At 65.1% G+C, this 57,671-nt stretch carries 49 protein-coding genes (1 of these 49 running past the window's edge); 25 read left to right on the forward strand and 24 right to left on the reverse strand.

Annotated features, from left to right (window positions below; all coding sequences use genetic code 11):
• The 5 genes from PV773_RS13840 to PV773_RS13860 form a co-directional block, all read left to right on the forward strand.
• The coding region (locus PV773_RS13840; protein ID WP_347967050.1) for a formate--tetrahydrofolate ligase at nt 1-150 on the forward strand (150 nt) is incomplete at its 5' end.
• Between the two features lie 309 nt (nt 151-459).
• Nucleotides 460-1,131 carry a TetR/AcrR family transcriptional regulator gene (locus PV773_RS13845; RefSeq protein WP_347966900.1) on the forward strand — a complete coding sequence of 224 codons (672 nt, stop codon included), beginning with the start codon at nt 460-462 and terminating at the stop codon, nt 1,129-1,131.
• Between the two features lie 82 nt (nt 1,132-1,213).
• Nucleotides 1,214-2,428: an efflux RND transporter periplasmic adaptor subunit gene (locus PV773_RS13850; RefSeq protein WP_347966901.1), complete on the forward strand. Its 1,215-nt coding sequence runs from the start codon at nt 1,214-1,216 to the stop codon at nt 2,426-2,428.
• Nucleotides 2,429-2,439: 11 nt separating this feature from the next.
• The gene (locus PV773_RS13855) at nt 2,440-5,580 is read left to right on the forward strand and encodes an efflux RND transporter permease subunit (RefSeq protein WP_347966902.1); all 3,141 of its coding nucleotides are present in this window, start codon (nt 2,440-2,442) and stop codon (nt 5,578-5,580) included.
• Complete coding sequence (locus PV773_RS13860) at nt 5,577-6,017, forward strand: helix-turn-helix domain-containing protein (RefSeq protein WP_347966903.1); 441 nt, start codon at nt 5,577-5,579, stop codon at nt 6,015-6,017. Before PV773_RS13855 ends, PV773_RS13860 begins: the two co-directional genes overlap by 4 nt.
• Nucleotides 6,018-6,101: 84 nt before the next feature.
• Here PV773_RS13860 and PV773_RS13865 read toward each other — a convergent pair whose 3' ends face one another.
• The 15 genes from PV773_RS13865 to PV773_RS13935 all read right to left on the reverse strand — a co-directional run bounded on the left by PV773_RS13865 (nt 6,102) and on the right by PV773_RS13935 (nt 23,785).
• The gene (locus PV773_RS13865; protein WP_347966904.1) at nt 6,102-6,734 is read right to left on the reverse strand and encodes a sarcosine oxidase subunit gamma family protein; all 633 of its coding nucleotides are present in this window, start codon (nt 6,732-6,734) and stop codon (nt 6,102-6,104) included.
• A complete protein-coding gene (locus tag PV773_RS13870; RefSeq protein ID WP_347966905.1) occupies nt 6,727-9,786 on the reverse strand; it encodes a sarcosine oxidase subunit alpha family protein in 3,060 nt (1,019 codons plus the stop codon). Before PV773_RS13870 ends, PV773_RS13865 begins: the two co-directional genes overlap by 8 nt.
• A gap of 2 nt (nt 9,787-9,788) precedes the next feature.
• Entirely contained in the window at nt 9,789-10,097 is a 309-nt protein-coding gene (locus PV773_RS13875) for a sarcosine oxidase subunit delta (protein ID WP_347966906.1), read from the reverse strand.
• A gap of 17 nt (nt 10,098-10,114) precedes the next feature.
• On the reverse strand, nt 10,115-11,368 hold the full coding sequence (locus PV773_RS13880; RefSeq protein ID WP_347966907.1) for a sarcosine oxidase subunit beta family protein: 1,254 nt from the start codon (nt 11,366-11,368) through the stop codon (nt 10,115-10,117).
• 81 nt (nt 11,369-11,449) lie between these two features.
• Nucleotides 11,450-12,793, reverse strand: coding sequence for a type III glutamate--ammonia ligase (gene glnT / locus PV773_RS13885; protein ID WP_347966908.1), 1,344 nt, complete (start codon nt 12,791-12,793; stop codon nt 11,450-11,452).
• A gap of 26 nt (nt 12,794-12,819) precedes the next feature.
• Nucleotides 12,820-14,148, reverse strand: coding sequence for an FMN-binding glutamate synthase family protein (locus tag PV773_RS13890; RefSeq protein ID WP_340036916.1), 1,329 nt, complete (start codon nt 14,146-14,148; stop codon nt 12,820-12,822).
• 8 nt (nt 14,149-14,156) lie between these two features.
• Nucleotides 14,157-14,894, reverse strand: a complete 738-nt coding sequence (locus PV773_RS13895) for a GXGXG domain-containing protein (protein WP_347966909.1) — start codon at nt 14,892-14,894, stop codon at nt 14,157-14,159.
• A gap of 4 nt (nt 14,895-14,898) precedes the next feature.
• Nucleotides 14,899-15,795: a glutamine amidotransferase family protein gene (locus PV773_RS13900; protein WP_347966910.1), complete on the reverse strand. Its 897-nt coding sequence runs from the start codon at nt 15,793-15,795 to the stop codon at nt 14,899-14,901.
• Nucleotides 15,796-16,136: 341 nt separating this feature from the next.
• Nucleotides 16,137-16,868, reverse strand: coding sequence for an XRE family transcriptional regulator (locus PV773_RS13905; protein WP_347966911.1), 732 nt, complete (start codon nt 16,866-16,868; stop codon nt 16,137-16,139).
• 177 nt (nt 16,869-17,045) lie between these two features.
• Complete coding sequence (locus PV773_RS13910; protein WP_347966912.1) at nt 17,046-18,344, reverse strand: DUF4147 domain-containing protein; 1,299 nt, start codon at nt 18,342-18,344, stop codon at nt 17,046-17,048.
• Nucleotides 18,344-19,312: a D-glycerate dehydrogenase gene (locus PV773_RS13915; protein WP_347966913.1), complete on the reverse strand. Its 969-nt coding sequence runs from the start codon at nt 19,310-19,312 to the stop codon at nt 18,344-18,346. The genes PV773_RS13910 and PV773_RS13915 overlap by 1 nt, the downstream gene beginning before the upstream one ends.
• Before the next feature lie 152 nt (nt 19,313-19,464).
• A complete protein-coding gene (gene sucD, locus PV773_RS13920; protein ID WP_340036922.1) occupies nt 19,465-20,364 on the reverse strand; it encodes a succinate--CoA ligase subunit alpha in 900 nt (299 codons plus the stop codon).
• 11 nt (nt 20,365-20,375) lie between these two features.
• A complete protein-coding gene (locus PV773_RS13925; RefSeq protein WP_340036923.1) occupies nt 20,376-21,560 on the reverse strand; it encodes a malate--CoA ligase subunit beta in 1,185 nt (394 codons plus the stop codon).
• Nucleotides 21,561-21,573: 13 nt separating this feature from the next.
• A complete protein-coding gene (locus tag PV773_RS13930; protein WP_347966914.1) occupies nt 21,574-22,539 on the reverse strand; it encodes a CoA ester lyase in 966 nt (321 codons plus the stop codon).
• A gap of 55 nt (nt 22,540-22,594) precedes the next feature.
• Entirely contained in the window at nt 22,595-23,785 is a 1,191-nt protein-coding gene (locus PV773_RS13935) for an aminotransferase class V-fold PLP-dependent enzyme (protein WP_347966915.1), read from the reverse strand.
• A 288-nt stretch (nt 23,786-24,073) separates the two neighbouring features.
• Here PV773_RS13935 and PV773_RS13940 point away from each other — a divergent pair, with 288 nt between their 5' ends.
• Nucleotides 24,074-25,318, forward strand: coding sequence for a S41 family peptidase (locus PV773_RS13940; protein ID WP_347966916.1), 1,245 nt, complete (start codon nt 24,074-24,076; stop codon nt 25,316-25,318).
• A gap of 21 nt (nt 25,319-25,339) precedes the next feature.
• On the opposite strand, the gene PV773_RS13945 is transcribed toward PV773_RS13940, so the two are convergent.
• On the reverse strand, nt 25,340-26,665 hold the full coding sequence (locus PV773_RS13945) for an FAD-binding oxidoreductase (protein WP_347966917.1): 1,326 nt from the start codon (nt 26,663-26,665) through the stop codon (nt 25,340-25,342).
• 189 nt (nt 26,666-26,854) lie between these two features.
• On the opposite strand from PV773_RS13945, the gene PV773_RS13950 reads away from it, so the two are divergent.
• From PV773_RS13950 to repC, 4 genes are all read left to right on the forward strand, one after another.
• Nucleotides 26,855-27,094 (forward strand): WGR domain-containing protein, encoded by a 240-nt coding sequence (locus tag PV773_RS13950; RefSeq protein WP_347966918.1) that lies wholly within the window; start codon nt 26,855-26,857, stop codon nt 27,092-27,094.
• A 349-nt stretch (nt 27,095-27,443) separates the two neighbouring features.
• Nucleotides 27,444-28,661, forward strand: coding sequence for a plasmid partitioning protein RepA (repA, locus tag PV773_RS13955; protein WP_347966919.1), 1,218 nt, complete (start codon nt 27,444-27,446; stop codon nt 28,659-28,661).
• 10 nt (nt 28,662-28,671) lie between these two features.
• On the forward strand, nt 28,672-29,727 hold the full coding sequence (gene repB, locus PV773_RS13960; protein ID WP_347966920.1) for a plasmid partitioning protein RepB: 1,056 nt from the start codon (nt 28,672-28,674) through the stop codon (nt 29,725-29,727).
• 259 nt (nt 29,728-29,986) lie between these two features.
• A complete protein-coding gene (gene repC, locus PV773_RS13965) occupies nt 29,987-31,195 on the forward strand; it encodes a plasmid replication protein RepC (RefSeq protein WP_347966921.1) in 1,209 nt (402 codons plus the stop codon).
• Between the two features lie 3 nt (nt 31,196-31,198).
• Here the strand turns inward: repC and PV773_RS13970 are convergent, their stop codons facing one another.
• Both PV773_RS13970 and PV773_RS13975 read right to left on the reverse strand, forming a co-directional pair.
• On the reverse strand, nt 31,199-32,023 hold the full coding sequence (locus PV773_RS13970) for a DUF4143 domain-containing protein (protein WP_347966922.1): 825 nt from the start codon (nt 32,021-32,023) through the stop codon (nt 31,199-31,201).
• 239 nt (nt 32,024-32,262) lie between these two features.
• Nucleotides 32,263-33,507: a site-specific integrase gene (locus PV773_RS13975; protein ID WP_347966923.1), complete on the reverse strand. Its 1,245-nt coding sequence runs from the start codon at nt 33,505-33,507 to the stop codon at nt 32,263-32,265.
• A 125-nt stretch (nt 33,508-33,632) separates the two neighbouring features.
• Here PV773_RS13975 and PV773_RS13980 point away from each other — a divergent pair, with 125 nt between their 5' ends.
• Nucleotides 33,633-34,586: a DUF1403 family protein gene (locus tag PV773_RS13980; RefSeq protein ID WP_347966924.1), complete on the forward strand. Its 954-nt coding sequence runs from the start codon at nt 33,633-33,635 to the stop codon at nt 34,584-34,586.
• Between the two features lie 35 nt (nt 34,587-34,621).
• Nucleotides 34,622-35,335: an SMC-Scp complex subunit ScpB gene (locus PV773_RS13985; protein ID WP_347966925.1), complete on the forward strand. Its 714-nt coding sequence runs from the start codon at nt 34,622-34,624 to the stop codon at nt 35,333-35,335.
• Nucleotides 35,336-35,460: 125 nt separating this feature from the next.
• On the opposite strand, the gene PV773_RS13990 is transcribed toward PV773_RS13985, so the two are convergent.
• Nucleotides 35,461-36,363: an AraC family transcriptional regulator gene (locus PV773_RS13990; RefSeq protein WP_347966926.1), complete on the reverse strand. Its 903-nt coding sequence runs from the start codon at nt 36,361-36,363 to the stop codon at nt 35,461-35,463.
• A gap of 214 nt (nt 36,364-36,577) precedes the next feature.
• On the opposite strand from PV773_RS13990, the gene PV773_RS13995 reads away from it, so the two are divergent.
• From PV773_RS13995 to PV773_RS14055, 13 genes are all read left to right on the forward strand, one after another.
• Entirely contained in the window at nt 36,578-37,633 is a 1,056-nt protein-coding gene (locus PV773_RS13995) for an aromatic ring-hydroxylating dioxygenase subunit alpha (RefSeq protein WP_347966927.1), read from the forward strand.
• Nucleotides 37,634-37,788: 155 nt separating this feature from the next.
• Nucleotides 37,789-38,778 (forward strand): PDR/VanB family oxidoreductase, encoded by a 990-nt coding sequence (locus tag PV773_RS14000; protein WP_347966928.1) that lies wholly within the window; start codon nt 37,789-37,791, stop codon nt 38,776-38,778.
• 93 nt (nt 38,779-38,871) lie between these two features.
• Complete coding sequence (gene add / locus PV773_RS14005; RefSeq protein ID WP_347966929.1) at nt 38,872-39,918, forward strand: adenosine deaminase; 1,047 nt, start codon at nt 38,872-38,874, stop codon at nt 39,916-39,918.
• 91 nt (nt 39,919-40,009) lie between these two features.
• On the forward strand, nt 40,010-41,041 hold the full coding sequence (locus PV773_RS14010) for a BMP family protein (protein WP_347966930.1): 1,032 nt from the start codon (nt 40,010-40,012) through the stop codon (nt 41,039-41,041).
• 77 nt (nt 41,042-41,118) lie between these two features.
• A complete protein-coding gene (locus tag PV773_RS14015) occupies nt 41,119-42,654 on the forward strand; it encodes an ABC transporter ATP-binding protein (RefSeq protein WP_347966931.1) in 1,536 nt (511 codons plus the stop codon).
• Entirely contained in the window at nt 42,651-43,721 is a 1,071-nt protein-coding gene (locus tag PV773_RS14020) for an ABC transporter permease (RefSeq protein WP_347966932.1), read from the forward strand. The genes PV773_RS14015 and PV773_RS14020 overlap by 4 nt, the downstream gene beginning before the upstream one ends.
• A complete protein-coding gene (locus tag PV773_RS14025) occupies nt 43,718-44,650 on the forward strand; it encodes an ABC transporter permease (RefSeq protein WP_347966933.1) in 933 nt (310 codons plus the stop codon). The genes PV773_RS14020 and PV773_RS14025 overlap by 4 nt, the downstream gene beginning before the upstream one ends.
• A 659-nt stretch (nt 44,651-45,309) precedes the next feature.
• Nucleotides 45,310-46,215, forward strand: coding sequence for an amino acid ABC transporter permease (locus PV773_RS14030; protein WP_347966934.1), 906 nt, complete (start codon nt 45,310-45,312; stop codon nt 46,213-46,215).
• Nucleotides 46,216-46,219: 4 nt separating this feature from the next.
• Nucleotides 46,220-46,987 carry an amino acid ABC transporter ATP-binding protein gene (locus PV773_RS14035; RefSeq protein ID WP_347966935.1) on the forward strand — a complete coding sequence of 256 codons (768 nt, stop codon included), beginning with the start codon at nt 46,220-46,222 and terminating at the stop codon, nt 46,985-46,987.
• Nucleotides 46,988-47,010: 23 nt separating this feature from the next.
• A complete protein-coding gene (locus tag PV773_RS14040; RefSeq protein WP_347966936.1) occupies nt 47,011-47,952 on the forward strand; it encodes a transporter substrate-binding domain-containing protein in 942 nt (313 codons plus the stop codon).
• A 348-nt stretch (nt 47,953-48,300) separates the two neighbouring features.
• On the forward strand, nt 48,301-49,113 hold the full coding sequence (locus PV773_RS14045) for a hypothetical protein (RefSeq protein ID WP_347966937.1): 813 nt from the start codon (nt 48,301-48,303) through the stop codon (nt 49,111-49,113).
• Entirely contained in the window at nt 49,103-50,431 is a 1,329-nt protein-coding gene (locus PV773_RS14050) for an amidase family protein (RefSeq protein ID WP_347966938.1), read from the forward strand. The genes PV773_RS14045 and PV773_RS14050 overlap by 11 nt, the downstream gene beginning before the upstream one ends.
• 38 nt (nt 50,432-50,469) lie before the next feature.
• Nucleotides 50,470-51,831, forward strand: a complete 1,362-nt coding sequence (locus PV773_RS14055; RefSeq protein WP_347966939.1) for a serine hydrolase domain-containing protein — start codon at nt 50,470-50,472, stop codon at nt 51,829-51,831.
• 126 nt (nt 51,832-51,957) lie between these two features.
• Here the strand turns inward: PV773_RS14055 and PV773_RS14060 are convergent, their stop codons facing one another.
• The 5 genes from PV773_RS14060 to PV773_RS14080 form a co-directional block, all read right to left on the reverse strand.
• Nucleotides 51,958-52,452 carry a 2-oxo-4-hydroxy-4-carboxy-5-ureidoimidazoline decarboxylase gene (locus tag PV773_RS14060; RefSeq protein WP_347966940.1) on the reverse strand — a complete coding sequence of 165 codons (495 nt, stop codon included), beginning with the start codon at nt 52,450-52,452 and terminating at the stop codon, nt 51,958-51,960.
• A gap of 557 nt (nt 52,453-53,009) precedes the next feature.
• Nucleotides 53,010-53,732, reverse strand: coding sequence for a GntR family transcriptional regulator (locus tag PV773_RS14065; protein WP_347966941.1), 723 nt, complete (start codon nt 53,730-53,732; stop codon nt 53,010-53,012).
• Nucleotides 53,733-54,160: 428 nt separating this feature from the next.
• The gene (locus PV773_RS14070; RefSeq protein WP_347966942.1) at nt 54,161-55,321 is read right to left on the reverse strand and encodes a Xaa-Pro peptidase family protein; all 1,161 of its coding nucleotides are present in this window, start codon (nt 55,319-55,321) and stop codon (nt 54,161-54,163) included.
• 77 nt (nt 55,322-55,398) lie between these two features.
• Nucleotides 55,399-56,988 (reverse strand): ABC transporter substrate-binding protein, encoded by a 1,590-nt coding sequence (locus tag PV773_RS14075; protein WP_347966943.1) that lies wholly within the window; start codon nt 56,986-56,988, stop codon nt 55,399-55,401.
• A gap of 33 nt (nt 56,989-57,021) precedes the next feature.
• Nucleotides 57,022-57,671, reverse strand: the end of a protein-coding gene (locus tag PV773_RS14080) for an ABC transporter ATP-binding protein (protein WP_347966944.1). Its footprint extends 949 nt past the window's final position; the window shows 650 of its 1,599 coding nt (coding positions 950-1,599); the start codon falls outside the window, past its right edge — the gene reads right to left on this strand; it ends in the stop codon at nt 57,022-57,024.

Below are 57,671 nucleotides of genomic sequence, written 5' to 3' on the forward strand. Positions count from 1 at the left end.
GTGCCGGTGCGCGAGGTGCGGCTGGCCGCCGGCGCCGGCTTCGTCGTCGCCATCTGCGGCGAGATCATGACCATGCCCGGCCTGCCCAAGGCCCCCTCCTCCGAGAAGATCTTCCTCAACGAACAGGGCCAGATCGAAGGCCTGTTCTGAGACGACGCTCCCAGGCGCTCCATCCCACCCTCCTGTCCCCCAGGCCCGGAGCGCCCTTTAAGGCCTGACACCGTGTGTCAGGCCTTCTTTCTTTCCGGTTCCATGCTCGACCTTTCGCCGCCTACGCGATCCCGCGCGGCACCCGTCGTGCGCCGGTCAAAACGCCTTCACTTCATTGTGTGTATGAGGTGAGCCGCAAACGACCTTAAAGGCTACCCGTGCTGGAACGTGATCGATCCGCTCGCGCGTCCGGCAGCTTGTAAAACGGGAACCTGCCGGACGGCCTGGCCGGCGCCTCCACCCTCGAGAGTGACGATTGACATGGAATGCTGCGCTGCACATATAATAACCGACCAGTCGGTAATTAATTCGCAGGCAGCGAGGCGCGGGACCGTGGCACGGCCGAGGACGATCGATCAGGACGACATTCTCGACGCGGCGGAAGCCGTCGTGGTGCGCGACGGCGCGGCCCAGCTGACACTCGACGCCGTGGCAATGCAGGCGGGCATCAGCAAGGCGAGCGTCATCTACGACTACAAGTCGAAGCAGCAGTTGATCCGGGCGGTGATCCAGCGCCGCGTCCACAAGGAAAGCGAGCGGGTGCAGGCCGCGACGGCCGCGTTAGGCAAGACTCCCAATGCCGCGATCCGTGGCCTCGTCGCCGCTGCGGCTGATGGCCCGCCCGACGATCTGCGCGCGGTGGCGGTCAATCTCGTCTCGGCGCTGGCGCATGACGCCGAGTCGCGCGGGATCATCGAAAAGGCCTACGAGCGGACGATCGCCACATTGACCGAAGGGTCGACGAACCCGCGGGGTGCCATCCTGGCCTTCCTCGCGCTCGAAGGCTTGAAGAGGCTGGAACTGCACAAGCTGCATCCCTGGTCCGAGGCCCAGCGCGCAAGCATCCTTCAAGACATCGGCTGGCTGGTCGACGCCGAGCAGCTGCGTATTCCTCGCGACGGCCCGCTCGACGCCGGCTGACAGGCCGTCATCCCCCCAAAACCACTACTTCGAAGCAGTCGCCGTTTCGGCAAACGTCAACCTTTTCTCCGGATTCCCCCACATGAAGATTCCCGCCTTGCCGTTGAAGCTCGTCGCGGCCGCCGCCCTCCTGGCCTTTGTCGCCGGTTGTGGCGAGGCAGAGAGTTCGGCCGAGTCCCGGCCCGCCCCGCCGCCGCCCGGCGTCAGCGTCGTCGAAGTCGTTCCCGAGACCCTGCCGATACTGAACGAGCTGCCGGGCCGCATCGCCCCCACCCGCATCGCCGAGGTGCGGCCGCGCGTGTCCGGCATCGTGCTCGAGCGCGTCTTCGAGCAGGGCAGCATGGTGAAGGAGGGCGACGTGCTCTACCGCATCGACCCGGCCCTGTTCCGCGCCCAGGTGGCGAGCGCCGAGGCGACCCTGCAGCGCGCGCAGGCCGTGCAGCTGCAGGCACGCCAGCAGGCCGACCGGCAGAGCGAGCTGCGCGAGCGCAACGTCTCCAGCGGCCAGCAGCTCGACAATGCGCTTGCCGCACTGGCGCAGGCCGACGCCGACGTGGCGATCGCCACCGCGGGCCTCGCGACCGCCAAGCTCAATCTCGACTATGCCGAGATCAAGGCGCCGATCTCCGGCCGCATCGGCCGCGCCATGGTCACGGAGGGAGCGCTGGTCAGCGCCAACGGCCCCGAGAGCCTTGCCACCATCCAGCAGATCGATCCGGTCTATGCCGACTTCACGCAGTCCTCGAACGAGTTGCTGCGGCTCAGGCGCGCGCTCGAGAACGGCGCCGTGTCGACTGCCGAGGAAAGCGGCGCGCGCGTCACGCTGCGGCTCGACGACGGCAGCGAATATGCCCATCCCGGCAAGCTGTTGTTCCTCGAGGCCGCGGTGGATGCGACCACCGGACAGGTGACTCTGCGTGGCGAGTTCCCCAATCCGGAAGGCGACCTTCTGCCCGGCATGTATGTTCGCGTGCAGATCCAGCAGGGCGTCCAGCAGAACGCGGTCGCCGTTCCGCAGCAGGCGATCCAGCGCGACACCGGCGGCCGGGCGCAGGTCTATGTCGTCAACGACAAGAACGTGGCTGAACTCCGCACCGTTCGGGTCGGGCGCGTGGTCGGCGACCGCTGGGTCGTCGAGGAGGGCCTGAAGGCCGGCGACAAGGTCATCGTCGAGGGCTTCCAGAAGGTCAGGCCGGGCGCCCCGGTCGCCGCCCAGCCGTGGAAGGCCGCGGCCTCCGCCCCCGCAACCGGCGACAGCCGCCCGACCGGGCCGAACAGCATGCCCAAGGCCGGCTAAGGAAACGAAAAATGCCCCAGTTCTTCATCGATCGGCCCATCTTCGCATGGGTCGTTGCGATCTTCATCATGCTCGCCGGCGTGATCGCCCTGCCGTTCCTGCCGGTGGCGCAATATCCCAACGTGGCGCCGCCGCAGGTCACCATTTCGGCGAACTATGCGGGTGCCGCCCCCGAAGACATCTACCAGAGCGTGACGCGCCCGATCGAGGAAGAGCTGAACGGCGTCGAAGGGCTGATGTATTTCGAGTCGACGTCGGATTCCTCCGGCATGGTCAGCATCACGGCGACCTTCGCGCCCGGGACAGACAGCGGCCAGGCATCGATCGACGTGCAGAACGCCGTGCGCCGCGCCGAGCCCCGCCTGCCGCAGATCGTCCAGCAGGTCGGCATCCGCATCGACGAGGCCGGCAGCGGCTTCCTGATGATGGTCGCCGTGACCTCGACGGACGATTCCCTCGACGTCGTCGGCCTCGGCGACTATCTCAGCCGCAACGTGCTCAGCGAAATCCGGCGCATCGACGGTGTCGGCAGTGCGCAGCTGTTTGCGACCCAGCGCGCGATGCGCATCTGGATCGACCCCGACAAGATGGTCGGCCTCAAGCTCACGACCGACGACATCACCAACGCGATCCGCTCGCAAAACGCACAGGTCGCCGCGGGCCGCATCGGCGCCGACCCCAACCCGATCACCCAGCAGATCTCGGCCACCGTCCTGGTCAAGGGCCAGCTGACTTCGGCGGAGGAATTCGGCTCGATCGTGCTGCGCGCCAATCCCGACGGCTCGTCCGTCCGCCTGTCGGACGTCGCGCGCATCGAAGTCGGTGCCGAGAACTACAATTTCTCCACACGCCTCAACGGCAAGCCGAGCGCCGCAATCGCCGTGCAGCTGTCGCCGACGGGCAACGCGCTTGCCACCTCCGAGGCGGTGCGGGCGAAAATGGACGAGCTTTCGCGCTACTTCCCCTCTGGCATCGAATACGCCATCCCCTATGACACCTCGCCGTTCGTCAAGGTCTCGATCGAGAAGGTGATCAGCACGCTCGTCGAGGCGGTTCTGCTCGTCTTTGCGGTGATGTTCCTGTTCCTGCAGAACTTCCGCTACACGGTCATTCCCACCCTCGTGGTGCCCGTGGCGCTGCTCGGCACCTGCGCGGTGATGCTCGCCACCGGATTCTCGATCAACGTGCTCACCATGTTCGCCATGGTGCTGGCGATCGGCATCCTCGTCGACGACGCCATCGTCGTGGTCGAGAATGTCGAGCGCATCATGGCCGAGGAGGGCCTGTCCCCACGCGAGGCCACGCGCAAGGCGATGAAGCAGATCTCGGGCGCGATCATCGGCATCACCGTGGTGCTGACGGCCGTGTTCGTGCCGATGGCGTTCTTCCCGGGCGCGGTCGGCGTCATCTACCGGCAGTTCAGCCTGACGATGGTGGTGTCGATCCTGTTCTCCGGGTTCCTGGCGCTGTCGCTCACGCCGGCGCTCTGCGCCAGCTTCCTCAAGCCGATCGCCATGGGCCATCACGAGAAGAAAGGCTTCTTCGGCTGGTTCAACCGTGGCTTCGACCGCACGACGCGCAGTTACACCTCGAGCGTCGGCTGGGTGGTGAAGCGCGCCGGCCGCTTCATGATCATCTACCTCGCGCTGCTCGCCGGTCTCGGCTGGGCCTTCATGCAGCTGCCCACGTCCTTCCTGCCCAACGAGGACCAGGGCTACCTGATCGTAGACATCCAGGGGCCGCCGGAATCGAGCAGCAACCGCACCGGTGCGATCGCCGAGCAGGTCGAGAAGGTGTTCATGGGCGAGGAAGCGGTCGACCGCATGATCGTGGTGCGCGGCTACAGCTTCTCCGGCGCGGGCCAGAATGCCGGCCTTGCCTTCGTCACGCTGGACGACTGGAGCGAGCGCGACGAAGAGAACTCGGCCGCCGCCATCGCCGGCCGCGCGAACAAGGCGCTGTACCAGATGAAGGACGCGGTCTCGTTCGCGCTCTCGCCGCCCCCGATCCAGGGCCTCGGCACGTCCAACGGCTTCACCTTCCGTCTCCAGGACAGGTCGGGCAGCGGCCAGCAGGCGTTGCTCGCGGCCCGCGACCAGTTGATGGCAGCTGCCGCCAAGAGCGAGATCGTCACCGGCGTGCGCGTCGAGGGCATGCCCGATGCCGCCCAGGTCAATCTCCTGATCGACCGCGAAAAAGCCAACACCTTCGGTGTGACCTTCGCCGACATCAACTCGACGATCTCGGCCAATCTCGGCTCGGCCTATGTCAACGACTTCCCGAACGCCGGCAGGATGCAGCGCGTGACGGTGCAGTCCGACGCAGGCCGCCGCATGCAGACCGAGGATCTTCTGAACCTCAACGTCCGCAACGCCCATGGCGGCATGGTTCCGCTGTCCTCCTTCGCCAGCGTCGACTGGCAGAAGGGGCCGGCCCAGATCGTCGGCTACAACGGCTATCCATCGGTGCGCATCAGCGGCCAGGCGGCAGCCGGCTACTCATCGGGCGCCGCCATCGCCGAGATGGAGCGCTTGGCCGGAGAGCTGCCCGCCGGATTCGGCTACGAATGGACCGGCCAGTCGCTGCAGGAGATCCAGTCAGGTGCGCAGGCCCCTGCCCTGATCGGGCTCAGCATCCTGTTCGTGTTCCTGCTGCTCGCGGCACTCTACGAAAGCTGGTCGATCCCGATCTCGGTCATCCTGGTCGTGCCGTTGGGCGTGCTGGGCTCGGTGCTAGCGGTCATGTACATGGGCATGCCGAACGACGTCTACTTCAAGGTGGGCCTGATCGCGATCATCGGCCTTTCGGCCAAGAACGCGATCCTGATCATCGAGTTCGCCAAGGACCTGCGCCAGGAAGGCATGTCCCTTGTCGATGCGACGATCGAGGCGGCCAAGCTGCGCTTCCGGCCGATCATCATGACCTCGCTCGCCTTCAGCCTCGGCGTCGTGCCGCTGGCGATCGCCACCGGCGCCAGTGCCGCCAGCCAGAACGCCATCGGCACGGGCGTGCTGGGCGGCATGATCTCGGCGACCGTGCTCGCGGTCTTCTTCGTGCCCGTCTTCTTCGTGTTCGTCATGAAGCTGTTCGGGCGCGGCAAGCCCGCGGCGCCGAAGGTCGCGGCCGAAGCGGCGCAGGTTCCGGCCGAATGAACGAGCGAGGCAGGGAGCCGGCCGGCCGCTTGCCGGCTCCGTCGCTCGATGCCGACCCGAAGCTCCGGCTCTATCGCGCGGCGGTCGCCGTCGCCCTGGAGCACGGCTTCGGCAAGGTCACACTCGACGCCGTCGCCCGCGAAGCGGGCTTCAGCAAGGGTGGCCTGCTGCATCACTTCGCCAGCAAGAACGCGCTGATCCGGTCGATGCTGGCGCATTATTCCGACCCGGCGAACGGACAGGACCAAGGAGACGTCGGCGTCGACCCGCTCGCGGTCGCGGCCCTCGTCGCAGCGGCGGAGGACACCTCGCTGCTGGGGGCGATCGGCGACAGTCTCGATGTGTCCTCGGCCTGCGAGCCGGAGGCCTGCACAGGGGAAACGGGCCCGGAGCTCGCACGCTGCCTGGCCAACCGGCTTCGCCTGCGCGGCGCCTGAAAAGGGGGACGTCGCGCATCCGGAAGAAGAAAGCCCCGCTCGTCGAGAGCGGGGCTTTCTTCGTTTGAAGACTGTAGCCGGATCTTATGCCGCGCGGGCGCTTGCCGCCTCGAAGCCGTATTCCATCGAGGAATCGGCGATCACGTGCCACAGGCTGTCGGCAAAGCTGGTGAAGACCAGCATGTTGTAGACCGGATGGCCGTCGGCGCCGTCGGCGTCGCGCCAGAAGTTGACGGCGGTATGGTCGACCGAGGTGTTGGCCGCAGTGCCCACGGGAAAGACGCTGTCATGCAGGTCGAGCGACGAGAACTTCGCGATCACGTCGCGCGCCCGTGGGCCCGAAACACGGATCAGGCAGCGGCCGTCGCACTGGTCCGACAGCGAGGCCACGCCCGCGAATGCCTTGTTCATGGCGTCGAGCTGGGCAGCCTCGTCGCTGCGCGGCGCAAGGACCGTGAACTGGTCGGGACCCGACCAGATCAGGGCGGCGCCCTTGCCGGCGACGGCCTTGGGCGAAGCCGGCGGCTCGACGCCGAACAGCTTCTTTGCCGCCTTGGCTGTGTCGGCGGCCTTGCCGCGACGGGCCATCACCTGCATCAGCACGAGGTCGCGCACTTCGGTGAGCGTGACGCCGGCTGCGGCACCCACCGCGCCATGGCGGCCGGGGATGAGCGCCTTTGCGAGCGGCGTCTGGGTGTTCCAGGAAAAGTCAGCCACGCTGGCGCACTCCCTCGGGATCGTAGAAGACAGGGTTGCAGATCTCGGCTTCGTAGTCCTCGCTCCGCAGCGGATCGAAGATGCGGACGATCTCGCCGATGCGCTCGCGCCCGCGCTCGACCAGGCCGAGACCGATCCACTGCTGCAGCATCGGCGAGTAGCAGACCGAGGTGACGTAGCCCTGGTCGGTCTCCGGACCTGCGATCGAACCCTTGGGCATGACATGGGCGCCCGAGCGCAGCCGGCGCTTTGCGTCGACAGGCTTGATGCCGACGACGACCTGGCGGTCGGGCGCGGTCAGCGCCGGACGGCCGGCCATGACGCGGCCGATGAAGTCCTTCTTCTTGGACATCATCTTGCCGAGGCCGAGATCGTCGGCGGTGGTCGTGCCGTTGAGCTCGGGACCGGCGACGTGGCCCTTCTCGATGCGCATCACGCCCAGCGCTTCGGTGCCGTAAGGCGTGACGCCATAGGGCTTGCCGGCGATCATCAAATTCTCGGCCATCGCCGCGCCGTAGCGCGCCGGCACCGAGATTTCGAAGGCCATTTCACCTGAGAACGAGATGCGGAACAGGCGGGCGACAACGCCGCCGCGCAGCTTGACCTCGCGAGCGCCCATGAAGGGGAAGCCTTCGTTGGACAGGTCCTCGCTCGGATCGACCAGCGCCTGCAAAAGCTTGCGCGTGTTCGGGCCGGCGATCGAGAACTGCGCCCACTGGTCGGTGGCTGACGACAGCTGCACGTCGAGTTCGGGCCAGAGCACCTGGCGGCAGAATTCGAGATGCGCCATGACCGGGCCGGCCTTGGCCGTGGTGGTGGTCAGGAAATAGTGGTCCTCGGCGAGGCGCGAGGTCGTGCCGTCGTCCATGACGATGCCGTCCTCGCGCAGCATCAGGCCGTAGCGGGCCTTGCCGACACCAAGCGCGGAGAAGGCGTTGATGTAGACGCGGTCGAGGAAGGTGCCGGCGTCTGCACCGCGCACGTCGACCTTGCCGAGCGTCGAGACATCGCAGAAGCCGACGCCGTTGCGCACGGCGAGCACTTCGCGCGTCACCGATTCCAGCCAGTCCTTCTCGCCCGGCTGCGGATACCACTGCGCACGCTTCCAGAGACCCGTGTCGACGAACACCGCGCCACGGGCGGCTGCCCAGTGATGCGATGGCGTGAGCCGCCAGGCATGGAAGTTCTCGTCGCGGTGGTGGCCGGCGAGCGCGCCGATGGCCACCGGCGCATAGGGCGGCCGATAGATCGTCGTGCCGGTTTCCGGGATGGTCCTGCCGGTAGCGGCGGCCATGATGGCAAGGCCATTGATGTTCGAGGTCTTGCCCTGGTCGGTCGCCATGCCGAGCGTGGTGTAGCGCTTGAGGTGCTCGATGCTCTCGAAGCCTTCGCGCTGCGCCAGCGTCACGTCGGACGCGGTCACGTCGTGCTGGAAATCGACGAAGGCCTTGCCCTTGGCCTTGACCTGCCACAGCGGCGAGATCGCATAGCTCTCGTCACCGGCCTCCGCTGCTTCGCCGGCATTGCCGGTGGCACCGCATTCGGCGGCGGCCGCGGCACCCGCCGCATGGCCATCGCGCAGGCAGGCACCGAGCGAGAACTCGCCATTGGCCGCACCGGTCAGACGCATGCCTTTCGGAGCGTCGCCCGGTACGAAGGCCGCGATGTCGTCGCGCCACACCGGCTTGCCGCGATGGAAGCAGGAGAGGCCGACATTGGGATTCCAGCCGCCCGAGACGGCCAGGCAGTCGGCGTCGATCTGCTGGGTGCGGCCATTGCCGTCGGTGATGATGACGGCGCGCACGCCGTCGACGCCGCCCTTGACGTCGGAGACGCCGCCGGAAATCACCCGCAGATCCGACAGTTCGGCTACCGCCTGGTATTCGGCGGGCACCTTGCCGCGCGGATCGATGACGGCAGCGATGTCGCCGCCGGCCTGCTGGATCGCCTCGACCGTGCGCCAGCCATCGTCGTTGTTGGTGAACAGCGCCACCTTGCGGCCGGGCATGGCGGCGAAGCGGTTGACATAGGTGCGCACGGCGGACGCCATCATCACGCCGGGACGGTCGTTGCCCGGGAAGACGATCGGCCGCTCGATGGCGCCGGCGGTGACCACCGAGCGCTTGGCGACGATGCGCCAGACGCGCTGGCGCACCTGGTGCGGACCCGGCACCGGCACATGGTCGTTGACTCGCTCGAGCGCTGCGTGGACGCCGCCGTCATAGACGCCGAACAGTGCCGTGCGGGTCAGGACGCGGACATTGGGCAGGCCTGCGAGTTCGTCGCTGGCGCGGCGCACCCACTCCTCGGCATGCATGCCGTCGATCTCGCCGCCGTCACTGAGCAGGCGGCCGCCGACACGGCTGTCTTCCTCGACGAGGATGACGCGAGAGCCCGTGCGGCCGGCGGCAAGTGCTGCAGAAAGACCGGCCGGGCCGGCGCCGACCACCAGCACGTCGCAATGCGCCCAGGCCTTGTCGTAGTGGTCGGGATCGGGCAGTTCGGCGCTCTTGCCGAGGCCGGCGGCGCGGCGGATCAGCGGCTCGTAGATCTTCTCCCAGAACTTCGCCGGCCACATGAAGGTCTTGTAGTAGAAGCCGGCGACGAAGATCGGCGCGGCCAGCTGGTTGATCGACATGAAGTCGCGGCGCAGCGACGGCCAGCGGTTCTGGCTGTTGGCGACCAGCCCGTCATAGAGCTCCTGCGTGGTTGCACGCGTGTTGGGCTCCTTGCGGGCGCCGGTGCGCATTTCCACGAGCGCGCTCGGCTCTTCCGAACCTGCGGTGATGATGCCGCGCGGACGGTGGTACTTGAACGAGCGCGCCACCAGCTTGACGCCGTTGGCGACCAGCGCCGAGGCCAGCGTGTCGCCGGCGAAGCCGGTCATCGTCTGGCCGTCGAAGGAAAACTGCAGCGGTGCCTTGCGGTCGATGAGGCCGCCGCTGCGCAGGCGGTGCGACTGGCTGGCCGAGGCGGCCTGGCTGCGTGCGCTGGCGGCGCTTTCCACTGCGGCCGTCCTGCCGAGCGACTCGGATTGGGAATAGCCCGACATGGTCACTCTCCTGCCTGCGCCGGCTTGGCTGCGCCAGCACCTGGGGCCGCCTTCACCGATATGAATTCGTGGGTCACCGTGTTGCGCTCGGCGATGAGCCAGGAGCGGCAGCCGCCGCCGTGGTACCAGTGCTCGCGCATGACCCCGGCCACGTTGTCGCGCAGGTAGACGTAATCGTAGAAGGCGTCCTCGACGAGTTCGGGGCTATCGCCGCCGTCGATGGCGAAGGTGGGCCGCTTGGGCGAAGCGTCGCCGAGATAGGTGAACTCGCCGTTCTCGCGTTCGCCGCAGAAGGGACATGCAATACGCATTTCCGGGAATCTCGCTTTCAGTGCAGGTTTGGCTGGGCGCCCTGGCCCTTTTCGTCGATCATCGCGCCGCGGCGGAACCGGTCGAGCCGGAAGCGCGCCGCCTCGTGATGCGGCTCGTCGCGGGCGAGCAGATGGGCGAAGACCAGGCCGGAGGCCGGCGTCGCCTTGAACCCGCCGTAGCACCAGCCGGCATTGAGGTAGAGGCCGTCGATCGGCGTCTTGTCGATGATCGGCGTTCCGTCCATCGACATGTCCATGATGCCGCCCCACTGGCGCAGCATGCGGACGCGGCCGATCATCGGCATGACCGCCATGCCGCCTTCGCAGACGTCCTCGATGACGGGCATGTTGCCGCGCTGGGCGTAGGAATTGTAGCCGTCGAGATCGCCGCCGAAGACAAGGCCGCCCTTGTCGGACTGGCTGATATAGAAGTGGCCGGCGCCGAAGGTGATGACGCCCGGGATCAGCGGCTTGATCGCCTCGGAGACGAAGGCCTGCAGCACGTGGCTTTCGATCGGCAGCTTCATGCCGGCCATGGCCGCCACCTTCGAAGTGTTGCCGGCGACCGCCATGCCGACCTTGCCGGCGCCGATCTTTCCGCGCGTGGTTTCCACGCCGGTGACCTTGCCGTTCTGGTCGCGCACGAAGCCGGTGACCTCGCAATTCTGGATGATGTCGACGCCGCGCTGGTCGGCGGCGCGCGCATAGCCCCAGACCACCGCGTCGTGGCGGGCGGTGCCGGCGCGGCGCTGCAACAGGCCGCCCATGATCGGGAACCGCGGGCTGTCGTAGTTCAGGAACGGCAGCTCCTTGCGGATCTGCACGGCGTCCAGCAACTCGGCGTCGATGCCGTTGATGCGCATGGTGTTGCCGCGGCGGGCAAACGCGTCGCGCTGGGCGTCGGAGTGGTAGAGGTTGATGATGCCGCGCTGGCTGACCATCGCGTTGTAGTTCAGGTCCTGCTCCATGCGCTCCCAGAGCTTCATGGACAGCTCATAGAAGCCGGTGTTGCCGGGCAGGCCATAGTTGGAGCGGATGATGGTGGTGTTGCGGCCGGCGTTGCCGGAGCCGATCCAGCCCTTCTCCAGCACCGCGACGTTGCGGATGCCGTATTCATGGGCAAGGAAATAGGCGGTCGCGAGGCCATGGCCGCCGCCGCCGATGATGACCACGTCGTAGTGGCTCTTGGGTGCCGGATCGCGCCAGGCTCGGGTCCAGCCCTTGTGACCGGACAAAGCGGCCTTGGCGAGTGAGAAGATCGAATATTTCATCGTATGAGTTCCGGCGAATTTTGACACGTGCGTGGACTACGCCCGACCCGAAGGCCGGGCGCTGTGCCTGGTGCTGGCGCCTCAGACGTCCAGCGTGTGGTCGCGCTCCCACTGGGTGAAGTGCGAGGCGTAGGAGTTCCACTCCTGGGTCTTCAGCTTGATGAAGGCGGAGGAGAAGTCCTCGCCCATCGAAGCCTTGAGCTCGGTGTCCTCGTCATAGGCGCGGAGCGCGTCGAGGAGGTTGAGCGGCAGCTTCGCGCCGTGGGTCACCGTGTGGCCTTCCCGGTACATGTCGACATCGCTGCGCGGGCCGGGATCGGCCTTGGTGCGGATGCCGCTGAGGCCGGCGGCGATGATCACTGCCTGCATCAGATAGGGGTTGGCCGCACCGTCCGGCAGGCGCAGTTCGAAGCGGCCGGGGCCGGGCACGCGCACCATGTGGGTGCGGTTGTTGCCGGTCCAGGTCACCGTGTTCGGCGCCCAGGTCGCACCCGAGAGTGTGCGCGGGGCGTTGATGCGCTTGTAGGAATTGACGGTCGGGTTGCAGATCGCGGCGAGCGCCGAAGCGTGCTTCATGATGCCGCCGAGGAAGTGCCTGCCCTTCTCCGAGAGACCCAGCTCCATGCTCTTGTCGGCAAAGGCGTTGTTCTTGCCGGTCAAGTCCCACACCGAGATGTGGGCATGGCAGCCCGAGCCGGTGAGGCCCTGGAAGGGCTTCGGCATGAAGGTTGCGCGCAGGCCATGCTTCTCGGCGATCGAGCGGACCATGAACTTGAAGAACGAGTGCTTGTCGGCGGTCGCCAGCACGTCGTCGTACTCCCAGTTCATCTCGAACTGGCCGTTCGCGTCCTCATGGTCGTTCTGGTAGGGCTTCCAGCCGAGGTCGAGCATCGCGTCGCAGATCTCGGCGATAACGTCGAACCGGCGCATCACCGCCTGCTGGTCGTAGCAGGACTTGGCTGCGGTATCATGCTCGTCGGCGATCTGCTTGCCGTCGGGCGTGACCAGGAAGAACTCCGGCTCGACGCCGGTCTTGACGCGCATGCCTTCCTTGGCGGCTTCGGCGACGAGGCGCTTCAGCGTGTTGCGCGGGGCCTGCGACACCCCCTTGCCTTCCATCAGGCAGTCCGAAGCGAGCCAGGCCACTTCGGGACGCCAGGGCAGCTGGATGACCGAGGACGGATCCGGCACGGCCAGCATGTCGGGATGTGCCGGCGTAAGGTCAAGCCACGTGGCGAAGCCGGCGAAGCCGGCTCCCTCCTTCTGCATGTCTCCGATGGCCTGGGCGGGCACCAGCTTGGCGCGCTGACCGCCGAACAGGTCCGTGTAGGAGACCATGAAGTACTTGATGTTGCGAGCCCTTGCGAACTCCTTGAGATCAGTCACCTCGGACTGGTCGATTTTGGCTTCGAAGGCCGTTCCCATAAATTGCTCCTCCCAATCCTTGTGGTTTAAAAGGCACCTTTCCCCGGTACCCAGTTTGTCCCCGCAAGCGGCACGCCGGCCATGGCGGCTGCCTCGATCGTCAGAGCGCAGAGATCCTCAGGCTCGAGATTGTGCAGGTGATTCTTGCCGCAGGCGCGAGCAATGGTCTGTGCCTCGAGCGTCATGACCTTCAGGTAATTCGCCAGACGGCGGCCCGCCGCGATCGGATCGACGCGCTTCATCAGCTCGGGATCCTGCGTGGTGATGCCGGCCGGGTCCTTGCCCTCGTGCCAGTCGTCGTAAGCACCGGAGGTGGTGCCAAGCTTCTGGTATTCGCTCTCCCAACGCGGATCGTTGTCACCCAGTGCGACCAGAGCCGCGGTTCCGATCGATACTGCATCGGCGCCGAGTGCGAGCGCTTTGGCCACGTCCGCGCCATTGCGTATGCCACCGGAGACGATCAGCTGGACCTTGCGGTGCATGCCGAGGTCCTGCAGCGCCTTCACCGCCGGACGGATGCAGGCGAGCGTCGGCTGGCCGACGTGCTCGATGAACACTTCCTGCGTCGCCGCGGTGCCGCCCTGCATGCCGTCGAGCACGACGACGTCGGCCCCGGCCTTCACCGCGAGTGCCGTGTCGTAGTAGGGGCGCGCGCCGCCCACCTTGACATAGATCGGCTTTTCCCAGTCGGTGATCTCGCGGATTTCGAGGATCTTGATCTCGAGGTCGTCCGGACCGGTCCAGTCGGGGTGACGGCAGGCCGAGCGCTGGTCGATGCCCTTGGGCAGCGTGCGCATCTCGGCGACGCGGTCGGAGATCTTCTGGCCCAGCAGCATGCCGCCGCCGCCCGGCTTGGCGCCCTGGCCGACCACGATTTCGATGGCGTCGGCGCGGCGCAGGTCGCGCGGGTTCATGCCGTAGCGCGACGGCAGGTACTGGTAGACCAGCTGCTTGGAGTGGCCGCGCTCTTCCTCGGTCATGCCGCCGTCGCCGGTAGTGGTCGACGTTCCCGAGAGGGTGGCGCCGCGGCCGAGAGCTTCCTTGGCCGGGCCCGACAGCGAGCCGAAGCTCATGCCGGCGACCGTGACCGGGATCTTCAGTTCGATCGGCTTCTTGGCATAACGGGTGCCGAGAACCACAGAAGTGTCGCAGCGTTCGCGATAGCCTTCCAGCGGATAGCGCGAGATCGAGGCGCCGAGGAACAGCAGGTCGTCGAAGTGCGGAACCTTGCGCTTGGCGCCCGAGCCGCGGATGTCGTAGATGCCCGTCGCTGCGGCGCGACGGATTTCGGACATCGCGTATTCATCGAAGGTCGCCGACTTGCGGGGCGTCGTCGGAGGATTGTGATAGCTCATTTTGTTCCTCAGTAAGCGTCGGCGTTGTCGATGTTGAAGTTGTAGAGCGTGCGCGCCGAACCGTAGCGCGTGAACTCTTCGGGCTTGACGTCGCTGATGCCGGCGCGGTCGAGCAGATCCTTCAGGATGGCGATGTGCTCGGGGCGCATCTCCTTCTTGATGCAGTCCGCGCCGAGGCTCTTGACCGAGCCGCGCACGAACAGGCGGGCTTCGTAGATCGAGTCGCCGAGCGCGTCGCCGGCATCGCCCAGCACCACCAGGTTGCCGGACTGTGCCATGAAGGCCGACATGTGGCCGATATTGCCGCGCACGACGATGTTGATGCCCTTCATCGAGATGCCGCAGCGCGACGAGGCGTTGCCTTCGATGACCAGCAGGCCGCCGCGGCCGGTGGCGCCGGCATACTGGCTGGCGTCGCCCTTCACGACGATGGTGCCCGACATCATGTTTTCGCCGACGCCCGGGCCGGCCGAGCCGTGCACGGTGATGGTGGCGTTCTGGTTCATGCCGCCGCAATAGTAGCCGACGCTGCCCTGCACATCGATGGAGATCGGGTGCTCGGCGCCGACGGCGACCGCGTGGCTGCCCTTCGGATTGAGAACCTCCCAGTTCGGCTCGCCGGTCGCGTCCTTGACCTCATGGAGCGCCTGGTTGAATTCGCGCAGTGTGTTCTTCGACAGGTCGAAGACCTTGGGCGCGTAGTTGACCTCGTGCAGGGGGGCCGTCGCAAGATTCGTTGAATGCATGGTTTCAGTGCTCCCAGAAATAGACGGTGGACGGTTCCGGCTCCCAGACCCGGGCTTCCTCGATCCCGGGCAGGTTTGCGAGCGCGCGATATTCGGAACCGAAGGCGACGTACTGATCGGTCTCGGCCATGACGGCCGGCTTGCAGGAGATCGGGTCGCGGACGACGCCGAAGCCATTCTTGGTGCCGACCACGAAGGTGAAGAAGCCGTCGAGGTCGTTGAGGCTGCTTTCCAGTGCCTCGCCGAGATTCTGGCCGTGGGCGATCTTGGACGAGAGATAGGCGGCCGCGACCTCGGTGTCGTTCTCGGTCTCGAAGCGCATGCCGTCGCGGATCAGTTCGCGGCGCAGGTTGTTGTGGTTCGACAGCGAGCCGTTGTGCACCAGGCACTGGTCGGGACCGGTCGAGAAGGGGTGCGCGCCGAGCGTGGTGACGGCGGATTCGGTGGCCATGCGGGTATGGCCGATGCCGTGGCTGCCGCTCATCTTGGTGACGTCGAAGCGCTGCACCACCTCGATCGGCAGGCCCACTTCCTTGTAGATCTCGATCGCCTCGCCGGCGCCCATGATGCGCACGTTCGGGCGCAGCTCGGCAATCGCGGCACGGGCCTCCCCGATCTTGTCGGCGGGCACGTCCAGGACCGCGTGGGTCGACTTGATGGTCGCCGAGACCTTGGCGCCGATCTTCCTGCCGAGCTCGGCGTCGAGGCCCTTGAAGTCCTCTTCCGCTGCGGCCGACTGAACGGTGATCTTGCCTTGGCCCTTGGCGCCTGCGCCGTAGATGGCGATGCCGGCGCTATCGGGGCCGCGGTCCGTCATGGTCACGAGCATTTCGGACAGCAGCGCGCCCAGCTGGGGCTCCAGCGACTTGTCCTTCAAAAAGAGTCCTACAATTCCGCACATCCGGGTTTCCTCACCTCTTTGGCTGCCTGTGACAAAAGCTAGCAGGTTCCCGGAGTGAATTCAACTGTGATGAATTTTTTATTCCTGTAGAAAAACATCCCGATCGTCAGGGGCTGCCAGGCGGTCGACCGGGCCGCGGTCGAACCGCCCTTCCCCGGCATGGGTGCGGGAAAACCCCGCCTCTTGCGGGCTTTGGATCGAAAGGGCGGCCTCGGTGCGGGACCAATTGCAAGTGGATGCGGCGCGCGCATGCCCGTTCGCTCGCACCGGCAGCGCAAGCGTTGTGTCGTCGGGCCGATTTGTCCGTGGTTGGGGAGCGCGCGGCCCCCTGCCCGAAGCGCTTAGTCGTTTCCGCGGTTTCGGGGATAGGAGATGATCGACAGATACTTGATCGGCAGGTGCGTCAGTTCTTCCGGCCCGTGTGGCGCGTCGGCGTCGAAGAACAGGCTGTCGCCGGGCGTCATGCGGTAGAGATTGTTGCTGTGGCGGTAAACGACTTCGCCCTCCAGCATGTAGAGGAACTCCATGCCGTCATGCTGGAAGGTCGGGAAGACGTCCGAATCCTCGGTCAGCGTGATCAGGTAGGGCTCGACCGTCACGCCGCTGGTGTCGGAACCGATATGGCCGAGCAGCGTGTACTGGTGGCCGGCGCGCGTGCCGCGCCGTTCGACGTCGACCCCCTCGCCCGCCTTGACGAAGACGGCGTTGCGCTCCTCCTCGAAACGGCGGAAGAACGAGGTGAGCGGCACGCCCAATGCACGCGAAAGTGCCTGCAGCGTCGTCAGCGACGGCGAGGTGATGCCATTCTCGATCTTGGACAGCATGCCGAGGGAGATATCGGTGGTGGCGGCAAGGTCGGCAACGGTGATGCCGAGCTTCTTGCGGAAGGCACGCACTTCATGGCCGATCGCCACTTCGAGCACCTTTTCGCGGGTGTCGCGGGTGGCGTGGGGGTCCTGCGTTAGCGGCGAGACGCGGGCAAGTGCCGCCTTGGCGGCGCCGCTAGCCACGCCGACATGCGCCGTCTTGCCGTTCTTCTTGCCGGACCCGTGGTTTGCCTTTTCCTTGGACATGCCTGCCTCGCTGAATTTATTTCACCGAGAGTAAACATTTTCCGGGGATTGCACAACAGTCGTAGGCGCCTGCATTGACGCTGCGGCGACCCCTGTGCCCGGCATCTGCACGGCCAGTGAGGAGAGTTGCGGCATGTATGCCGGCCCGGAACTCAGGCCGGTCGGGCGGCTGCCCGGTCACTGCATCAGCAGGATCTGCAGGTCGGCGACATTGGTGCCCGTGGCGCCGGTGATCAGCAGGTCACCGGACGATTCCAGGGCATGGTAGGAATCGTTGTTTTCCAGCAGCGCAACCGGATTGCAGCCGACCTTGCGCATCCAGCTCGTCGAGCTCGGATCGACGATGCCGCCCGCGGCGTCGGTCGGTCCGTCGCGCCCGTCGGTGCCGCCGCTGAGGAACACCCAGGGCCGCTTGATGGCGGCCCACTCGTTGAGCAGCGCAAAGCGCAGCGCCAGTTCCTGGTTGCGCCCGCCGATGCCGGTGCCTGCGACGCGCACGGTCGGCTCGCCGCCGGCGACGATGGCGACGGGACCGCGCTGGCTTGCCGCAAAGATCGCCATGCGGTGCAGCGTTTCCGCGACGTCCGAAACGTCGCCGCTCAGCCAGTCGTCCGCCTTGACCACGACAGGGTAGCTCGCCTCGGCACTTGCCATCACCTGGTGCAGGCTGATGCTGTTGGAGCCGATCACCATGTTCTCGACATGGTCGAAGCGCATCGGCTCGTCGCGCTCCAGAAGGTGGTCGACATGCGTGCGAAGGGCCGCGGGCAAGGTTTCGCGCAATCCGTAATGGTCGATGATCGCGAGCGCGTCGGCCGCGGAGGCCGAAGGCCGGGCCGTCGGCCCGCTGGCGATGGTGCCGACGTCGTCGCCCGGCACGTCGGACAGGATGAGCGACAGCACCTTCGCGCTCGAAGCGAGCTGGGCCAGCCGCCCGCCCTTGAGGCGCGAGAACTGCTGGCGCACGGCGTTGATTTCGTTGATTTCCGCGCCCGAGCGGATCAGTGCGTCGTTGAGGGCGATCTTGTCGGCGAGCGAAACGCCCGGCACTGGCGAGCAGATCAGCGCCGAGCCTCCGCCGCTGACCAGCACCAGCACGAGATCGCCCGGCTCGGTCGCCCGGGCGGCCCTTTCGACGGCATAGGCGCCGGCGATGCTGCCTTCATTCGGCAGCGGATGGCCGCCGGCGATGACATCCACCCCGGCGATGGGCGCGAGGTTCTCGCGGTTGGTGACCGCGCAGGCGAGATGCAGCTTGTCGGAAACGAAAGGCAGGGCCGCGCGCATCATCGGGCATGCGGCCTTACCGAAGGCGATCAGGATCACCCGTTTGGCCGCGGCGATGTCGTCGCGACGGCCTTGGAGCGCGGAAGCGACCGCCCGCTCGGGATCCGAAGCAGCGATGCCCTGGCGGAACAGGGCGATTGCCTGTTCGCGAAGCCTCGTCATTGCCGGAGCCGAGCGGTCCTGGGTCATCACACCACCTTGTCGGGTAAGGGGCGGCCCGCGAAGAAGGCGGTGAGGTTGTCGACCGCTTTCATGCCCATGGCCACCCGGGTTTCCTCAGTGGCGCTGCCAAGATGCGGCAGAAGCACCACATTCTCCAGTTCGATCAGTCCCGCAGGCACGTCGGGCTCGCCGTCATAGACGTCGAGGCCGGCGCCGGCGATCTGGCCGGCCTGAAGCGCCGCCACCAGCGCCTTCTGGTCGACCACGTCGCCGCGTGCCGTGTTGATGAGGAAGGCGCCGCGCTTCATCGCGCCGAGCCGTTCCGCATTGATGAGATGCCGGTTTTCCGCGCCGCCCGGGCAATGAAGCGAGACAAAATCGGCTTCGGCCAGCACGTCCTCGATGCTGGCGAGCTGGCGGGCGCCCATGGCGCGGGTTTCCTCGTCGTCCACCTTCGAACGGTTGTAGAAGACGACGTCCATGTCGAAGCCGAAATGGGCGCGCTTGGCCATGGCCTTGCCGATGCGGCCCATGCCGATGATGCCGATGGTCTTGCCGGTCACCTTGGTGCCGATCATGTGGGTCGGGCACCAGCCGGCCCATTCGCCGGCGCGCAGCTGGCGTTCGCCCTCGCCGGCGCGGCGGGCGACCGAAAGCAGCAGGCTCATGCCGATGTCGGCGGTGCAGTCGGTCAGCACGCCCGGCGTGTTGGTGACGGTGATGCCGCGGGCCTTGGCCGCGTCGATGTCGATGTGGCTGAAGCCGACGCCGAAATTGGCGAGCAGCTTGGTGCGGATGTCCGCATCCGGAAAGATCGCCGCCGGCAGCTTGTCGCTGACGGTGGGCAGGATCGCGTCGAAGTTCAGGAATGCCGCCTTGAGCTGGGTCGGGCTCAGCGGGGCGTCGCCCTGATTGAACGTCGTGTCGAACCGTTCCGCCAGGATCTGTTCGACCGCCTGAGGCCAGCGCCGCGTGACAATAACCCGAGGTTTCATTGCATTTCCTTAGAATGGACTTGGAGCGCCGCGCCGCTCATCGGAGCTGCGGCAGCTTAGACTACGCATCGATCTTTGCGAGATCGAGACCGATCTTCGCACCGGACCGAGAAAGGGAGCCGGTCGGCGCCGGCTCCCCTCGAAAGGCCGGGTCAGGCGGCCTTCCTCTGCTGCTCGAGCACGCCGGCGACGGTCGGGCCGAAGGCTGCCGGTGTCGGCACGATCGTCACGCCTGCATCGCGCAGAATCTCGACCTTTTCCTGGGCCGATTCGCCGAAGGCGGAGATGATGGCGCCCGCATGGCCCATGCGCTTGCCCTTCGGCGCCGAGAGGCCGGCGATGTAGGCGATCAGCGGCTTGCGCATGTGGTGCTTGGCCCATTCCGCGGCTTCCGCTTCCTGCGGGCCGCCGATTTCGCCGATCATGACCACGGCGTCCGTGTCCGGATCTTCCTCGAACAGCTTGAGGATGTCCTTGAAGGACGAGCCGTTGATCGGGTCGCCGCCGATGCCGACCGAAGTCGACACGCCGATGCCCAGCGCCTTCATCTGCGAGGCGGCCTCGTAGCCGAGCGTGCCGGAGCGGCCGACGATGCCGACGCGGCCCGGCAGGTAGATGTTGCCGGGCATGATGCCCATCAGCGCCTGGCCGGGCGTGATGACGCCGGCGCAGTTGGGGCCGACGAGCCGCATGCGGTCTTCGTAGCGGAAGCGGCGCATGTAGCGCTTCACCCGCATCATGTCCTGGGAGGGGATGCCATCGGTGATGCAGACGCAGAGCTTCAGGCCGGCCTCGGCGGCTTCCATGATGGAATCTGCTGCAAAGGGCGGCGGCACGAACACGATGGATGCTTCGGCACCGGTCTCGCGCACGGCGCCCCTCACGGTGTTGAACACCGGGATGCCCTGGTGCACCTGGCCGCCCTTGCCGGGGGTCACGCCGCCGACCACGTTGGTGCCGTAGCGTTTCATGTCGTCGGCATGGAAGGAGCCGATCTTGCCGGTGAGGCCCTGGACGATGACGCGCGTCCTGCGATTCAAGAGAACTGCCATTTCTGCCTCCCTTAGTTCTTCTTCGATTTGGAATAGGCGCGCATCGCCTCGACCGACTTCTCGGCGGCTTCGGCAAGCGTCTCGGCGACGATCACCTTCTCGCCGGATTCGGCGAGGATGCGGCGGCCTTCCTCGACGTTGGTGCCGGCCAGGCGAACCACCAGCGGCACCTTCACGCCGACCTCGCGGATCGCCTTGATGACACCCTCGGCCACCCAGTCGCAGCGGTTGATGCCGGCGAAGATGTTGACGAGGATGGTGTCGATGTTCTTGTCGGCAAGCACGGCGCGGAAGGCCTTGGCCACGCGCTCGGGCGAAGCGCCGCCGCCGATGTCGAGGAAGTTGGCCGGCTCGCCGCCGGCGATCTTGATCATGTCCATCGTCGCCATGGCGAGGCCCGCACCGTTGATGATGCAGCCGATGTTGCCGTCGAGGCCGACATAGGAGAGGCCGCGGTCGCTGGCGAAGGTCTCGCGCGGGTCTTCCTGCGACTTGTCGCGCAGCTCCGAGATCTCGGCGCGGCGGAACAGGGCGTTCTCGTCGAACGACATCTTGGCGTCGAGCGCGATCAGGTTGCCGTCCTTGGTGACCACCAGAGGGTTGATCTCGAGCATCGAGGCGTCGAAGTCGCGGAACACGCGGTAGCAGCCGAGCAGCGTGTCGACGGCCTTGCCGATCAGGTTGTTCTCCAGCCCGAGGCCGAAGGCGATCTCGCGGGCCTGGAACTGCTGCATGCCGGCGCCCGGGTCGACGATGGCGCGGATGATCGAGTCGGGCTGCTTTTCGGCGATCTCCTCGATCTCCATGCCGCCCGAGGCCGAGGCCACGATCATGACGCGCTCCGACTTACGGTCGAGCACGATGCCGAGATAGAGCTCCTGGCGGATGTCGACGGTCTCCTCGACGTAGAGGCGCGACACCAGCTTGCCCTTCGGTCCGGTCTGGTGGGTTACCAGCTTGCGGCCGAGCATGGATTCGGCTGCCTCCGACACTTCGTTGTCGGAGCTGCAGATGCGGATGCCGCCGGCCTTGCCGCGGGCGCCGGAGTGGATCTGCGCCTTCACCACCCACTTGTTGCCGCCGATCTCGCTGGCGCGGTAGGTAGCCTGCTCGGGGCTGTAGGCAAGGCCGCCGCGCGGGATCTGTACCGAGTAGCGCGAGAGCAGCTCCTTCGCCTGGTATTCATGGATGTCCATGTGGGGTTCCTCCTCAGTTTGGCAGGCTCGTGCGCGACCGCGCCGACTGCTCGATTGCCTCGTGCATGACCAGGACGTTGCGGGCCATGCGTTCGGATGCTGCGTCGATCATCTTGCCGTCGAGGGCGGCGGCACCCTTGCCCTGCTCCTCGGCCTCCTTCAGCACCTCGATGATGCGACGCGCCCGGGTGACTTCCTTCTCCGGCGGCGAGAACACGGTGTTCGCCAGCTCGATCTGCGAGGGATGGATCGCCCACTTGCCCTCGATGCCGAGCGCAGCCGCACGCTTGGCCGCGGCGATGTAGGCTTCCGGGTCGGAGAAATCGCCGAACGGTCCGTCGATGGCGCGCAGGCCGTAGGCGCGGCAGGCGACGGTCATGCGCGACAGGGCCGCGTGCCATTGGTCACCCGGATAGTCGGGGTTGAGGCCGCCGATGTTGACGGTGCGCGCCTTGCAGCTCGCGGCATAATCGGCGACGCCGAAATGCATGGCCTCGAGCCGGCCGCCATAGGCGGCGATGGCCTCGACATTGGCCATGCCGAGCGCGGTTTCGATCAGGGCTTCCAGGCCGACGCGGGTCTTGAAGCCCTTGGCCGTCTCGATCTGGTTGACCATCGCCTCGACCATGTAGAGGTCGGCCGGCACGCCGACCTTCGGCACCAGGATGGTGTCGAGCCGGTCGCCCGCCTGTTCCATCACGTCGACCACGTCGCGGTACATGTAGTGGGTATCGAGGCCGTTGATGCGGACCGAGATGGTCTTGCCCTTGGCGCGCCAGTCGATCTCGTTCAGCGCCTGGATGATGTTCTTGCGGGCCCGCTCCTTGTCCGGCGGAGCGACCGCATCCTCGATGTCGAGGAAGATGTAGTCGGCGGCACCTTCGGCGGCCTTCCTGATCATCTCCGGGTTGGAGCCCGGAACGGCGAGTTCGCTGCGCTGCAGGCGCAGCTTGCGCAGGTGGTGGATGGTGTGGCTCATGTGTTCTCCTCCCTTGATGCGCCGCTCGCCCTTTGGGACGCGCGGCGCTGGCGCGTCAGGCCGCTTTGGCGATGGCCGGCTGCGCCGACAGGCGGTAGTGTTCGAGGGCCGCACCCACGCCGGAGCCCGGCTGGATCTTCACGCCGACGTCGCGCAGCGCCATTTCGGCTGCCGAGATCGCGCCGCACATCATCACTTCGTTGACCCAGCCGAGATGGCCGATGCGGAAAACTTTGCCGGCTACCTTGTTGAGGCCCACGCCCAGCGAGGTCTGGTAGCCGTGGTAGGCGCGGCGGACGACTTCGGCGCTGTCGATGCCTTCCGGCACCAGGATCGCGCTGACCGTGTCGGAGTGCCACTTGGCATCCTTGGCGCAGAGCTTCAGGCCCCAGGCGTCGACCGCCTTGCGGACGCCCGTCGCCAGCCGGTTGTGGCGCTCGAAGATGTTGTCGAGGCCTTCCTGCTCGATCAGGTCGAGGGCCGCGCGCAGGCCGCGCAGCAGCTGCACCGCCGGCGTGTAGGGGAAGTAGCCGGTATCGTTGGCGCGGATCTGGTCTTCGAAGGAGAAGTAGCAGCGCTTGTGGCCGGCCGTCTTGGCCGCGGCCAGCGCCTTCTGGCTGACCGACAGGAAGCCGAGGCCGGGCGGCAGCATGAAGCCCTTCTGCGAACCGGAGACGGCGCAGTCGACGCCCCACTCCTCCTGGCGGAAGTCGATCGAGCCGACCGACGAGACGCCGTCGGCGAACAGGAGTGCGGGGTGCTTGGCGGCGTTGAGGGCGGCGCGCACGGCGCCGACGTCGCTGGTGACGCCGGTCGCGGTCTCGTTGTGGGTGACGAAGACCGCCTTGATGCGGTGCTCCTTGTCCTTGGCGAGACGGTCGGCATAGACCTCGACCGGAACGCCCGTGCCCCATTCGGCATCGACGACGTCGACGTCGAGGCCGAAGCGCTCGCACATGTCGACCCAGAGATGCGAGAACTGGCCGAAGCGCGACATCAGCACGCGGTCGCCGGGGCTGAGCGTGTTGGTGATGGCCGATTCCCAGGCGCCGGTGCCCGAGGACGGGAAGATGAAGACGCGGCCGGTCTCGTTGCGGAACACCTTCATCAGGTCGGCGAACACGCCGCGGGTGAAGGTCGGATAGTCGGGGGCGCGCATGTCCTCCATGGGCATGTTCATCGCCTGCCGGACGATTTCCGGAACATTGGTCGGTCCTGGAACGAAGAGGTGATTGAAGCCGGCCATGTAATGTCCTCCCGAAGATTGCTCAGGGCGCCGTGCCCTTTCTATGGCTTTCGGGAGGATGATCGGTTTTGCCCCGGTCCCTCACAACACCTGTCGGGATAGAATCGCGGACCTTTGGGCGTTGGGCTCCGCCTACACTTTCAGAGGTCCCGGCAACCGTTCGGATAGGACGGACCCTACCCGGCGACCGCCCCGCAGGGCTCACGGAATGTTGTCATCCGCGCCACGCATTCCGACGTAGGATCGGCCGGCAAAGGCCTGGCTGAAAGGTGCGGGACACGGATCGACATGCCCCTCAGATCGCTCGCATTGGCGTTCCTGCTCATGCTCGCACCGGCGCAAGGTCTGACGGCCGAGGTGCCAAAGTCGGGCCAACAGGTGTTCGACCGCGCCGTCGCGCTGGTGCTCGACAACTTCCATGACACTTCGGCGCTCGAGCGCTTCAAGGCAGCCGTCGCTCGGGAGGTCGAGGACGCCAACGCACCGCTGACGGCCGGCAGTTCCGAAGCCCGGGTCGACCGGGCGATCGATGCCGTGCTGGCCAGCCTGGGGGGATCGCATACCGGCCGCTTCCGTCCGGACCAGATCGCCTATTTCGAGCTCGCCGACATTTTCCGCTTTGCCATCCGCCACGACCTGCGGCGGCTGTTTCCGCCCGACGGTGAAGTCAGCTATCCCGGCACCGGCATGATCGTGCAGCCGTTCGGCGGCTCGCTGTTCGTCAGCGATGTCTATGACGGTTCGCCGGCCGACCGGGCCGGCGTCCTGGTCGGCGACGAGGTCGTTTCGGTCGATGGCGCGCCCTACCGGGAGATCGCTTCCTTCGCCGACAGGATTGGTCGCGATGTCGAACTCCGGCTGCGCCGGAGCGCCGGGGCAGCGCCTGTCAGCGTCAAGGTCGCGGTCGAGCGGCTGCGGCCGCTGCGGAGCTTCGAGACGGCGATCAGGGACAGCATCGACGTCATAGAGTACGACGGCAGGAAGATCGGCTATGTCAGGCTATGGACGTTGTCGGCGCCGGACGGTCTCGACGTCGTTGCCCGGGAAGTCGCAGGCGGCCGGCTCAAGGATGCGGACGGGCTGATCGTCGACCTGCGCGGCCGGTGGGGCGGCGGCCCTTCCGATGCGGCGGAACTGTTCGTGGGCGACACGCCGACGTTCCGGCTCATTCCCCGCAACGGCGAAGAAGACTTCGCCAATGTGCGCTGGCGGCGGCCGGTGGTCGGCATCATCGACGAGGGCGCCCGAAGCGGCCTGGAACTCTTCGCCTATGCGCTGCAGGCAAACGGCATTCCGCTCGTGGGGTCGCGTACCGCGGGCGCGCTGCTGGCCGGGCGGGCCTATCTTTTGCCGGACGACAGCCTGCTGGAGATCGCAGTCGCGGACGCCGTCATCGGCGACGATGTGCGGCTGGAAGGGATCGGCGTCGAGCCCGACATAGCCGTGGCAGCCCCCCTGCCCTATGCCGCCGGCAGGGATCCGCAGCGCGACGCCGCCGTCAGCGAGATGCGGCGGATGCTCTCCGGCGGCTGACGCCCGGCTGCCCAGCCGGAACTAGACGCCAGTTGTCGGGCGATGTCTGGTGCCGTCGATGAAGCGCTCGTAGCGGAAGGCCGTCGGGTCGACGATCGGCGTGTCGCCGGTGACGAGGTCGGCGGCAAGCCTGCCCGCTGCCGGGCCGATGCCGAAGCCGTGACCGGAAAAGCCGGTGGCGAGCACCAGGCCCGGGAGCGATTTCACCGGGGCAATGACCGGGATGGCGTCCGGCATGGCGTCGATGAAGCCGGCCCAGTGCTGCACCGTCGGCACGCCCTTGAGCACCGGGAAGACCCTTTCCATGTTGGCGCGCGCCTCGTCCAGCGCGGCGACGGCCGGCGGCGGATCGAGCGTGCGGTGCCGCTCGTAGACGCTCCCCTCCCCTGCCGAGACGGGGGCAAGGCCCCAGGGTCCGGTCAGGAAATCGCCGAAACGCAGCCCGACCGACCGCCATTCGCGCGACAATATCGGCAGGAAATCGCTCAGGTAGCGGAAGCTGTCCGGGATCAGGTGATGGTAGCTGATCATTCCGTTGGCGATGGTGTAGCCGCCGTCGAGCCGCTTGCGGTAGGCAAAGCCCTCGGTCCAGGCGGCGCCTTCGGGTCCGCCCTCGACGGGTGCCGTCCGCATCACCGAGGCCCGCACGGAAAGCTGCGGCAGCCGGATTCCGAGGTCGCGACACAGCCGGCTCGACCAGGCGCCGCCGGCGACCACCACCGTGCTGGCGCGGATCAGGCCGTGCTCGGTGACCACCCCGGAAACGCGCCCGCCCGCCGTCTCGATCCCGCGCACGGCGCAGTTCTGCAGGATCGATGCCCCTGCCCTTTGTGCAGCCCGGGCGATCGCGGGAGCCGCCTTCTGGGGCTCGGCGCGGCCGTCGCTCGGCGTATGCAGGGCGGCGCGGAACGTCCTCTGCGCGCCGGGCATCATGTCCGCCAGTGCCCTCCCCTCGATCATCGTCGAATCGAGGGCGTAGTCGCCGGCGCTCCTGACCCACTCGGCGTGATGCTCGACGTCGCTCTCATCCTGGCAGAGATAGAGGATGCCCGTCCTGCGGAAGCCGACGTCCTCGCCGACAAGCTCCCCGATGTCCTCCCAGACCTTCAAGGCCTCGACGATCAGCGGCAATTCGCGCGGGTCGCGGCCCATGCGCCTGCACCAGCCCCAGTTGCGGCTCGACTGCTCGCCCGCGACATGGCCCTTTTCGCAGAGCGCGACCGAGACGTCCCGCCTCGCCAGGAAGAGCGCCGTGCTCACCCCGACGATGCCGCCGCCGACGATGACGACGTCGACGGCTTGCGGCTGGACGTCTCCAAAAGGTACCGGATCGACTGGAGGCCCCATCTGCATCTCCCCCTCGCCTCAGCGTCGGCGGGACGCGTGCGTGATTCCCGCCATATTGCGCCAAGACATACTGCGGCGAGGTTGGTGTGGAAAAGCCGTCTCGGCTATCAGCGGCGTGAATCGTTCACACCCGATCGATTCAGGAGTTTCATTGGACGACGGGCATGCCGGGAAGCGATTCTCCAGGGCATGCAGCACCTCGCGCTCCACCTCCAGCGCCGCGATCCGGCCCGCAACATGGCGCGGTTCTACCGCCTGTCGATCGAGCCGACCTTGTTCGGCGACGTAGCGCTGGTGCGTGAATGGGGGCGCATAGGAACCCACGGCCGGCGACGGCTCGATCTGTTTGCGAGCGGCCATGAAGCGGACAGGGCATTGCGTGCACTGCAGGCAGCCAAGATCCGGCGCGGCTACCGCGAGCTGGGTTGACAGCTGTCAACTCGACCGGGCGACTTTGTTCATGACAACGGTTCTCGCGAGAAAAGCGCCGCCGTCCTGATGGTTAATTTCCGTTAACTATAAATAAGTTGACTCGACTCGGGCTCTTCAGCACCCTTGTTACGGTAATTCGTCGTAATTCGATGCGTCCGGCGTAACCGCTCCATCATTCCGTTATCCACGCTCCGCCACGTAAAAATTCGCGAGGGCGTAACCCGGATTCGGAATCGGCGGCGAATCGGCGCATAGATCGTAGCAAGGCGTTTGGTGCGCGTCGCGAAAGCGCGTGCAGGAACCGCCGAGAGGGGACCAAGACTTGGCTGGTGCAGTTCAAACACGCGTGGATATTGCAGGCGAGGAGGCCGTGGCGACCGACCGCGCCATCGCCCACGATGCCGAGATGCTGTCGGCGCAACTGCAGGCGATGCGCGACCGGTTGTTTTCGCCGACGTCGAAGAAGGCGTTGCGCAAGTTCTCCAGCGGCGAGGCGGCGCGCATGATCGGTGTCTCGGACGGCTATCTGCGCCAGCTTTCCATCGCCGGCGAAGGTCCGCAGCCCGAGACCGGGGCAGGGGGGCGCCGCTATTACGCGCTCGACGACATCAATGCGCTGCGACGCCACCTCGCGGAGCAGAATCCCTCCAAGGGCAGGCACTATCTCCCGCATCGCGACGATGCACGCGGCGAGCACCTGCAGGTCATCGCCGTCACCAACTTCAAGGGTGGTTCGGGCAAGACCACGACGAGCACCCATCTCGCCCAGCACCTGGCGCTGGCGGGCTATCGCGTGCTCGCCATCGACCTCGATCCGCAGGCGTCGATGTCGGCGTTGTTCGGCTACCAGCCTGAACTCGATCTCAACGGCAACGATACGCTCTACGGCGCGATCCGTTACGACGACGAGCGCCGGCCGCTCGCCGACGTCATCCGGCGCACCTATTTCGATGGGCTCGACCTCGTGCCGGGCAATCTCGAACTGCAGGAGTTCGAGCATACGACGCCGCAGATGCTGGCGGCACGCCAGGCCGGCGACGGCAAGCCGATGTTCTTCGCCCGCGTCCAGGCGGCGCTGCAGACGGTCGCCGACGACTACGACGTGGTGGTCATGGACTGCCCGCCGCAGCTCGGCTTCCTGACGCTGTCGGCGCTGTGCGCCGCGACCTCGGTTCTGGTGACCATCCACCCGCAGATGCTCGACGTGGCGTCGATGAGCCAGTTCCTGTTCATGACCGCCGATCTGCTTTCTGTCGTGCGCGAGGCGGGCGGCGAGCTCAATTTCGATTTCATGCGCTACCTGATCACCCGCTACGAGCCGAACGACGGCCCGCAGACGCAGATCGTCGGTTTCCTGCGTTCGCTGTTCGGTGACCGCGTGCTGACGGCGCCGCTGGTCAAGTCGACCGCGTTCTCCGATGCCGGCCTGACCAAGCAGACGCTCTACGAGGTGGCGCGCGAGAGCTTCAGCCGCGCCACCTACGATCGCGCCATGGAGTCGTTGACAGCTGTCAACGGCGAGATCGAGGGCCTCATGCTCAAGGCCTGGAACAGGGCGGCGTGAGGAGGCTGGCATGGCATTGAACCGCAAGGATCAGCTCAAGGCTCTGTTCGGCACCATGGACCCGGCGCCGGCGGCCCCTGCGCCGACCGAGAAGGCGCCGGAAACCAAGTCGGCCGACGCGGAATTTTCGCGTCCGCGCAGCGCCTCGGGCGCTGTCAAGGCGATGGGGCTTTCACTCGGCGGGCTGTCCAGGGAGATCGAGGAAGCGCGCAAGCTCAAGGAGAGCCTCGACAGCGCCGAGCGTGTCGCCAAGATCGACACCGCGCTCGTCGAAACCTCCTTTGTCACCGACCGGCTCGACCATGGCGGCCACGACGATGACTTCGAGGCACTGGTGGCGAGCATCGAGCAGACCGGACAGCAAGTGCCCGTTCTGCTCAGGCCGCACCCCGAGAAGCAGGGCCGCTACCAGACCGCCTATGGCCACCGCCGCGTGCGCGCCGCAAGCCGCCTCGGCGTGCCGGTGCTGGCGATCGTGCGGCCGCTTTCCGACATCGAGCTGGTGCTCGCCCAGGGCAAGGAAAACAGCGAGCGGCGCGACCTCTCCTTCATCGAGCGGGCGCTGTTCGCCCATGAGCTGGTCGCCCGCGGTTTCGAGCGTGGCGTCGTCCAGGACGCGCTGTCGCTGCACAAGGCCGAGATGACGCGCTTCCTGCAGGTCGCCGACGCTGTGCCCGAGCACATCGTGCGCGCCATCGGCGCCGCCCCCAAGATCGGCCGTCCGCGCTGGATGGCGCTGGCGGAACTCTTGAAGAGCGAGGCGGCGCGGGTGAAGGCGCAGGACGAGATCACCAGCGCGCGCTTCCGCGAGGCGGATAGCGACGAGCGCTTCAACCTGCTGTTCACGCGACTGCAGCGCAAGGCTGTTGCGGCAGGCGGCGGCTCCCGCGCCATCCTTGACGGAGAGGGCAGGGCAGTCGCCCATCTGACCGTGTCGAAAGGCAAGGCGCGCGTCGATTTCGTGGAGAAAATTGCCGACGGTTTCGAGGATTTCCTGGGCGAGGAACTGCCTAGGCTTTGGGAAAGGTTCAGCCAGGAGCGCGGCAACGCGGCCGGCGGAAAATAGTTTTGTCCACTCCCGCCGAAGCGGGCGCGTGCCTAGAGCCCGCGCTCCGGCAAGGGTGGAGCGTAGTGCGTAAGCGTCGAAGGCGTAGAGGATTGGAAAGAACAGGATAACCGGCAAGAAAAAGGCCCCCGAAACGTCGCCATTCCGGAAGCCCTCATCAATGTAGCGATTGTGAGAGAATCATTTCCGGGCCGACTTGTCAACCACCGGGCGCGTTCCGGAGTACCTTTGGCTTGCCTCCGAGTGAGGTAGACGAGGAATGATCGAGCACATCTCGACGACGCCCTTCGGGCGGCGGTCGCTGTCGCTTGCCATGATGGCAGGACAGATGGCGGCTGACAGCTGCGCGCCCGGCGCCAGCGCCAACAAATGGCAAGTCTTCCGCGCCGTCTGCGAGGCCAAGTCGATGCTTGGCGCCAGCGATCGCGCGCTTGCCGTGCTGAATGCACTGCTGAGCTTCCATCCCGACACGGATCTCGTGGAAGGGGAGGGGCTGGTGGTGTTCCCATCCAACGCACAGCTGGCCCTGCGTGCCCACGGCATGGCACCGGCGACCCTCAGGCGACACCTTTCGGTGCTCGTCGAGTGCGGCCTGGTGGTGCGCCGCGACAGCCCCAATGGCAAGCGTTACGCCCGCAAGGGACATGACGGCGTGATCGAGCGGGCTTTCGGCTTCGACCTCATGCCGCTTCTGGCGCGTGCCCAGGAGTTCGAGCGCATGGCCGAGGCCGTGCGGGCCGAAAGGCGGGCGCTGCTGCTGGTGAAGGAGCGCATCACCATCTTGCGCCGCGACATCGCCAAGATGATCGCATTTGGCCTCGAGGAAGGCATTGCGGCCGACTGGCAGCGGCTGCACCTGCATTATCGCGAGATCGTCGTTGGGATTCCGCGCACGGCAAGCAGCATCGAGCTGGAGCCGATCGCCGCCGAACTCGCAACACTTGCGGAAGAGGTGCGTAAGATGCTGGAAAGTCACGTAAAAAATGAAAAAACAGGCGCCAATGAGTCTCATTTTGAGCGTCACATACAGAATTCAAACTCACAACACCTTGATATTGAACCCGGCCTCGAAAAAGGCCACGGGACGACCGCCGCGCCAAAACTGGAGGTGAAGTGCCAGCCGCCGACGGGATATCCGCTAGGCATGGTGCTGCGTGCCTGCCCCGATATTACCGACTACGCCCGCAACGGCATTTCCGGCTGGGGCGAGCTGGTCGAAACGGCAAATCTGGTGCGCGGCGCGCTTGGCGTCAGCCCGGATGCGTGGAACCAGGCCTGCGAGGCGATGGGGGCGGTGGATGCCGCGATCATGGTGGCGGCGATGCTGCAGAAGGGCGAGGCGATCTCCAGCCCCGGCGGCTACCTGCGCAGCCTGACTGCCAAGGCGCGCGCCGGCGAATTCTCGATCGGCCCGGTGCTCATGGCGCTGCTGCGAGGCAGGGGAGGGGCCCAGTCCAAGGCCGGATAGGCGTCAGCGTAGCCTTGCAAGCTCCGCGCCGACTGCCGTCAGCGGCATGGTCTCGACGCCGTGGGGCAGCGGGTAGCTCTCCGTGCCGGGATAGATGAGGATGCGCCGGTCCGGCCTGATGTCTTCGGCCGCTACATGGAATCCTTTTTCGACCTTTGGCGCCAGGCTGCGCTTGATTTCGATTGCCCAGACGGTCGAGCCGGGCAGGGTGAGCAAGACGTCGATTTCGGTGCCGGCCGAGGTCCGGTAGAAATTCATCTGCGTGCCTTCAGGGGCAGCGGCCGACAGGGTCTCGATGACGAAGCCTTCCCAACTGCCGCCGGCGACGGCATGGCCGAGGAGTTGTTCCTGCGTGCCGAGCCCGAGAAGCGCATGCGTGAGGCCGCTGTCGCGGACATAGATCTTGGGCGACTTGACCAGCCGCTTGGAAACATTGGCGTGCCGGGGTTCGAGCCGGCGGACGAGCAGCAGATCGACGAGAAGGTCGAGATAGGAGGCGACCGTCTTGCCGTCGATGCCCAGCGCACGGGCGAATTCGGCGGCATTGAGCAGGCCTGACTGGTGGTGGGCGAGCATGGTCCAGAAGCGGCGCAGGGTTTCGGCCGGAATGCGCGGCCCGAGCATAGGGATGTCGCGCTCGAGATAGGAGCGGATGAAATCCTGCCGCCAGCGCAGGCTGGCCCGGTCGCTCGGCGCAAGAAAGCTTTCCGGAAAACCGCCGCGCACCCATAGCGAGGAAACATCCTGCGGGGCGACTTCGAGACCGTCGAGCGGATGCATTTCCAGATAGGCGATGCGGCCGGCCAGCGTTTCGCTCGACTGCTTCATCAGGTCGATGGAGGCGGAACCGAGCAGCAGGAAACGTCCTGTCCGCAGGCCGCTGTGGCGGCCACGGTCGATCAGTCCGCGCAGCTTGCATTTATGGATCGTAGTTCCAGATTTGCGAGGAAAAGCAGCGGGTTCAGCCGTCGGAATCGAACCGGCAGCAGAGGGCGGCCGCAAATTCCGAACAGACTGCTTCCCGAGGCGCCGAAGAGTTCCTCGAGTGAAACCGCTTGAGTTCCTGTCTAGAGGCCGCTCGCCTTGGTCAGGTTGACGCGGAACCGGTCGCGGCGGCGCTGGTACTTGCGGGTCATTTCGGCGCTGGCGTGGCCGAGCTGCTTCTGCACATGGCGTTCGTCGACCTCGGCCGAGGAGGCGAGGCCGGCGCGCAGCGAATGACCGGCGAAGCTTTTGGCGCGCTCGCCCTCGGCCAGGTCGCCACGCACGCCGGCTGCGAGGGCGGTGCGTTTGACCAAACGTGCCACCTCCTGGTCGTTGAGCCGCTCGGCGCCGACCTTCTTGCCCTGACCGGTTACGCGGCGGAACAGCGGCCCGTGGGCGATGCGGGCGAATTTGAGCCAGCCTTCCAGTGCGACGACTGGGCAGGTCGCGTCGGACGAGCCACGGCCGATCTCGACCTCGCGCCAGCCGGTTTTCCCACGCAGCGTGACCAGAAGGCCCTTCTCGAAGAACTCGATCCAGCCCGAAGCATCCTGGGTCTGGTCGCGGCCGACGTCGAGGCCGACGATTTCGGAGCGGCGCAGGGCGCCGGCAAAGCCGATCAAAAGCATGGCACGGTCGCGCAGGCCGCGCAATGTGCCCCGCTCGAGGGTCTCCAGCATGGCGATCAGGTCCTCCGGCAGGATCGCCTCCTTCTGCCGGGGTGGCCGGGCATGGCTGTTGCGGATGCCGGCCATGACGGTCGCGATGGCGCGGTGCTTGCGATCGAGTTTTTCTCCCCCGCGCTGGGCATAGTTCCAGCTCAGCGACGCTAACCGCCTTTCGATGGTCGACACGGATTTTTTGTCTCCGATGCCGCCGCCTGAAGTGGAGCCGGAAGCGAGCGCGGTGATGTAGAGCCCGACGGTTTCGGGATCCGGCGGCAAGACGGCAAGACCCTGGCGCCTGGCCCAGTTGGAAAAGTGTTTCCAGTCGGCCGCATAGGCGCGGCGGGTGTTTGGCGAGCTCGCGGCTTCGACATAGCCTCGCGCGCGCTCGGCCAGGCGCAGCAGATGGGCCGGCATACGGGCGGACGATCCGGCTTCTCCCGCCACAAGGGCAGGGGAGGGGGCGTCAAAAGTGGTTGTCTCGGCAACACCTTCGATCGAATCCCTGCCCATCGCCATCACCACGTCGACGATGTCGGGAAGGTCGGCGACGTGGTCGACGGCGGGCTTCTCATCCCGAAAGGCGTTTTCGGGGGCACGCTGTCGTCGAGCCGGGCCTTGCGCGGAACGGTTTTCGGGGTTCTGATCGATGGGAGCGGCCATTTCGTGCATGAATCAACTAATGAACGATAAGGCAACATTATCAGTCATAATAGGGACAAGACAAGCTGTGCGTTTTGGCCGCTAAATGCTGGTCAAAACCGCACGATCCAAATACGCTTGCGCATATGAGTCGGCCCTCTACAGCTTCTGTCGCAACACTCCAGCCACCCGCCGTGCCCGCCTGGGCGACGCCGCGCGGGCCGGTCGACGATGCGGCGGAGGTTGCGTTCCTGGCCGGGGCTGCGCTGGCGTCGCTCGATCAGCTGGTGCGGTCCGCGCCGGTCTGGGCCGGCTGCTGGCGCCAGCGCCTGGCGCTGAGAAGTGCCGCGAGCGCCTGCCGGCTTGCGGGCCGCGGCGAGGGTGAGGCGGCCCTGCGCGATGCCTGGCACCTGCGCAAAGGCAATGACGATCCCGGTCCCGGCGGTTCCATCCTGGCTGCCTTTCGGCAGCTGACGGCGCGGCCGGCGGCGATCGACGTCGACAGCCTAGCCTGGGTGGTGGAGCGCCTCGGCCTGCGTTGGCAGGACGCTTTCGTCAACATCCCCGAGGCATTCGACAAGTTGCAGCGGACCGGACCGGCGGCACCGTTTGCAGCGGCTGCGATGATGCGCCACGTGTTGGTAGGCGCGCCCATGGCGGAGCTGCTGGCCTGGTGGCTGGGCGATGTGATGGTGGCGGCAAAGCTGCACTGGCCGCGGCCGGTGCCGCTGTTGATGGCGCAGGCCTTTTCCCCGGCATTTCGCGCTGCCGACGGGCGTGGCAAGCGGCTGAAGCCGGGCGAGGAGAACTTCGAGCGAGCGCTGTGCCTGGCGCTGGCAAAAGCGGCCGCGGAAGCGGCCCGGCTGGCGGCAGACATGTCCCGTCGGGCCGAGCGGCTGCAAAGCGTGGCGCCAAAACTGCGCGCCAAGGGGGCCGCGGACGCGATCGCGAGGCTGCTCGACGATGATGCGGTGCCGGGAACGTTTTCGAGCAGAAACCTGTCGCGATTTGCTGCGCGCCGCCTGTTCGAGCGGCTCACGGCATTCGAGGCGGTCAGGGAGTTCTCCGGCCGACCGACGTTCAGGCTCTACGGGCTGTGACCATGTCCGACCGCTCGGCGCAGACTGGGGAACGCATGCGGCCGGATCGTGGATCGGATGGCCGTCTCGTGGACAACGAGCTCGAGCATCTGCCGGCGGAGCTGCGCTGGCGCGAGTGGATGGGACGGGTCGAAGCGGTGATCTTCGCATCGAGCGAACCGGTGGGGCGCGAGGTGCTGGCGCGGGTGGTCGGCAAGGACTGCAACCTCGACCTCGTCATCGACGACATCCGCGCCGAGCTTGCGGGCAGGCCTTACGAACTCGTGGCGGTGGCCGGCGGCTGGCAGCACCGGACGAAGACGGCGTTTGCCGACGTCATCCGCGCCGCCAGCGGACAGACGCGCGACTTCCGGCCGCTGTCGCAGCTGGAGGCGCTGGTGGTGACGGCGATCGGCTATTTCCAGCCGATCACCCGCGCCGAGCTGTCCACCTTGTTCGGCAAGGAGGTCAGTCGCGACCTGATCGCCAGCCTGCGGGCACAGGACTTCATCGCGTCGGGCCCGCGCTCGCCGCAGCTCGGCGCGCCCTACACCTATGTGACGACCAAGCACTTCCTGTCGGCCTTCGGTCTCGAGACGCTGCGCGACCTGCCGGACTTCGAGGCGCTCGAGGACGCCGGCCTGCTGTCGAGGGACAGGCTGCCGGGAGGTGAGATGCCGGTTGCGATGGCGGATGCCGACGTGGATGAGAACACTGCCTCCAACCTGTCGCAGGCGGCGGATGATGTGGACCTGCAAGAGCGTACCTGAACGCCGGGTGGCCTTGTTGATCGGGTTCGGAGCTGAAGCAGGTGCGATTCACCAGCGCCGATCATGGTTCCGTTCACGCTGAACTTGCCGGATGTTAGTGCCGGCGGTCGGAGATCACCGATACCTCATCGCTGAGTTTCGCGACTTTGGCCATCTGCGATCTCCAGGATCGTCTTTGTGCCTGATAGCGCCATGCCATAGGCAGTGTCGCCGGCGCCCTCGGCGACATCGCTTGCGACGCGGTAGCCCTTGTTCGCACGTACCTGGCGTGGCGACATGCCGAATTGCTCCGATATCTGCCGGGAGAAGTGGAACGGGTTCTTGTAGCCGCACTGGTAGGCGATGTCGGAGATGGGCAGCCCTGTCTGCAGCAGCAGGAAATGGCCGCGCGCGGCCCGCACCTGCCACAGGTAACGGACGGGCGTCACGCCTACATGCTTCCGGAACGACGAGACCAGGTGTTGCGGCGTCACGCCGACGAGCGCCGCAAGGCGGTCGACGGTGATCTCCTTCTCGTAGTTCTCGTCCATGTAGAAGCGGGCGCGCAGCACGGAGCGCGGCGTCAGCCGCTCCTGCTCGGACATCTGGGCCTCGTGGAAATAGGCAAGGAAGATCGTTTCGCCCAGTGCATTGCGCAAGAGATTGAGGTTGGAGCTCGAGCCCGCGCCGAGCTCCACGCCAAGTCGCTGGAGGGCTTCGATCCGTTGCGACAAGGCTATGCGCGACGGCAGCGAGCGCAGCCGCATAGCGATGGCTTCCGCGACTTCCCCGGCATAGCCTTCGCACCAGCTTACGCGGGTGTTGCGACCCTCGGCATATTCGATGAACAAGCGGTGTTCGTTGCGGAAGAAGCCGCAGCTGCGCGGACCCAGCATGGTTTCGCTGTCGTCCGAGAAGACGCGCGCCTTGCCTTCGTGAATGATGAGCAGAGTGACGTAGCGGTCCTTCAGGGGGCCGTAGACCCCGCCTGCCGGATAGATCGCCTCGCCGAACGCGAAGCCGCGACCGCTGTCGATGAATGGGTGCATAGCCGGGATCCCGCTTGCCGATCCACGTCCTTTCCTAGCACGTCCAAACCGCAGGTCAAAGGCAAGATGAGCATGATCTTAATTACAGATATGCATTCGGCCGCTGGAGGCATTCCGTGAAAATGGGGGCTGCGAAATACTCTCTCCATCACCGGGCACGACCGAGAGGTTCAGCTCGGACAAGCCAGCAAGACGCATCTTCGGGAGGGAAAACGTGTTTCTGCCAGCCGATCATTCCAAGACCAGAAACGACCTTCCCCGCGGCTGTACTTTCGCTGCCGGCGACTGGCACATCCTCGCTTCCTTCTGGCATCCCGTCGCTTTCGTCCACGACATCGCCGACAAGCCTGTGCGTGCAAAGCTGCTCGACGTCGACCTGGTGATCTACAGGACGTCGGCCGGCATCACGGTGGCGCGCGACCTCTGTCCGCATCGCGGTACGCGCATCAGCGGCGGCTGGATGGCCGAAGACCAGATCGTCTGCCCGATGCACGGGCTGCATTTCGGACATGACGGCGCGTGCTCGAAGATCCCATCGATCGCCAACTCCGAAGGCCGCATCCCGCCGAAGCTCCGGCTCGAAACCTATGCATCGGTCGAGCGTTACGGCATCGTCTGGGCATGCCTCAAGGGCGAGGCGACGTGGCAGCTCCCGGAATGGGAAGGCATCTCGAATCCCGACCTCAGAAAGGTATATGTGCCGGCGGGCACCTGGTATGCGGCTGCGAGCCGTCATGTCGAGAATTTCAACGACGTCGCCCATTTCCCCTGGGTGCATACCCAGAGCTTCGGCGGCAGCACGGCCGATCCGATCCCGCCCTACGATGTCGAGCAGACCGATTACGGCCTGCGCTTCGAGCTGCCCTATCACGAAGGCTTCAACCGCTTCGACGACGGAGTGGGGGGTGACGAACGCGACGTGGTCTACACCTATGAGCTGACCTATCCGTTCTCGACGCTGATCAAGATCGCGCCGCAGGGTTCCGACTATGTCGTCTACTTCGCCGATACGGTCTGCCCGGTGTCGGCGCGTGAAACGCGTATCTTCCAGCTGATGACCGACACCACCGGCGACCCGGACGCAGACTACTGGATCAAGGACGCGCTGCTCATCAACGACGAGGACAAGCCGATGGTGGAGGAGCAGCACCCGGAGGAGCTGCCGCTCGACCTCACCGAGGAGATCCATGTGCCGTCGGACCGGATGTCGCTCGAATATCGCCGCGGGCTCGTCCGCAGGTTCGGCCTCGGCGCACCCATCGCGAGTTGATCGCGCCGCCATCGCAACTGGAGACATCAGGAAGAGACCATGTCCGTCCGGTTTGAAAACCCATTTCCCGGCCATCTGGCGCCCGTTCGATGCGGCGCGCAGCCAAGCCGGGCAACACAGCAGTGGGAGCGTGCGTCTTGACCATGGCCGTTCCAATGACCGGACTCGTGCCCGCCCCCGCGACAAAAGCCGACGCGAGACTGCGCCTGCGCGTCGCAAGCAAGCGGATCTGCGCCGAGGGCATCGCCGCCCTTGACCTTGTCTCGCCGGACGGTACCGAACTGCCGGCCTTCACGGCCGGCTCGCACATCGACCTGCATCTGCCCGGAAAATTCACGCGACAATATTCGCTGCGCAACGACCCACGCGAACGCCACCGCTACGCGATCGGCGTTCTGCGCGAACCCGGCGGGCGCGGCGGGTCGGCCTGCGTGCACGACCGGCTGAATGCCGGCGATCTCATCGAGACAAGCCTCCCGCGCAACGCCTTCGCGCTCGACGAGACGGCGCCGTTCTCGCTGTTGCTGGCGGGAGGCATCGGCGTCACGCCGATCCTGGCCATGGCTCACAGACTTTCGGCCCTTGGGCAGGATTTTGAGTTCCATTACTGCGCCCGCAGCGCCGGCCGCATGGCCTTTCGCGACGAGATCGAAGCCACGCCGTTTGCCGGCAAGGTGCGGTTCCACCTCGACGACGGCCCGACTGCGCAACTGCTGGATCTGGACAGATTACTCGCACTCCGGCCAAAGGGTGCGCATCTCTATGCCTGCGGTCCGTCCGGCTTTCTCGATGCCGTCATAGCCAGGGTGAGGCCGGCATGGCCGATGGAAGCGGTGCATCGAGAGTATTTCGCCAATACCGCGCCGAAGCCATCGTCCGGCGACCGGCCGTTCACCGTCAGGCTCGCCCGCGAAGGCCGCAGCTTCGAGGTGGCGCCGGGCCGCAGCATCGTCGAGGTGCTGAGCGAGAACGGCATCGACATTCCGGTGTCGTGCGAGCAGGGCATCTGCGGCACCTGCGTGACGCGCGTGGTTTCGGGAGACCCCGATCATCGCGACCTGGTGCTGACCGACAGGCAGCGCGTCGACCACATGACACTGTGCTGCTCGCGCGCCCGCAGTGCCGAACTGGTGCTCGATCTCTAGGAGGTGGAGGCAGATGCGAGCGTGAACTGACGACCAGGCAGCGACCAGCGGGGCGGGAGCCCCGGACAAGAAGAAGCCACCAAGGGGAACAAGATGGATCTGGAACAATTCGTGCGCGCACTGCCCAAGGCCGAGCTGCATCTGCATCTCGCCGGCGCAGTGAAGGCGCAGACCTTTCGCAGGCTGGCGCGCAAGAACAACGTCCAGCTGCCCCCGTTCCGGGATATCGAAGATCTCTATCGCTACGACAATCTGGTCGACTTCCTTCAGATCTACGATCTCGTCGCGCGCTCAGTCGTCGATGCCGACGACTTCCATCTCATCGCCTACGAGGCACTCGAGCACGTCGCCAATGCCGGTGGCCGCTATGCCGAGTTCTTCTTCAGCCCGCAGGTGCATCAGGACGCCGGCATCAGCTACGAGACGATGTTTTCGGGCATCCTCAAGGCGATGGACGATGCCGAAAAGGACTTCGGCCTGGTGTCGCGGCTGATCCCCGCGATCAACCGCGAGCTCAGCCTCGACCGCAGTTTCGAATTTCTCGATCTGGTGCTGCCGTTCCGTTCGGAGAAGGTGATCGGCATCGGCCTCGACTACGACGAGGAGCCGTTCCCGCCGGCTCCCTTCAAGCCGGTCTACGACAAGGCAAGGAAGGCAGGCATGCGGCTCACCGCACATGCCGGCGAAGGCGGTCCGGCCGCCAATGTGCGCGATGCGCTCGACCTTCTCCATGTGGAGCGCATCGACCACGGCTACCGCGTGATGGAGGACGCGGAACTGGTTGCACGGTGCATCGCCGACGACATCGCCTTCACCGTCTGTCCGAGTTCCACGGTCATCCTGACCCATTGGCGCGACCTCACGGATGCCGATCACCCGATCCGGACGATGCTCGACGCCGGTCTCAAGCTCGTCGTCGACACCGACGATCCGCCGATGCTGCAGACCGACCTCGCCAAGGAATATCGGCTGCTCGCCGAAACCATGTCGCTCGATCGCGGCACGCTGGCAAGGCTGGCGCTAAATTCGCTCGACGCGGCCTGGCTCGACGACAGCACCAGGCGCGACTGGCGCGCGGATTGGTCCAAGCAGATCGACCGCCTGCTGGCCGAACCGGAGGAGGTGCGCGCCGGACACTGAAACAAAGCCGCCCGGGAGAGGCGGTTGGCTGAAAACAAGAACAGACGGGATGCAACCCAGATAACGACACCAGAGGGAAAGGTAGAATCCTATGTTCGCATATCTCGCCAGAAGGCTGGCGGTGCTGACGATGCTCGCCGTCGCTGCCATCGCAGGCAGCCCTGAACGGTCGGCGGCTGCCGAACCGGACAAGCTCAATATCGCCGTCATCCTGTCGGCCGGCATCGACAATGCCTGGGACGGCACACTGATCCAGGCGCTCGAACGTGCGAAGGCCGCAAAGCCGCACGGGCTCGAAATCACCTGGAAATACACCGATCCGCTGTGGGGCGACGATGCCGGCGACGCCATGCGGCTGTTCGCCGAAAGCGGCGAATACGACATCATCTGGGCCCACAGCACCTATTCCGACCAGGTCAAGAAGCTGCGCGAGGAGTTTCCCGAAATCCTGTTCGTGGTCGTGGGGTCCGGCAACGAGGGGCTCGGGGGCAACCAGTACTGGGTCTACAAGCGCGTGCATGAGCCGGCCTATCTGCTCGGCTATGCTGCAGGAAAGCTCTCCAAGTCGAACAAGCTCGGCGCGGTGGGAACCTTTCCGGCCGACGACGTCAATGATGAGATCAATGCCTTCTTCGCCGGCGCCAAGGCGGCCAACCCGGCGATCGAGCGCAGCGTCGCCTTCATCGAGTCCTGGTACGATCCGGCAAAGGCCGGTGAATACACCAACGCGCAGATCGCCACCGGCGCCGACCTGATCTTCCAGCTCACCGGCAATTTCAAGCCCTGCGAGGAAGCCAAGATCCTGTGCTTCGGCAACTTCCAGGACCAGACGTCATTTTCGCCTTCGACGGTGCTGTCGAGCGCCGTGGCGCAATGGGATCCCGATGTCCGGTGGATCGTCGACGAGTGGTGGGCGCACAAGGCCGAGGGCAAGCCCTATGCCGGCAACACCGAGAAGCGCTGGTTCGGCATGAAGGATGGCGGCTCGGCTCTCGCGCCAAATCCCGATCTGCAGGCGAAAGTGCCGGAGGAAGTCCAGGCCGAGATCGAGGACCTCAAGTCCAGGATCATGGCCGGCAGCTTCGAAGTGCCGATCGATGCCTCTGACCCCAAGGCGAAATAGATCGATCCTGACAGCCCGGCCGCGACGGGCATTTCCGCCTGCCGCGGCCTTAGCTCACTCGATAATCGGTGCCTTCCATGTCCACTGCCTTGCGTGTCGAGGGCCTGACCAAGCGTTTCGCCGGGGTCATCGCCAACGACAATGTCGACTTCGACCTTCGCCCCGGCGAGATACACTGCCTGTTCGGCGAAAATGGTGCCGGCAAGTCGACGCTCTCGTCCTGCATCTTCGGCTTCTATCGCCCCGACAAGGGCGAAATCCTGCTCCGCGACCAGCCGGTTCACATCGCTTCCCCGATAGACGCGATCCGCCATGGCATCGGCATGGTGCACCAGCATTTCGTGCTGGTGCCGGAATTCACCGTGCTCGAGAACATCATCGTCGGCACCCAGCGCTCGGGCTGGCGGCTGAATGCCGCCGGGGCGCGGCAGAAGCTCAGGGCGATCTGCGACGGCTACGGCATCGACATCGATCTCGACGCCTATGTCTGGGAACTGCCGGTCGGCCGGCAGCAATGGGTCGAGATCCTCAAGACGCTCTATCTCGATGCGCAGATCCTGATCCTCGACGAGCCGACGGCGGTGCTGACGCCGGGCGAGTCGCGCATCCTGTTCGACATCGTCCGCAAGATGTGCGCCCGCGGCATGTCGATCATCCTCATCACCCACAAGCTGGCCGAGGTCATGCAGTCGGACAGGGTGACCGTGCTACGCAAGGGCAGGGTGGTGGCGACGCTCGATACGCCGGAGACTTCACCGGATGAGCTGGCAAGGCTGATGGTCGGCCGTGACGTATCCTTCACCGTCACCAAGCCCGACCTGGAGCCGGGCGAGACCGTGCTGGCCGTCGAAGGCCTGTCGGCGCGCGGCTTCTGGGGTGATCCGGTGCTGAGGGACGTCTCGTTCTCGGTGGCGCGGCACGAGATCCTTGGCATCGCAGGCGTTGCCGGCAACGGCCAGAAGGAACTGTTCGAGGTGCTGTGCGGCGTTCGCAGGCCAGCGGCAGGCTCGATCCGATTCAAGGGCGAGGAAGTGGCGGGCATGTCGCCGCGCTCGATGATGGATCGCGGCGTCGGGCATATTCCCGACGATCGGTTCCGCGAAGGGCTGGTGCCCGAATTCAGCGTCGCCGAGAATGTCGTGCTCGGCTGGCAGCGCAGCCCCAAGTATCGCAACGGCCCATTGATGGACAACAAGGCGATCGGCGGGCTGGCGCGGGAGATGATCGCCGAGTACCAGATCGCCACCCGCGACGAGCTGGTGGCGGCCGGCAAGCTCTCCGGCGGCAACGCCCAGAAGATCATCATCGCCCGCGAGTTCCTGCACGCCTCTGGCCTCGTGCTCGCCAACCAGCCGACGCGCGGCCTCGATGTCGGCGTCATCGAATATGTGCAGACGCAACTCCTGAAGAAGCGCGCCGAGGGCTTCGCCATAGTGCTCGCCTCGGAAGAACTGAGCGACCTGTTCAACCTCGCCGACCGCATCGCCGTGATGTTCAAGGGCGAGGTCATGGGCATCGTCGATCCGAGGACGACCACGGTCGCCGAAATCGGCGTCATGATGGCCGGTCGCCGCAACGAGGCCGCGGCCAGCAAGGAAAGGGTTTCGGCATGATCCGCTTCGAACGCAGGATAGAGGCGACCGCGCTCTGGACCGCAGCCTCCTTCGCCATGGCCGTCGCCGCCGGCCTTGCGGCCTCGGCAGCGCTGATTGCAACGACGGGCGCGGATGTCCTGCAGGTCTTCGGTGCCCTGCTGGAGGGCGCTGCGGGTTCACCCAAGGCTCTCGCGACCACCCTGGTCAAGGCGACGCCGCTGATCCTCACCGGTCTTGCCACCGTCATCGCGTTTCGCGCCCAGATATGGAGCATCGGCCAGGAGGGGCAGGTCTTGGCCGGCGCCATGGGCGGCTATCTCGGGGCACAGCTGCTTGCCGGCCTGCCGCCGCTGCTGTTCTTCCCCGGCGTGCTCGCCTTCGGCATGGCCGCGGGCATGGGGCTCGGCTGGATCGCCGCGGTGCTCAGGAACCGCTTCGCCGTGAACGAGATCATCTCGACGGTGATGCTCAACTATCTGGTGGTCTATCTGCTGTCCTGGCTGCTGCAGGGCGGACCCTGGGGCGAGACCGGCGGTACCATCTCCTATCAACAGTCGCCAATGCTGCCTGGGGAGGCCTTCCTGCCGGCGCTGTTCGGCAGCAGCCGCCTGCATGCCGGCGTGCTCCTGCCTTTCCTTGCCGCCGCCATCTGCGCGCTGGTGATGTCTCGTACGCCGCTCGGCTACGAGATCCGTGGCCTCGGCTACAACCCCGAAGCGCTGCGTCACAAGGGCGTCAACATCGGGCGCACCGTCACAGTGATCATGGTGGCGAGCGCTGCACTGGCAGCACTTGCCGGCGCGATCGAATTGTTCGGCGTTGCCCATCGGCTGCGCGCCGACAACCTGCTCGGCCTCGGCTATGCCGGCATCATCGTGGGCATGATCGGCGGCCTGAGCCCCATAGGCACCGTGTTTGCCGGTCTGTTCTTTGGCGGGCTGGCGAGCGGCGCTGTCTACATGCGCGTGCTCGGCGACGTGCCGGCCTCGCTCGTGCCCGCCATGCAGGGAATCACCCTGTTCTTCTTCCTCTGCGCCGGCGTCCTGGCGCGCTACCGTGTCGTGATGAAGGTTGCCGTCCAATGAGCCAGCTGTTCCAGGAAGCGATCATCGTCAGCCTGCTTGCCTCCACAATCCGCATCATGACGCCGCTGCTGTTCTCTTCGATGGGCGAACTCATCACCCAGCGCGCCGGCATCTGGAACATGGGCGTGGAGGGCACCATGCTGACCGGCGCCTTTACTGCCTATCTCGTCGCCACCGCGACCGGCTCTCTCTGGCTGGCGGTCCTTGCCGCCATCGTCGCCGGGTCGTTGATGGGTATCGTCATCGCCTTCATGACGGCGACGCTGCGTGTCGACCACTTCATTGCCGGCCTCGGCCTCAACCTGCTTGCGGGCGGTCTCACGCTCTACTGCTTCCAGGGCTACATCCAGGGCCGCGCCCAGCCGACCTTTTCCGGCTTTCAGGACGTGGCGATACCGCTGCTTTCGGACATTCCCTTCGTCGGCCCGGTGCTGTTTTCGCAACGGGCGCTCACCTATCTCGCGCTGATTGCCGTGCCGGCGGTGTGGTTCCTGCTCTACCGCAGCCGCTACGGGCTGGAACTGCGCTGCCTTGGCGAAAATCCCAAGGCGCTGGACGTCAAGGGGCTCAGCGTCTCGGCCAGGCAATATGCGGCCGTGATGCTCGGTAGCGCCCTGACCGGCCTCGGCGGCGGTTTCCTCATGCTCGGTTTCTCCGACCGCTTCCTCGCCGACTTCACCGCCGGCCGCGGCTGGATCGTCGTCGTCGCGCTGATCGCAGGCAACTGGAAGCCGAGGGGCGTGCTGATCGCGGTGACGGCCTTCGCATTCCTGGAATCGCTGGCCACGCATCTGCAGGTGGTTGGAGCGCAGGTGCCTCACCAACTGCTGCTGGCGTTGCCTTACATCGCCTCGATCGGGCTGCTCATGGGGTTGCGCTTCAGGTCGGGTCAGCCGGCCAGGCTCGGCGTTCCATATACGCGGGAGTAGCCCCTGTCATCGGCTCGGGGGCGCCTCCGGTCGCCTGGTCGGCCGTGCCGACCTTCGACCGGCAGTTCATCTATCCGGTACCACCGGCCCGTTGGAAATCATGCGCTCTTGACCTAGATTTCCGAATTATGATGTACATCAATGTATACGATGCATCTTCGGCGTCGATTTCGCGTCGAATCGCAAACCAGCGCATTGGTGCCGATTCTGGCACTCAAAATCTGACCAGTGCGCGAGAGGCTGCCATAGACCGGCGACCGATCGTGCCAGGTTCAATTGAATCTGTTCAAAATGTTGTATCCATCGTTGTGAACAATACCGTTGACATGTCTAGACATGTCGCGTTACGAATCTGGTCGACAACTTGCAACATCGACTGGGAGGGTCGTGATGCAGCAATGCTCCCTGGGAGCTGTCGGCGGAGCGCAAGCATTGGCGGGCCGGCGATCGTCGGACGGTCTATGTAGGTGCGCAAAAGAAGCCCAGCGGTCGACGACAACGCTGGACGACAGGCTGAGTAGCTCGACATCTTCGGGAGCGCCTGGGGTGGCCGTGTGGGGCTTCGCATGACGAAGCGGCCGCAACCCTCAATGAGAGATTGTCATGAGACCGCAGCGGTCGATGGCGTCATGCCTCTGCAAGGGTGGGAAATTCCAGCCTTGCCCGACGATGCCCCGCTAATTCCCCGCCCCCAGCCGTGGACTCCGGTGGCCGCAGTCTTCTGTGTTGCCATTTTTGCATTCTTGTTGTGGCGGTTCCTGGAGAACCCGGTCGTCGATCGGGCGGTCATCCTGGAATATCTCTTCAAGGATGTGACGCTCAGGGGTGTGGGTGTCACGCTCTACCTGACAGCCGTATCGATGGTCGCCGGCATCGCCGGTGCAATTCTGCTCGCCATCATGCACCTGTCGGACAACATCGTGCTGTCAAGCCTGGCGCGGCTGTACATTTCCATCTTCAGAGGCACGCCGCTTCTCGTACAGCTCATATTCTGGGGCTATCTCGGCATCTTCACGCCGGATATCTCGCTGAGCCTGCCGGGCATCGGCACCCTCTTCTCGGTTCCTACCTCAGACGTGGTCACCCCGATGGTCGCCGCAATACTGGCGTTGTCGCTCAACGCGGCAGCCTACTCGGCGGAAATCGTCCGAAGCGGCATCCTCTCCGTGCCGAGGGGGCAGGTCGAGGCCGCGAGATCCGTCGGCATGACGCGGTTCCAGGCGTTTCGACGAGTTGTGATGCCGCAGGCGCTCAGGGTGATCATTCCCCCGATGGGCAATGAGGTGATCGCCATGCTGAAGGGCACGTCGCTGGTCTCCGTCATAGCCGGCAACGACCTCATGACCAATCTGCAGAACGTCTATTCGCAAACGTTCCAGATCATACCTCTGCTCATCGTGGCCAGCATCTGGTACCTGATCCTGGTCTCCCTCCTGACCATCCCGCAGTCATGGCTCGAGCGGCGCTTCGGGCAGTCCGTGGCTCGCCCGCGCGTCCGCCGTCAGCAGAGCCGCCTTTGGAGCATGCGGCTGCGCAGCGTGACCCCAACTGGCGGAGGGAGTTGACCCCATGGCTGTGCAGCCTCTCGTCAGCGTCAGGACTCTCTCCAAGTCCTACGGTAACAAAGTTGTCCTCAAGCGCATCAACCTCGACGTCGCCGAGGGCGAGGTTGTTGCGCTGATCGGACCGAGCGGCTCCGGAAAGAGCACGTTGCTCCGCTGCATGAACCATCTGGAGGGCCAGGACAGCGGATGCGTCCTGGTTGCCGGCGAACCGGTCGGTTACGTCTTGAAGAACGGCGAGTTGCACGAGGCATCCGACAAGATCCTCTCCCATCAGCGACGCAGCATCGGCATGGTGTTTCAGGGCTTCAACCTGTTCCAGCACATGACCGCCCTCGAAAACATCATGGAAGGACCGATCCGCGTCTTGAAGCTCCCTCGTCCCGAGGTGGAGCAGCAAGCCAGGCGTTTGCTGAACCTCGTCGGCCTCGGCGACTGGGCCGATCACTACCCTTTGCAACTGTCCGGCGGTCAGCAGCAACGCATAGCAATCGCTCGTGCCCTGGCCATGAAGCCTCGCGTGATGCTCTTCGACGAGCCGACCAGCGCGCTCGATCCTGAACTGGTCGGCGACGTGCTCGAGGTCATGCGCACGCTGGCGCAGGAAGGCATGACAATGATCGTCGTCACCCATGAAATCGGGTTCGCACGGGAGGTATGCGACCGCGTGGTCTTCATGGCTGACGGCGAGATTGTCGAGCAGGGGCTACCGGGGAAGGTCCTGCTCGACCCGCAGCATGAACGCACCCGGGAATTTCTACGTAGGCTCCTTTGAACGCCCAACAGAAAGGTACAAGCATGCATATCAAGAGAAAACTGCTTGCCTCGTTCGCTGCTGCCGCCTTTGCGGGTGCTGCCTATGGCGGCACCGCAAGCGCCCAATCGGACACGGATCAAGTCGTTCTGGGCAAGACAATCACCAAGGACAAGGAAGCCGCAGGGCTCGTGCCGGCCAAGTTCAACGGCTCGCTTCGCCTCGTCGTTTCGGCGCCCTATGCGCCGTGGATGTTTTTCGACGACAAGAACGAACTGACGGGCATTGAAATTGACGTGGTCAAGACCGTCGCCGCCAAGATGGGTGTGAAAATCACCTTCGACAACATCAAGTTCGAAGGGGTGATACCCAGCCTCCAGGCCGGCAAGGCCGACGTGATCGCGGCTGGCATGGGCGACAACAAGAAGCGCGAAGAGATTCTCAACTTCATCAACTATACGACATTGGGCCTCGTCATTCTCGCACGCGACAGCGACAAGTCGATCAATGGCCTCATGGATCTGTGCGGCAAGTCGGTGAGCCGGATCAATGGCGATGTGTTCGGTCCGTGGGTGGAGGAAAAGCTGCAGCCGAAGTGCGAACAGGCCGGCAAAGGCAAGATCGAGGTCAGGACTTTCCCCGATCCCAATGCGGCTCTGCTTGCGGTCAAGAGCGGGTCTGTGGACACCGAGATCACTGGCCTCGTTTCGGCAACGACTATCGTCAACAGCAAGGAGAACGGCGGTCAGTTCCGCATCATCAAGCCTGACAACAGCCCACGCGGATGGAAGCTGGCCAATGGCGGTTTCGGCGTACTGAAGGCCGAAACGGAACTGACCAAGGCGATCGAAGTCGCACTGAAGGCGACGAAGGCAGAGGGAACCCTCAATGCCATCGCCGAGCACTATGGCTACCCGGACGTCATCATCGATGACATCGTGGTGAACCAGCCGGAGCCGGCTGGCAACCTGGGCGCGATCGACTGACGTCAAGCGTCAGGTCGCGGCGATGAGCACGGTCCCAACCGACGCCCGCCGCAACGGCCGGGCCCGATCTCGGTGGGGTGTTCGCGTCGACTGAACTTGCAGCTTACCGGCGTCTCTCTCCCGAGACTGCAAGACGACTGTCGCCACATCGGGGCAACCCGGTGTGGCGACAGTTGGCAGGACCGGATGCCCTGATATCGGCGCTCGCGGCCCTTGCCGAAATCGCAAGGCGCGCCTTGCTTGGCGCATCCAAGCATCTTCAAAGCAAACGAGACGGGATGAGCCGTGGACCTCCTGAGGATATCTTGCGCCCAAGATGTTATGTATGCTCCGCAATATGCTGGGATCTTGACCGGACTCTTCTCAGAGCAGTCGGTTCAGCTTGAGTTCTACAAGAGCGACGGCACCTTCGAAGGCACCGTCGGGGCCATCAATCGCGGCGACGTCGACCTTCTGCTGGGCACCTGCCTGTATGGCGTCAGGTTGGCCGAAACGGGTGTAGCCCCCATCATCGTGGCGCAGAGCAATCAGCAGACGCGCCACGTGCTGGCCCAGCGGGCCAACTGCCCATGCGATCTGCGATGGTCCGACTTGCGGGACAAGGTCATCGTCGTTTATCCCGGCCAGGCACCCACGGCGTGGGCCGCATTCACCTATGCGCTGGCCAAGAGCGGCCTCTCCCTCGGAAACGTCAAGCTGATCTTCGGCTACACGGCGGAAGATGCGATCAGCGAGTTCGTTCGTGGCGTCGGTGATGTCCTTTTCATTGATGGCGATACAGCCCTGCGCGACGACCTGCGGATAGCCTTGCCCGTGAGCCGGCAGGCCGGCCGCCTGCCATGGAGCGTCTACATGGCGGACCGGCAGAATCTCGAGCGAAAGCGCGAGCTCCTGCAGCGGTTCACCACGGCGCTGGACCGCAGCCAGAAATGGCTGCAGGGCGAGACGGCGGAGACGATCGCCCGAACCGTGGCCCCCTTCTTTCCGCATTCCAGTCCCCAGCGGCTCCTTGCAGTTGTCGCGTTGCACCAAAGCCTCGATCTCTGGGCCGCTTCCAGCGCCCTGCAACTCGATCAGGTGCAACGATGGTCGCAAGCGTTGGAGCTTGGCGGATTGATCGCGCCTGGCAAGCAACTGGGGGATTATCTGGATGTTCTTTGACACTCCGCTTCAAAGCCTTGTGGAACAGGCCGCCGCTCAACCGGAACGACTGCGCGAGCGCTATGCGACGCTGTTCGCTGAAATCGAACGCCGGGATGCCACCTATCAGTCCCTGTGCGAGCCAAATTGGGACTGGCTGGGCTCCGAGCTCGATCGCATCGGATCTCTACCAGATCCCAAGTCGAGGCCGGGCCTGTTCGGACTTCCTTTCGGGGTAAAGGATACGATTGCCGTTTCGGGACTGCCGACGAAGGCAGGCACACCGGGAGATGTCGGGCAAATCCTTCAGTTGCCCCAGAGCCCGGCAGTGACCGCACTTCAGGATGCCGGCGCGGTCATCGTGGCGAAACAGGCGACAAATCAGTTCTGTTCGAGCGCCGGGCCAGCACCGACGGAAGCCATTCGTGGAAAGGGATACTTCGCCGGCGGGTCGACGGTCGGCGGTGCGGTTGCCGTTGCAGCCGGCTTCACGCGGCTGGCACTGGGAAGCGACGCCGGAGGCTCCATCAGGCATCCCGCAGCCTTGGCAGGCGTTGCCGGGTTACGGCCGCGAAAGGGCTCGATTTCCGATGACGGCCAGATCAACGGCTCATTGTCGGGACAAAGCACCGGCCTGATCGCGCGCAGCGCGGCCGACATCGCGCTGATCCTGGCGAGATGCCCGTCCTTGCATGCCGAGCCAACTGATAGGGCTACCTGCGACAAGGATCGGCCGACGATCGGCATTCCGGACATCTCATGGGCCAATATCGCTCCGGCGGCGGAGGCGGCCTTGAGGTCGTGCGCGTCTCGCCTTGGAAAAATGGGCTACCAAGTGGTGTCGACACCCATCTGGCAGACGCAGGACGCCCAGGACGATTTCTTCTTCGTCATGAGTTTTGAAAACTGGCTGTTCCACAAGCCCCTGATGGCTGAGCATCCCGGAATCTACGATCCGGCCGTCTGTCGCGTGATGCGGGCGGGCGAGACAATAGAACCGCGAGAAGCCGCCGCGGCCGGGCGCCGGCTGGACGGCCAACGGAAACGATTCTTCGACCTGGCCCGCACCGCCGGGGTGGATATTCTGCTGACCCCCAGCATCCCATGGCCCGACATTCGCAAGGATGCCGGCAGCCCGCGTGAACTCTCTGCGGAGGGTGGGCGATTCACCGCCATATCGAACATCTACGACCTGGACAGTCTTTCCGTTCCGGCGGAGCGATCGCCCGAGGGTTGGGCGCGCTCCGTCATGCTGCACGGCCTCACCGTTCCACTGGCAGGCTTGTTGTCCTGCGCCCGGGAGTTCGAACTGCCGCACCCTGAAGTGCGTGCGATGTAAACCATGTCGCCCGGGAAATTCGAGGAGGGGCCTGCGCTATGATTGACGAGTTGACTACGTGGCTGGAGCGGACCGGAGCGCCCGGCGTATCGGTGGCGATCGACGATGGCCATGAAGTCCGCTGTTTCAACCAGGGCGTCTCCGACCTCCGCACGCGAGCTCCAGTGGGTGAGGAAACGGCCTTCCAGCTCGGTTCCGTGTCCAAGGTGGTTACTGCCTTCGTGCTGCTGGAAACTCTGGCCGAGAAGGGAATTTCCGTCGATACGCCCGTGGTGGAACTCGCGCCGGATCTGGAGGCCAGCAACGAGCGGGCGTTTCATGACATCACCAGTCGACACCTGCTTTCCCATACCAGTGGCCTCGATTCCCAGTGGTGGGTGGATCTGGGTCGAGGCGACGGCGCTCGCCGGCAGGCTGCCCGGGCGATAGCAGCTACTCCTCTCATCGCCCGGCCGGGGGAGCTGTTCTCATATTCAGGGCCGGCATTTGTTCTGGCGGGCTACCTGGTCGACCTATTGGCCAAATCATGCTGGGAGGAAACCGTTCGTGGGACGGTAGCTCGATATCTGGGCGACCATTCGGTTTCAGCGCGACCCGAAGACGTTCTCTTGCGGCCGTCGGCGACCGGATATCAAAAGCATCCGGTGCCGGGCCATGCACCGGTGCCCGCGTCACGATGGTACGCGCCCCTGGCGCTTTCTCCGGGCGGCGGGTTGGTGGCAACAGCATCAGACCTCGCCAGGCTCATGAAGGCGGTTCGCTCGAGGCTCGAACTGGGTACAGGCCATGGCTCCGGTCAGGTCGTGTCCGCCATTGGTTGGCGATTCGAGGGCTGGGGGCTGGGGATGGCCCGCTATCGGCTCGCGGATGGAAGCCTTTGCTGGGGGCACGACGGCACGACATCTGGCCAGGCCTGCGCAGTTCGCCTCTCCGACGAGGGGCCTGAAACGGTCGTCGTCACGACGAATGCCGTTTGGGCGGCCCCAGATGTCGGCATGTTGGCGGAGTCGATCATGAGCAAGCTATGCCGCGACAACACCCGACCGACCATCGAGCGACGCAGCGACGCGCTGGAGGCCTATGGTGCATGGCATTTGCCGTCCAATGCAGAACTTTCGGGCAGCTATGTGCGCCTCAACTCCACCATCGTCGTGCGGTCGGCTCCAAACGACGAGCTTGTCGTCGGCGAGATATCCTCACCCCAGGATGAAACCAACTGGTTCGGGCGGAAGGCTCCGCACGGCGCAGGTACCACCGACACACTCAAGAGGTTTGGCCAGCATTCGTTCAGGTCGGCCACCAAGGAGTTCCATTTCCTTCGGCATCCCGACGATCCCACGCGTCAATATATCCACAACGGGATGCGAGCCAGCGTGAAGACCCCGCGGCCGTGGATATGACGGCTCCATCTGTTCGCGGACTTTAGCGAAAACGGGGGAACGTCCCGTTGCCGCGGTTCCAAGCAGAGGCGCCCGCTTCGCGGGGGCCGGCATCCCATGCTGCTCTGCTTTGTATTTCCAGAACCCCTATGAAAAACACGCCTCCACCTGGATTTCCGCCAGCCGTTCGACTTCGCGATAGGTGGTCAGCATCTCCGTTTCGTTGTCGGACGCGAGGCGGACTTCAAGGGCCGCCAGCAGTTCGGCAGTGGTGTAATTGCGAACCACGAAAATCGCGCCGAAACCAAACTTTCCGGCATAGGAGGCCAGCAATGAAAGCAGCCTGGTTTGCTGGTCGGGGGTCATTGCGCCAAGGCCTGCCGATCGGCTTTCATCCGATACGATCCGCGCAGCCCGCACTCCTGGTTCGAGTGGCGTGTAGGCCTTGAGAATTGCCAGCTTTTCGGTGCTGCTCGCCGCGCGGAACTGCGATCTGAGCGCTATGAAGACGCCCGCACTATCGAACACCGGTGCATACGCATGGTCAAAAGCTCGCTCTGCCAGCAACTTCCCATCGCGAAAGCAATTGCTGAACCTTGCTACAAATTCGTCCCTGTTAAACGCAAGTACATCTCGCTTCATTTTTCAATTTTCCGATGTTTATAGAGCTGAAATCAAAACCACTTTTGCCCATGCGTTGCATCGTATGCCAGGTGCTGGACGGGCTTGATCATCCATTGACTTGGCCGTTGCCTGGACGCGGAGAGGCTGGCTCCGTATTGAAGAGCTCTGGGTTTGACTGAATCGTATACAAAATTGGATACCATAACTGTACGCTATTTGGAATACGAAAATTGAAAGTTTTGGATACAGATTATGACATCCTCCCTGCGTATAACGTCAGCGAAGGGGAGCTCTCCCGATCAAGGCGTCAGATCACGAAAGCGTCGCCGTCCTCGGCCGATCCGGGGCTGCGCGCCTTCGCAGGCAATGCAGTGCTGCCGAGCGCTCGCATCGGCCACCCAGCCGAACGGAAATAGCGACGCGGTTCTGCAGCTGCGCCGAGGGGGCATAGGCACTCCAGGAGCATGGCGCTTCTGGAGAGTGCCGTTGTCTACGGGCCGCGGGGGCGAGCCTTCTGCCGTGAGTTGCCGAGGCATTGGCCGGGCAACGGACATCCAAACCGGGTGATACGCCAACTAGGCGAGCGGCTTGAAAAGAGCCTTGAAGTCAACGCGCGCGGGGACATCAGAAAGGCCCATCTGGGCCTCGATGTGGTGCAGGTGGTTTTCCATCTGCTGAGCAGCAAGGCCAGGATCGCGCGACGCCAGGGCATCGACAATTTGCTCGTGTTCTTCACAGGAGCACGGAACGGCGCCGGGTGACTCGTAGAGCGCAATGATGAGGGACGATCGCGATATCAGTTCCTGCACGAAGTCGCGTAGAACGTCATTTCCGGCGAATGAGGCAAGTTCGAGATGAAAATCCCCTGAAAGCTGCAGTTGCCTTCGCTTGTCGCCCCGTTCCTGCGCCTTGCGCTCAGCCTCCACGGCGCTGCGCAGCCGTTCGATCCGCCGCTCGGTGATGGTCGGTGCGAGCCGCGTGACGAGCAGCCCCTCCACCGCCCGCCGCGCATCAAATACCTGCCTGGCCTCTTCCACCGATGGACGTGCAACGATGGCGCCCTTGTTGGGGATCAGTTCGACCAGCTTTTCATGAGACATCTGCTGCAGCACCTTCCTGATGATGGTGCGACTAATGCCAAAGGCACTTGCCAGCGCGTCTTCCTGCAATGGGGTTCCGGGCTGGAGCTGATGATGGACGATCGCGGCATAGATCTCATCATGAATCCGAACATCGATCCTTTCAGCGCGCGCCTTTGCAGCTGGCCGCTTGGCGTCGGCGCCCGAAGATGAAGGCATGAGGTCTCCCCAGGAAGTTCGAACGGATCGATTGTGCTCTGTATTGTATTATTTACAGCTGCACCATCTCAAACCGGCGAGGCTCGGGGACGTCCCGTATTCGGTCCACAATCACGACGCCGGTCCCATCTAGCATGGGAGGCGGGGGCCGGTTTCAGGTGCGCGCGCGACGGGAACTGGCCACAAGGTCGAATGCATCGACGATGCGCTTGCTCCAGCCCGCCGCCAAGGCACTCCGCCAACGGCGCGCCGTTCACAGAGGACGCCAGACCAGTTTTGGGGAAATGGCTCCAGTGTTCCTATCGAAACATGGGGGAAGCGGGAACAACTCGTCGAAGCGGCTTTGCCATCATCGCGTCGTGGCAAGACCGGCTATTGAATGTGCCGCGACGGGAGCAAGTTCGAGCATCGCGGCACGCTCCCGGATGCTACTTCACACCGAACACCACCTCGTCGTCGGCGAGCGGTTCGAAGCCGTTCTTCGTCAACACCGACGGCATGCTGGCGGGGATGCAACCTACTCCGTCCATGTAGAGGCAGGAGCAGATGTGGAAGCACATGCCTTCCTCCAGCACCTGTTCGTTGCCGGCACGGATCGCCATGACATTGTCCTCTCCCCAACCCGGAGGGAATGACGCGCCGATGCTGTAGGCCGGTCGCGTAACCATGTATTCGCCAAAGCCGGCCTTCTCGACGACGGTCTCGAAGATACGTGCCGCCTCGTGCGAGGTCATGCCGGGACGCACGCGCGCATAACCTTCGTTCAGCGCGTCGCGGCAGACATCGAACATGCGGCGAACGAGGTCCTGTGGCTCGCCGATCGAATAGATCCGGTACAACGGCGTATGGTAGTCCTGTACCGACGCCGCCGGTTCGACGTTGATGACCTCGCCCCGCCGTATCGGCGCGCCGCACCAGGTAACGTGCGCACGTGCAGTGCGCGGACCGGCGCAGACATTGGGCATCTGGGCGACGCGCCCGCTGCCGTTGCGCAGCAGGCTGTCGCTCACAACCGCGGCCAGCGCACTGTCGGTCATGCCCTCGTGAAGTGCCTCGAAGCCGTCGCGGCAGGATTGGGCGACGATCGCGCCGGCCCTGCGCAGCAGGGCGATTTCGGTCGCGCTCTTGATGCGGCGCAGATGCTCCACCAGGCCCGACGCGTCCACAACCTTGCGGGCGCCGGTGAGCGGACCGAGGAAGCCGCGCAGTGAAGGCAGCGTCGCCGCGAACTCCACCGCCAGGACGGCGTTGGGACCGCCAAGATCGGCGATGGCGCCGTCGAGCACCTTGGAGAAGTCCTGGCCGTCGACCACGCCAAGCCCTTCGTTCACCCAAAGCTGATCGGCGAGCGCTCGGACGTTGCTGAGTTCGGTCCGCCGCATGACCCAGATCGCCTTGCCGTCTGCCCGCATGACCAGCGCGGTGGCGCCGTAGGCCAGCGAACCGAAACCGGTGAGATAGTAAGTGTTTTCGGTCGACGTCAGCACCACCACGTCGATGCCGCGCTCGGCCATCATCGCGCGCAACGCATCGCGGCGTGCCAGGTATTCCTGCGGTCTGAAGGCGAGCTGGTCGAAATTCTCGGTCATCTGTCTGTCTCGAAATCAATCAGGGAAGGGGGTGGCGGCGCCAGGCGCCGCCACAATTGGGGTTTGCTGCAGAGGTCTCAGTCTGCCTTCTTCAGGTTCCAGAACACCGGCACGTCCTGCGTCACCAGCATGCCCGACACCTTGTCGGAATGCGCGAGGTAGGTCGTCCATTGGCCGAGCGGCACGTGATGACCGGTCTCGAAGGCGCGGGTCGAGTATTCGGCAGCCACCGCCTTCTTTGCCTCCACCCCGTCGGCCATCGCCCACTTCAGGCGAAGATCCTCGAGCTGCTGGTCGCAGGGCCAGCCGAAGATGCCCTTCTCGCATGCGGCGGAGTAGGTGATGCTCCACACGGGAGTGGAGACGACCTGGCCGCCTGCGCTGGAATGGACGAGGTTCCAGCCGCCGTTGCCCGTGGGTTCCTTGGAGTTGCGGCGCTTCAGCACCGTCGCCCAGTCCATTGCCTGCACGTCGACATTGAGCCCGATGTCGCGCATTGCCTGCACGGTCACAACGGTCGCCGGATGCGCGATCGACTCGTCCGTCGGGTCGAGAATGACGATCGGCTTGGAGAAGTCCCAGCCGGCCTCCTTGAACAGTTCCTTGGCCTTTTCCGGATTTGGAGCCTTCAGCGCATCAAGGCCTGCTTCGGTCTCCATCGGCGTACCGCAGATGAAGAAGGAAGCGCAGGTGCGGAAGAAGTCGGGATTGCCGTTGATGGCCTGCAGGTATGCCTGCTGGTTCGTCAGCCAGAACATCGCCTGCCGTGCCTTCGGATTGTCGAAGGGCGGGTTCAAGTGGTTGAAGAACAGCAGCGCCTGCCTGCCCGTCTTGTTGACGGTCTCGGTCGCCATGCCCGGCGCGCTCTCCAGCACGGGAAGAAGGTCGAGCGACGGGTTTTCCCAGATGTCGACCTCGCCGCCGAGCAAGGCAGAGAGCGCGGTCTGCTGATCACGGATGACCAGCCATTCAATGCGATCGACATTGCCCACCTTGCCGCCTGCAAAAGCGCTCGCCGGCTCCGAGCGCGGGACGTAGTCGGCGAACTTCTCATAGACGACCTTGTTTCCGGGAACCCATTGCTCCTTGACGAAGCGATACGGCCCGGAGCCGATATATTCCTGGATTTCCTTGAAAGGATCCGTCTCGGCGATGCGCTTGGGCATCATGAACGGAATGTTGGAAGCGACCTTGCTCAGCGACTCCAACACCAGCCCATAGGGCTCCTTGAAGACGAGTTCGAAGGTCTTGTCGTCAACGACCTTCATTTCAAGGAGCACGCGGTTCATGAGCTGGCCGGCGGCATCGCGCGCGGCCCAACGCTTGAGCGAGGCCACGCAGTCCTCGGCCTTGACCGGCTGGCCGTCATGCCATTTCAGGCCGTCGCGAAGCGTGAAGCGGTAGGTCTTGCGGTCCTCCGACAGCTTCATCTCCTTGACCATCTGCGGCTGCGGGACGAAATTCTCGTCGAGCCCGTAGAGCGTGTCGTAGATCAGGAATCCGTGCATCTTGACGATGTCGGCCGTGGAGCCCATGGGATCGAGCGCCTGTAGATCGGCGTGCGGCACGAAGCGGAGGGTGGTCTCCGCAGCAGCGATCCCCATTCCGGCGATCAGAAATGCCGAGGCCAGAAGCGCTCGGCCGGTGCGTTTCAAAGTTGTCAGCATGTGCAGTTCCTCCCATTGAATCCTTGTGCCGCCTCAGGCGGCCGCTGCTGCCTGCCTCCCCGGAATGGAATCCAGCAGGCGGCGCGTATAGTCGTGTGACGGCGACGCAAAGACCGCCCGCACGCTGCCTTCCTCGACCAGTTCTCCCCGGTGCATCACGAGGATGCGGTCGCAGATCTGGGCCGCGACGCGCAGGTCGTGCGTGATGAACAGGATGGCCAAGTTGAAGCGCTTCTGGACGTCGTCGATCAGCTTCAACACTTGCGCCTGGACGGAGACGTCGAGCGCCGAGACAGCCTCGTCGGCCACCAGTATTTCCGGTTCCATGGCAAGGGCGCGTGCAATCGAGATGCGCTGCCGCTGGCCTCCCGAGAACTGATGCGGGTATCGGTTGAGGGCTGCCGGATCGAGCCCCACCAGCGCCATCAGCTCGCGGGCCTTCTCCCATGCGGCGGCCTTCGAGACACCGAAGTTCATCGGCCCTTCGATGATCGACTGACCGACGGTCCGGCGTGGGTTGAGTGAGCGATACGGGTCCTGGAAGACGATCTGCAGGCGCCGCCGCAAGGGCTTGCCCGAGCCGTCTGGCATCTGAGCCTCGCCGGCGGTGGGCTCGATCAGGCGCGTGATGCAGCGTGCCAGTGTCGATTTGCCGGAACCCGATTCACCGATCACGCCCACTG

Source organism: Mesorhizobium sp. CC13, from assembly GCF_039907765.1.
Lineage (GTDB): Bacteria > Pseudomonadota > Alphaproteobacteria > Rhizobiales > Rhizobiaceae > Aminobacter.

Excerpts from the sequence above, each read along its gene's own strand:
- PV773_RS13850 (WP_347966901.1), top strand. The coding sequence starts at position 1,214 with ATGAAGATTCCCGCCTTGCCGTTGAAGCTCGTCGCGGCCGCCGCCCTC.
- PV773_RS13855 (WP_347966902.1), top strand. The coding sequence starts at position 2,440 with ATGCCCCAGTTCTTCATCGATCGGCCCATCTTCGCATGGGTCGTTGCG.
- PV773_RS13860 (WP_347966903.1), top strand. The coding sequence starts at position 5,577 with ATGAACGAGCGAGGCAGGGAGCCGGCCGGCCGCTTGCCGGCTCCGTCG.
- PV773_RS13870 (WP_347966905.1), bottom strand. The coding sequence starts at position 9,786 with ATGTCGGGCTATTCCCAATCCGAGTCGCTCGGCAGGACGGCCGCAGTG.
- PV773_RS13875 (WP_347966906.1), bottom strand. The coding sequence starts at position 10,097 with ATGCGTATTGCATGTCCCTTCTGCGGCGAACGCGAGAACGGCGAGTTC.
- PV773_RS13880 (WP_347966907.1), bottom strand. The coding sequence starts at position 11,368 with ATGAAATATTCGATCTTCTCACTCGCCAAGGCCGCTTTGTCCGGTCAC.
- glnT (WP_347966908.1), bottom strand. The coding sequence starts at position 12,793 with ATGGGAACGGCCTTCGAAGCCAAAATCGACCAGTCCGAGGTGACTGAT.
- PV773_RS13890 (WP_340036916.1), bottom strand. The coding sequence starts at position 14,148 with ATGAGCTATCACAATCCTCCGACGACGCCCCGCAAGTCGGCGACCTTC.
- PV773_RS13895 (WP_347966909.1), bottom strand. The coding sequence starts at position 14,894 with ATGCATTCAACGAATCTTGCGACGGCCCCCCTGCACGAGGTCAACTAC.
- PV773_RS13900 (WP_347966910.1), bottom strand. The coding sequence starts at position 15,795 with ATGTGCGGAATTGTAGGACTCTTTTTGAAGGACAAGTCGCTGGAGCCC.
- PV773_RS13905 (WP_347966911.1), bottom strand. The coding sequence starts at position 16,868 with ATGTCCAAGGAAAAGGCAAACCACGGGTCCGGCAAGAAGAACGGCAAG.
- PV773_RS13910 (WP_347966912.1), bottom strand. The coding sequence starts at position 18,344 with ATGACCCAGGACCGCTCGGCTCCGGCAATGACGAGGCTTCGCGAACAG.
- PV773_RS13915 (WP_347966913.1), bottom strand. The coding sequence starts at position 19,312 with ATGAAACCTCGGGTTATTGTCACGCGGCGCTGGCCTCAGGCGGTCGAA.
- sucD (WP_340036922.1), bottom strand. The coding sequence starts at position 20,364 with ATGGCAGTTCTCTTGAATCGCAGGACGCGCGTCATCGTCCAGGGCCTC.
- PV773_RS13925 (WP_340036923.1), bottom strand. The coding sequence starts at position 21,560 with ATGGACATCCATGAATACCAGGCGAAGGAGCTGCTCTCGCGCTACTCG.
- PV773_RS13930 (WP_347966914.1), bottom strand. The coding sequence starts at position 22,539 with ATGAGCCACACCATCCACCACCTGCGCAAGCTGCGCCTGCAGCGCAGC.
- PV773_RS13935 (WP_347966915.1), bottom strand. The coding sequence starts at position 23,785 with ATGGCCGGCTTCAATCACCTCTTCGTTCCAGGACCGACCAATGTTCCG.
- PV773_RS13940 (WP_347966916.1), top strand. The coding sequence starts at position 24,074 with ATGCCCCTCAGATCGCTCGCATTGGCGTTCCTGCTCATGCTCGCACCG.
- PV773_RS13945 (WP_347966917.1), bottom strand. The coding sequence starts at position 26,665 with ATGGGGCCTCCAGTCGATCCGGTACCTTTTGGAGACGTCCAGCCGCAA.
- PV773_RS13950 (WP_347966918.1), top strand. The coding sequence starts at position 26,855 with ATGCAGCACCTCGCGCTCCACCTCCAGCGCCGCGATCCGGCCCGCAAC.
- repB (WP_347966920.1), top strand. The coding sequence starts at position 28,672 with ATGGCATTGAACCGCAAGGATCAGCTCAAGGCTCTGTTCGGCACCATG.
- repC (WP_347966921.1), top strand. The coding sequence starts at position 29,987 with ATGATCGAGCACATCTCGACGACGCCCTTCGGGCGGCGGTCGCTGTCG.
- PV773_RS13970 (WP_347966922.1), bottom strand. The coding sequence starts at position 32,023 with ATGAAGCAGTCGAGCGAAACGCTGGCCGGCCGCATCGCCTATCTGGAA.
- PV773_RS13975 (WP_347966923.1), bottom strand. The coding sequence starts at position 33,507 with ATGGCCGCTCCCATCGATCAGAACCCCGAAAACCGTTCCGCGCAAGGC.
- PV773_RS13980 (WP_347966924.1), top strand. The coding sequence starts at position 33,633 with ATGAGTCGGCCCTCTACAGCTTCTGTCGCAACACTCCAGCCACCCGCC.
- PV773_RS13985 (WP_347966925.1), top strand. The coding sequence starts at position 34,622 with ATGCGGCCGGATCGTGGATCGGATGGCCGTCTCGTGGACAACGAGCTC.
- PV773_RS13990 (WP_347966926.1), bottom strand. The coding sequence starts at position 36,363 with ATGCACCCATTCATCGACAGCGGTCGCGGCTTCGCGTTCGGCGAGGCG.
- PV773_RS14000 (WP_347966928.1), top strand. The coding sequence starts at position 37,789 with ATGACCGGACTCGTGCCCGCCCCCGCGACAAAAGCCGACGCGAGACTG.
- add (WP_347966929.1), top strand. The coding sequence starts at position 38,872 with ATGGATCTGGAACAATTCGTGCGCGCACTGCCCAAGGCCGAGCTGCAT.
- PV773_RS14010 (WP_347966930.1), top strand. The coding sequence starts at position 40,010 with ATGTTCGCATATCTCGCCAGAAGGCTGGCGGTGCTGACGATGCTCGCC.
- PV773_RS14015 (WP_347966931.1), top strand. The coding sequence starts at position 41,119 with ATGTCCACTGCCTTGCGTGTCGAGGGCCTGACCAAGCGTTTCGCCGGG.
- PV773_RS14020 (WP_347966932.1), top strand. The coding sequence starts at position 42,651 with ATGATCCGCTTCGAACGCAGGATAGAGGCGACCGCGCTCTGGACCGCA.
- PV773_RS14025 (WP_347966933.1), top strand. The coding sequence starts at position 43,718 with ATGAGCCAGCTGTTCCAGGAAGCGATCATCGTCAGCCTGCTTGCCTCC.
- PV773_RS14035 (WP_347966935.1), top strand. The coding sequence starts at position 46,220 with ATGGCTGTGCAGCCTCTCGTCAGCGTCAGGACTCTCTCCAAGTCCTAC.
- PV773_RS14040 (WP_347966936.1), top strand. The coding sequence starts at position 47,011 with ATGCATATCAAGAGAAAACTGCTTGCCTCGTTCGCTGCTGCCGCCTTT.
- PV773_RS14050 (WP_347966938.1), top strand. The coding sequence starts at position 49,103 with ATGTTCTTTGACACTCCGCTTCAAAGCCTTGTGGAACAGGCCGCCGCT.
- PV773_RS14055 (WP_347966939.1), top strand. The coding sequence starts at position 50,470 with ATGATTGACGAGTTGACTACGTGGCTGGAGCGGACCGGAGCGCCCGGC.
- PV773_RS14060 (WP_347966940.1), bottom strand. The coding sequence starts at position 52,452 with ATGAAGCGAGATGTACTTGCGTTTAACAGGGACGAATTTGTAGCAAGG.
- PV773_RS14065 (WP_347966941.1), bottom strand. The coding sequence starts at position 53,732 with ATGCCTTCATCTTCGGGCGCCGACGCCAAGCGGCCAGCTGCAAAGGCG.
- PV773_RS14070 (WP_347966942.1), bottom strand. The coding sequence starts at position 55,321 with ATGACCGAGAATTTCGACCAGCTCGCCTTCAGACCGCAGGAATACCTG.
- PV773_RS14075 (WP_347966943.1), bottom strand. The coding sequence starts at position 56,988 with ATGCTGACAACTTTGAAACGCACCGGCCGAGCGCTTCTGGCCTCGGCA.